Source organism: Bacteroides sp. AF20-13LB, from assembly GCF_003603065.1.
Taxonomy (GTDB): domain Bacteria; phylum Bacteroidota; class Bacteroidia; order Bacteroidales; family Bacteroidaceae; genus Bacteroides; species Bacteroides uniformis.
Window position 1 is genome coordinate 1 of record NZ_QTMH01000013.1, and the last position, 57,671, is coordinate 57,671.

54 protein-coding genes and 4 pseudogenes (1 of these 58 running past the window's edge) are annotated in these 57,671 nt (G+C 43.6%); 47 read left to right on the plus strand and 11 right to left on the minus strand.

Annotated features, from left to right (window positions below):
* The first annotated feature begins 529 nt into the window (after positions 1-529).
* The 12 genes and pseudogenes from DWX62_RS16160 (at position 530) to DWX62_RS16220 (ending at position 16,817) form a co-directional block, all read left to right on the plus strand.
* Positions 530-1,658, plus strand: a pseudogene (locus tag DWX62_RS16160) (OmpA family protein).
* A gap of 603 nt (positions 1,659-2,261) precedes the next feature.
* Positions 2,262-2,888, plus strand: a complete 627-nt coding sequence (locus tag DWX62_RS16165) for a TetR/AcrR family transcriptional regulator (RefSeq protein ID WP_004309917.1) — start codon at positions 2,262-2,264, stop codon at positions 2,886-2,888.
* Positions 2,885-3,118, plus strand: coding sequence for a hypothetical protein (locus DWX62_RS16170; RefSeq protein WP_004318707.1), 234 nt, complete (start codon positions 2,885-2,887; stop codon positions 3,116-3,118). The genes DWX62_RS16165 and DWX62_RS16170 overlap by 4 nt, the downstream gene beginning before the upstream one ends.
* Positions 3,119-3,519: 401 nt before the next feature.
* Positions 3,520-4,335 (plus strand): zinc transporter ZupT, encoded by an 816-nt coding sequence (gene zupT, locus DWX62_RS16180; protein WP_032837563.1) that lies wholly within the window; start codon positions 3,520-3,522, stop codon positions 4,333-4,335.
* Between the two features lie 213 nt (positions 4,336-4,548).
* Positions 4,549-6,915 (plus strand): MMPL family transporter, encoded by a 2,367-nt coding sequence (locus tag DWX62_RS16185; protein ID WP_004309914.1) that lies wholly within the window; start codon positions 4,549-4,551, stop codon positions 6,913-6,915.
* Between the two features lies 1 nt (position 6,916).
* Entirely contained in the window at positions 6,917-8,671 is a 1,755-nt protein-coding gene (locus DWX62_RS16190; RefSeq protein WP_120173019.1) for an ABC transporter ATP-binding protein, read from the plus strand.
* Between the two features lie 18 nt (positions 8,672-8,689).
* On the plus strand, positions 8,690-10,432 hold the full coding sequence (locus tag DWX62_RS16195) for an ABC transporter ATP-binding protein (protein ID WP_004309912.1): 1,743 nt from the start codon (positions 8,690-8,692) through the stop codon (positions 10,430-10,432).
* A gap of 39 nt (positions 10,433-10,471) precedes the next feature.
* Positions 10,472-11,257 (plus strand): outer membrane lipoprotein-sorting protein, encoded by a 786-nt coding sequence (locus DWX62_RS16200; RefSeq protein WP_004309911.1) that lies wholly within the window; start codon positions 10,472-10,474, stop codon positions 11,255-11,257.
* Entirely contained in the window at positions 11,257-12,516 is a 1,260-nt protein-coding gene (locus DWX62_RS16205) for a DUF1302 family protein (protein WP_004309910.1), read from the plus strand. Before DWX62_RS16200 ends, DWX62_RS16205 begins: the two co-directional genes overlap by 1 nt.
* A 215-nt stretch (positions 12,517-12,731) precedes the next feature.
* Positions 12,732-13,187: an HU family DNA-binding protein gene (locus tag DWX62_RS16210; RefSeq protein WP_004318713.1), complete on the plus strand. Its 456-nt coding sequence runs from the start codon at positions 12,732-12,734 to the stop codon at positions 13,185-13,187.
* 18 nt (positions 13,188-13,205) lie between these two features.
* Positions 13,206-15,548, plus strand: a complete 2,343-nt coding sequence (locus DWX62_RS16215; RefSeq protein WP_004309908.1) for a TonB-dependent receptor — start codon at positions 13,206-13,208, stop codon at positions 15,546-15,548.
* Between the two features lie 30 nt (positions 15,549-15,578).
* Positions 15,579-16,817: a DUF5074 domain-containing protein gene (locus tag DWX62_RS16220; protein ID WP_004309907.1), complete on the plus strand. Its 1,239-nt coding sequence runs from the start codon at positions 15,579-15,581 to the stop codon at positions 16,815-16,817.
* Positions 16,818-16,909: 92 nt separating this feature from the next.
* On the opposite strand, the pseudogene DWX62_RS16225 reads toward DWX62_RS16220, so the two are convergent.
* A pseudogene (locus DWX62_RS16225) lies at positions 16,910-17,209 on the minus strand (IS3 family transposase); the annotation flags it as partial.
* Between the two features lie 863 nt (positions 17,210-18,072).
* Between DWX62_RS16225 and DWX62_RS16235 the strand changes: the two are divergent.
* Complete coding sequence (locus DWX62_RS16235; protein ID WP_004309905.1) at positions 18,073-18,912, plus strand: hypothetical protein; 840 nt, start codon at positions 18,073-18,075, stop codon at positions 18,910-18,912.
* A gap of 303 nt (positions 18,913-19,215) precedes the next feature.
* Here DWX62_RS16235 and DWX62_RS22040 read toward each other — a convergent pair whose 3' ends face one another.
* Both DWX62_RS22040 and yfcE read right to left on the minus strand, forming a co-directional pair.
* Entirely contained in the window at positions 19,216-19,371 is a 156-nt protein-coding gene (locus DWX62_RS22040; protein WP_004309904.1) for a hypothetical protein, read from the minus strand.
* Positions 19,372-20,917: 1,546 nt separating this feature from the next.
* Complete coding sequence (gene yfcE / locus DWX62_RS16250) at positions 20,918-21,457, minus strand: phosphodiesterase (RefSeq protein WP_175353462.1); 540 nt, start codon at positions 21,455-21,457, stop codon at positions 20,918-20,920.
* A 284-nt stretch (positions 21,458-21,741) separates the two neighbouring features.
* Between yfcE and DWX62_RS16255 the strand changes: the two genes are divergently transcribed.
* The 22 genes and pseudogenes from DWX62_RS16255 to DWX62_RS16360 all read left to right on the plus strand — a co-directional run bounded on the left by DWX62_RS16255 (position 21,742) and on the right by DWX62_RS16360 (position 38,098).
* Positions 21,742-22,677 (plus strand): amidoligase family protein, encoded by a 936-nt coding sequence (locus DWX62_RS16255; protein WP_008643627.1) that lies wholly within the window; start codon positions 21,742-21,744, stop codon positions 22,675-22,677.
* Positions 22,674-22,901, plus strand: a complete 228-nt coding sequence (locus DWX62_RS16260; RefSeq protein ID WP_008643628.1) for a hypothetical protein — start codon at positions 22,674-22,676, stop codon at positions 22,899-22,901. The genes DWX62_RS16255 and DWX62_RS16260 overlap by 4 nt, the downstream gene beginning before the upstream one ends.
* Positions 22,902-23,151: 250 nt before the next feature.
* Positions 23,152-23,931, plus strand: a complete 780-nt coding sequence (locus DWX62_RS16265) for a division plane positioning ATPase MipZ (protein WP_032846780.1) — start codon at positions 23,152-23,154, stop codon at positions 23,929-23,931.
* A gap of 11 nt (positions 23,932-23,942) precedes the next feature.
* Positions 23,943-24,356: a DUF3408 domain-containing protein gene (locus DWX62_RS16270; protein WP_008643638.1), complete on the plus strand. Its 414-nt coding sequence runs from the start codon at positions 23,943-23,945 to the stop codon at positions 24,354-24,356.
* A 4-nt stretch (positions 24,357-24,360) separates the two neighbouring features.
* Positions 24,361-25,113 (plus strand): hypothetical protein, encoded by a 753-nt coding sequence (locus DWX62_RS16275; protein WP_008643639.1) that lies wholly within the window; start codon positions 24,361-24,363, stop codon positions 25,111-25,113.
* A gap of 452 nt (positions 25,114-25,565) precedes the next feature.
* Positions 25,566-25,832 (plus strand): DUF4134 domain-containing protein, encoded by a 267-nt coding sequence (locus DWX62_RS16280; protein WP_085931613.1) that lies wholly within the window; start codon positions 25,566-25,568, stop codon positions 25,830-25,832.
* An 11-nt stretch (positions 25,833-25,843) separates the two neighbouring features.
* Positions 25,844-26,194: a DUF4133 domain-containing protein gene (locus DWX62_RS16285; RefSeq protein ID WP_008643641.1), complete on the plus strand. Its 351-nt coding sequence runs from the start codon at positions 25,844-25,846 to the stop codon at positions 26,192-26,194.
* Positions 26,157-26,327 carry a DUF3875 domain-containing protein gene (locus DWX62_RS22545; protein WP_005680104.1) on the plus strand — a complete coding sequence of 57 codons (171 nt, stop codon included), beginning with the start codon at positions 26,157-26,159 and terminating at the stop codon, positions 26,325-26,327. Before DWX62_RS16285 ends, DWX62_RS22545 begins: the two co-directional genes overlap by 38 nt.
* A gap of 15 nt (positions 26,328-26,342) precedes the next feature.
* A pseudogene (locus tag DWX62_RS16295) lies at positions 26,343-28,253 on the plus strand (TraG family conjugative transposon ATPase); the annotation flags it as partial.
* Positions 28,254-28,799: 546 nt separating this feature from the next.
* Positions 28,800-30,611, plus strand: a complete 1,812-nt coding sequence (locus tag DWX62_RS16300) for a reverse transcriptase/maturase family protein (RefSeq protein ID WP_004318718.1) — start codon at positions 28,800-28,802, stop codon at positions 30,609-30,611.
* A gap of 92 nt (positions 30,612-30,703) precedes the next feature.
* Positions 30,704-31,147 (plus strand): conjugal transfer protein TraG, encoded by a 444-nt coding sequence (locus DWX62_RS16305; protein ID WP_255344453.1) that lies wholly within the window; start codon positions 30,704-30,706, stop codon positions 31,145-31,147.
* Between the two features lie 20 nt (positions 31,148-31,167).
* Positions 31,168-31,800 (plus strand): DUF4141 domain-containing protein, encoded by a 633-nt coding sequence (locus tag DWX62_RS16310; RefSeq protein WP_005680097.1) that lies wholly within the window; start codon positions 31,168-31,170, stop codon positions 31,798-31,800.
* A gap of 24 nt (positions 31,801-31,824) precedes the next feature.
* Positions 31,825-32,844, plus strand: a complete 1,020-nt coding sequence (gene traJ, locus DWX62_RS16315; RefSeq protein WP_008644756.1) for a conjugative transposon protein TraJ — start codon at positions 31,825-31,827, stop codon at positions 32,842-32,844.
* A 21-nt stretch (positions 32,845-32,865) separates the two neighbouring features.
* A pseudogene (gene traK / locus DWX62_RS16320) lies at positions 32,866-33,489 on the plus strand (conjugative transposon protein TraK).
* Positions 33,490-33,501: 12 nt separating this feature from the next.
* Positions 33,502-33,762: a hypothetical protein gene (locus tag DWX62_RS16325; RefSeq protein WP_005680094.1), complete on the plus strand. Its 261-nt coding sequence runs from the start codon at positions 33,502-33,504 to the stop codon at positions 33,760-33,762.
* Complete coding sequence (locus DWX62_RS16330) at positions 33,762-33,950, plus strand: hypothetical protein (protein ID WP_005680093.1); 189 nt, start codon at positions 33,762-33,764, stop codon at positions 33,948-33,950. The genes DWX62_RS16325 and DWX62_RS16330 overlap by 1 nt, the downstream gene beginning before the upstream one ends.
* A complete protein-coding gene (gene traM / locus DWX62_RS16335; RefSeq protein ID WP_074706886.1) occupies positions 33,951-35,066 on the plus strand; it encodes a conjugative transposon protein TraM in 1,116 nt (371 codons plus the stop codon).
* Positions 35,067-35,099: 33 nt separating this feature from the next.
* Positions 35,100-35,999, plus strand: a complete 900-nt coding sequence (gene traN, locus DWX62_RS16340; RefSeq protein ID WP_005680091.1) for a conjugative transposon protein TraN — start codon at positions 35,100-35,102, stop codon at positions 35,997-35,999.
* Positions 36,000-36,001: 2 nt separating this feature from the next.
* Positions 36,002-36,586, plus strand: coding sequence for a conjugal transfer protein TraO (locus DWX62_RS16345; RefSeq protein ID WP_120173020.1), 585 nt, complete (start codon positions 36,002-36,004; stop codon positions 36,584-36,586).
* A 10-nt stretch (positions 36,587-36,596) separates the two neighbouring features.
* The gene (locus tag DWX62_RS16350) at positions 36,597-37,085 is read left to right on the plus strand and encodes a hypothetical protein (RefSeq protein WP_005680089.1); all 489 of its coding nucleotides are present in this window, start codon (positions 36,597-36,599) and stop codon (positions 37,083-37,085) included.
* Between the two features lie 51 nt (positions 37,086-37,136).
* The gene (locus tag DWX62_RS16355; RefSeq protein ID WP_005680087.1) at positions 37,137-37,601 is read left to right on the plus strand and encodes a TraQ conjugal transfer family protein; all 465 of its coding nucleotides are present in this window, start codon (positions 37,137-37,139) and stop codon (positions 37,599-37,601) included.
* 11 nt (positions 37,602-37,612) lie between these two features.
* Positions 37,613-38,098 carry a hypothetical protein gene (locus tag DWX62_RS16360; protein WP_005680086.1) on the plus strand — a complete coding sequence of 162 codons (486 nt, stop codon included), beginning with the start codon at positions 37,613-37,615 and terminating at the stop codon, positions 38,096-38,098.
* Positions 38,099-38,176: 78 nt separating this feature from the next.
* Here the strand turns inward: DWX62_RS16360 and DWX62_RS16365 are convergent, their stop codons facing one another.
* The 5 genes from DWX62_RS16365 to DWX62_RS16380 all read right to left on the minus strand — a co-directional run bounded on the left by DWX62_RS16365 (position 38,177) and on the right by DWX62_RS16380 (position 40,898).
* Positions 38,177-38,950 (minus strand): phage antirepressor KilAC domain-containing protein, encoded by a 774-nt coding sequence (locus tag DWX62_RS16365; protein WP_004308051.1) that lies wholly within the window; start codon positions 38,948-38,950, stop codon positions 38,177-38,179.
* Positions 38,951-38,998: 48 nt separating this feature from the next.
* Positions 38,999-39,616, minus strand: coding sequence for a hypothetical protein (locus tag DWX62_RS22365; RefSeq protein WP_227198328.1), 618 nt, complete (start codon positions 39,614-39,616; stop codon positions 38,999-39,001).
* Positions 39,546-40,118: a DNA cytosine methyltransferase gene (locus tag DWX62_RS22370; protein WP_225739788.1), complete on the minus strand. Its 573-nt coding sequence runs from the start codon at positions 40,116-40,118 to the stop codon at positions 39,546-39,548. The genes DWX62_RS22365 and DWX62_RS22370 overlap by 71 nt, the downstream gene beginning before the upstream one ends.
* Before the next feature lie 99 nt (positions 40,119-40,217).
* The gene (locus DWX62_RS16375) at positions 40,218-40,565 is read right to left on the minus strand and encodes a hypothetical protein (RefSeq protein ID WP_005680084.1); all 348 of its coding nucleotides are present in this window, start codon (positions 40,563-40,565) and stop codon (positions 40,218-40,220) included.
* Positions 40,566-40,577: 12 nt separating this feature from the next.
* Entirely contained in the window at positions 40,578-40,898 is a 321-nt protein-coding gene (locus DWX62_RS16380; protein ID WP_005680083.1) for a helix-turn-helix domain-containing protein, read from the minus strand.
* Positions 40,899-41,409: 511 nt separating this feature from the next.
* Here DWX62_RS16380 and DWX62_RS16390 point away from each other — a divergent pair.
* Positions 41,410-42,237 (plus strand): Hachiman antiphage defense system protein HamA, encoded by an 828-nt coding sequence (locus DWX62_RS16390; RefSeq protein WP_008644752.1) that lies wholly within the window; start codon positions 41,410-41,412, stop codon positions 42,235-42,237.
* Entirely contained in the window at positions 42,234-45,584 is a 3,351-nt protein-coding gene (locus tag DWX62_RS16395; protein WP_005680081.1) for a DEAD/DEAH box helicase, read from the plus strand. Before DWX62_RS16390 ends, DWX62_RS16395 begins: the two co-directional genes overlap by 4 nt.
* Positions 45,585-46,085: 501 nt before the next feature.
* Here the strand turns inward: DWX62_RS16395 and DWX62_RS16400 are convergent.
* Together DWX62_RS16400 and DWX62_RS16405 are read right to left on the minus strand one after the other, a co-directional pair.
* A complete protein-coding gene (locus DWX62_RS16400; protein ID WP_005826564.1) occupies positions 46,086-46,586 on the minus strand; it encodes an SPOR domain-containing protein in 501 nt (166 codons plus the stop codon).
* Between the two features lie 48 nt (positions 46,587-46,634).
* Entirely contained in the window at positions 46,635-47,039 is a 405-nt protein-coding gene (locus DWX62_RS16405; RefSeq protein ID WP_207806026.1) for a lipocalin-like domain-containing protein, read from the minus strand.
* Positions 47,040-47,213: 174 nt separating this feature from the next.
* Here DWX62_RS16405 and DWX62_RS16410 point away from each other — a divergent pair, with 174 nt between their 5' ends.
* From DWX62_RS16410 to DWX62_RS16425, 4 genes are all read left to right on the plus strand, one after another.
* Positions 47,214-48,491, plus strand: coding sequence for a DEAD/DEAH box helicase (locus DWX62_RS16410; protein WP_117878058.1), 1,278 nt, complete (start codon positions 47,214-47,216; stop codon positions 48,489-48,491).
* Between the two features lie 93 nt (positions 48,492-48,584).
* Positions 48,585-48,794, plus strand: coding sequence for a YtxH domain-containing protein (locus DWX62_RS16415; protein WP_005826568.1), 210 nt, complete (start codon positions 48,585-48,587; stop codon positions 48,792-48,794).
* A 19-nt stretch (positions 48,795-48,813) separates the two neighbouring features.
* Entirely contained in the window at positions 48,814-49,167 is a 354-nt protein-coding gene (locus tag DWX62_RS16420) for a phage holin family protein (RefSeq protein ID WP_005826569.1), read from the plus strand.
* Positions 49,168-49,179: 12 nt separating this feature from the next.
* The gene (locus tag DWX62_RS16425; protein ID WP_005826570.1) at positions 49,180-49,440 is read left to right on the plus strand and encodes a hypothetical protein; all 261 of its coding nucleotides are present in this window, start codon (positions 49,180-49,182) and stop codon (positions 49,438-49,440) included.
* Positions 49,441-49,514: 74 nt separating this feature from the next.
* Here the strand turns inward: DWX62_RS16425 and DWX62_RS16430 are convergent, their stop codons facing one another.
* Complete coding sequence (locus DWX62_RS16430) at positions 49,515-50,486, minus strand: type I phosphomannose isomerase catalytic subunit (protein WP_005836045.1); 972 nt, start codon at positions 50,484-50,486, stop codon at positions 49,515-49,517.
* Positions 50,487-50,684: 198 nt separating this feature from the next.
* Between DWX62_RS16430 and DWX62_RS16435 the strand changes: the two genes are divergently transcribed.
* The 6 genes from DWX62_RS16435 to DWX62_RS16465 form a co-directional block, all read left to right on the plus strand.
* Complete coding sequence (locus DWX62_RS16435) at positions 50,685-51,782, plus strand: aldose epimerase family protein (RefSeq protein WP_117688846.1); 1,098 nt, start codon at positions 50,685-50,687, stop codon at positions 51,780-51,782.
* Positions 51,783-51,824: 42 nt separating this feature from the next.
* Positions 51,825-53,135 carry a sugar MFS transporter gene (locus tag DWX62_RS16440; RefSeq protein ID WP_005826573.1) on the plus strand — a complete coding sequence of 437 codons (1,311 nt, stop codon included), beginning with the start codon at positions 51,825-51,827 and terminating at the stop codon, positions 53,133-53,135.
* 49 nt (positions 53,136-53,184) lie between these two features.
* A complete protein-coding gene (gene galK / locus DWX62_RS16445; RefSeq protein WP_005826576.1) occupies positions 53,185-54,339 on the plus strand; it encodes a galactokinase in 1,155 nt (384 codons plus the stop codon).
* A gap of 266 nt (positions 54,340-54,605) precedes the next feature.
* Entirely contained in the window at positions 54,606-55,745 is a 1,140-nt protein-coding gene (locus tag DWX62_RS16455) for an aldose epimerase family protein (protein ID WP_008663672.1), read from the plus strand.
* 27 nt (positions 55,746-55,772) lie between these two features.
* On the plus strand, positions 55,773-57,467 hold the full coding sequence (locus tag DWX62_RS16460; RefSeq protein ID WP_005826581.1) for a sodium:solute symporter: 1,695 nt from the start codon (positions 55,773-55,775) through the stop codon (positions 57,465-57,467).
* A gap of 59 nt (positions 57,468-57,526) precedes the next feature.
* Positions 57,527-57,671, plus strand: partial view of an NUDIX domain-containing protein gene (locus DWX62_RS16465; protein ID WP_005826583.1) — the 5' end (the start) only. Its footprint extends 533 nt past the window's final position; the window shows 145 of its 678 coding nt (coding positions 1-145); it begins with the start codon at positions 57,527-57,529; the stop codon falls past the right edge of the window.

The following is a 57,671-nucleotide window of genomic DNA, read 5'->3' on the forward strand; positions in this document are numbered from 1 at the left end:
GTCTGTTCCCTGTTATAACAACCTGTAAAATAGAGAATAGCTGATAGTCCAATTATAATCTTACATTTCATATTGCGAATATAATAATGTGTTTTATTTTTTGCATGGGCGATTAGGAATATTTTACCAATATAAATTATTCTTTAACTTATATGATTATCGCTCGCTATTTATATATATTTTTTATTGGGCCTAACAATATATAATTGCTTATTAGCATATTATATAATATGTATAATCGTAATAGTACAAAATAGCAGTAAGTTATTGCTATTCAGAGTAAAAGTATCAGTTCACTCGTTGTTGTTAAAAAATAAACTTGACTACCCTAAAGGTGTAAGTGTAAGTGCTTTTTTGAATTTTATCAAGGGTGTTAGATATGTGTTAGATTATTAATTGAACCATTTTTGCAAACTACTGATTATAAGTAAAATAAAAATCAATGTATTAGATTTATTCTTTTGTCCTACAACTAAAAAGCTCTGCAATCTTTTTACTTTTGCATTCGAAAAAAATAAAACAATAGATTATGAAGAAAATTGCTATTTTATTAGTTTTTACTTTGGGAACATTTATTGTAAATGCCCAATCAGTTGTAGAAGGAACAAAGTTTATGGACAATTGGTCTGTAGGAGTGAATGCAGGAGCAGTTACCCCTCTCACTCACGCCTCTTTCTTTAAAGGGATGCGTCCCGGTTTCGGAGTTGGAATATCCAAACAATTAACTCCTAGTTTTCGGTTTGGAATTTCAGGGAATGGGATATATCAATACAACTCCGAGTAAAACAGCTTTTGATGTTTTAGATGTCATCTTGTTAAGCAAAATTAACTTAATAAATCTATTTGCAAGCTATCGGGGCAAACCTCGTTTGTTTGAGATAGAAGCTATTGCCGGAATGGGGTGGTTGCATTATTATGTAAATGGTAAAGGAGATGACAATTCATGGTCTACCCGTCTCGGATTGAATCTTAATTTCAACCTCGGTGAAACAAAAGCATGGACATTGGGAATTAAGCCCGCTATCGTATATGATATGCAAGGTGATTTTAATCAGGCAAAGAGTTGTTTCAATGCAAACAATGCAACATTTGAACTGACTGCCGGATTGACTTATCACTTCAAGATGAGTACTGGGAATCATTACTTTACTAAAGTAAAAGTCTACAATCAGAGCGAAATTGATGATTTGAATGTTGCTATTAATGCACTTCGCGAACAGGTGGGCAGTCGTGACAGAGAACTAAACAATGCTAACCAAAGAATTAGCGGTTTGCATAAAGAGTTGGAAGAATGTCGTACAAAGGTCGTTCCCATTGAAACAGTAGTCAAGACTGCCCGCGTTCCGGAATCTATCATTACTTTCAGACAAGGTCGCTCATCAGTGGATGCATCACAGCTACCGAATGTGGAACGTGTAGCCTCCTACATGAAGAAATATCCCGATTCAAAAGTCATTATTAAAGGGTACGCTTCTCCAGAAGGCAATGTTGAGATCAACGCAAAAATTGCTACCGCACGTGCAGAAGCTGTAAAAACAATCCTTGTTAATAAATACAAGATTAATACGTCTCGTATTACTGCCGAAGATCAGGGAGTAGGTGACATGTTTACCGAACCGGATTGGAACCGTGTAAGTGTATGTACTATCGAAGATTGATGTAATAAGAATATTTGGAGTTGTTGAAGGTAAATAAAAAAGGAAGCCCGAAATCTGAGGGCACTGAAAAAGTTCTTTTTCTCCGTTAGCTCCTCTTCTTATGAATTGGCTCCAAAGTTGCATGGCGTATGATAAATTTCATTTGCATGCAACTTTTCCTTATATTGGTAGTGAGTAATCGTCTATTGGTATACATGCACGCTGGCAACGACACTCTCAAAGGAGACTTTGAAAGAATGCAACTTCAGTCCGCTTTTCCCATCTGCTCCGACTACGGCTCGGAGGCTATCGTCCTTCTGATCTTTGACCAAAAGAACTTCTTGGTCTTTGATTTTTTTGCTCATATTACTATGTATTTAATGACGTCAGTAGCGGTTTACAGACAAAAGTAAACAAAAAAAAGTGAGTGCTAGAGATTGTAAATAAGTGAGTATTTGTAGCTTTGATATGATTAGGAGTAGCATATTGAAAGTTATAAATTTCATTTGCTGAATTACCATAAATGGGGAATGGTAAGTAAAAAAATCATCATTTTAAGGTATTGCAACCGAAAAAATATGTGACTAATTTTGCGTTATAAAATAAAGAATTATGTTCTGACCTATGCAAACAACGAAGGATTATATACGTAAGCTATTGCTGGAAACAGCGCAGAAAGCTTTTTTCGAAAAGGGCTTCAAGTCGGTGTCTATGCGTGAGATTTCTAAGTTGTCGGGCATTGGTCTGAGCAATATATACAATTACTATCCCTGTAAGGACGATTTACTGGTTGATGTGTTGCGTCCTCTTTTGGCTGCTATGTACAGGATGCTGGAAGATCACAACCGACCGGAGAATTTCTCCCTTGACATATTTATCTCAGATGAATATCATCGTGCATCTTTGCAGGAGCTTATGGGCATTATAACTCGTTACCGAAGTGAATTAAATTTGCTGTTTTTCTCTACGCAGCATTCTCGCCTCAAAGATTATTTGGAAGAGTGGATTGAGAAAAGTGCCACAATAGGGATGGAATATATGGAAAAGATGAGAAGACTCCATCCGGAACTACATACCGATATTTCTCCGTTCTTCATGCACTTCACCTGCTCTTGGTGGATTAATATGATGAAAGAGGTGGTGCAACATAAGGAACTTTCCTGCGAAGAGATAGAGTGTTTCATCAGTGAGTATATTCGCTTTAGCACGGGAGGATGGAAGAAACTCATGAATGTAAAGAATGAAAGATGAAGGCAGAACTATTGAAACATCCTGTCTGTCAAGAGATAACTAATCAAAACATCCGTTTCTCGTCTTGTCTGCAATGCAAGCCTTGCGGAAATGATTGTACGATTGTAAACAATCGAATCTCTTTTGTATTTGATTCCGAGACAATAGGCATCAGCTACCTTCTGCTCGACTCCACACCTATAGCCTGCATGGACAGATGCTGCAATCTTGTCAGGCAGCGTTTCGTTTGATGCAGGAGTTGGAACGCCGAGTCATTCCAGAAGAATCACTAAATAATAATCAGCATATGAGTATCATCAACATCATCAGCAACGACGAATTAACACTCGTACAAGGAGTCAACGGGCTTTTCTTCTGCGAGGAGTCATGGGTTACGCAAAGCAGGGCAGTCTCCCGTATCGGAAAGGTTTTGCCCAAAGAAATTATTGGGACGAAAGATCAAAGTACCAACATCGTACATCCGCAGACTGACCGAACTAAACTTAGTTGCCAAAAGCATGAAACGTCTTATTTCTAAATCTAACTGTTTCTCCTACCGAGCGAGCCGCCTGCAAAGAGCGGCTCGCTTTGCTTCTGAACAAAACAAACCTTTGTTCTCTTTTGACGCACTAACTTCCAATCCATCATAGCCATGTCTCAACCAGTACTTATAGCATTTTTCCTAACATCGTTTGCCGGTATATCCACAGGGATAGGCAGTGCGATTGCATTTTTTGCTAAGCGCACCAATACTTCATTCCTTTCTCTTTCATTGGGATTTTCAACAGCAGTAATGATTTATATGTCTTTCGCCAATCTGTTTGCCTCTTCTTTGCAGACTCTTGCCAATATACATGGCAAGGACGACGGAACTCTTCATTCCACACTTTCTTTTTTCGGGGGAATCGTATTGATTCTACTTATTGATAAGCTAATTCCTCACTACGAAAATCCACACGAAATGCATCGGGTGGAAGAAATGAGCTTAAAGGAAGAACGAAAGACTGAAATAAAGCCTCAATTATTACGCGTCGATGTAGTGACAGCCTTGGTGCTGGCAATACACAATTTCCCGGAAGGTATGGTTACGTTTCTTGCAGCATTGAAGGATATAAACATTGCTATACCTATTGCCTGTGCCATCGCCATACATAATATACCCGAAGGCATTTCCGTCTCCGTTCCGATCTATTATGCTACAGGTAATCGTAAACGGGCCCTTTGGCTTTCATTTCTATCGGGATTGGCCGAGCCGGTAGGAGCCGTCATCGGCTATCTTATCTTGGCACCATTCCTCAATGACCATGTTTTCGGCGTTATTTTCGGGATGATTGCCGGTATCATGGTATTTATCTCGCTTGATGAGTTACTACCCGCTGCCGAAGAATACGGTAAGCACCATCATACTATCTATGGTTTGGTAGCAGGCATGGCGGTTATGGCACTCAACCTGCTGATGTTGTGTTAGCAAGACTAAGTAATATAAAAAACATAAGTAAAAAAAAGAAAGAATATGAACACTTCTCACTCCTGCCGTTGTCACGTGCATGATGCCCACAAAGAGCATTCTTGTGTCCACGCACATTGTCACCATTATCATATGTAGCCCCAAAGTGGAAAGCTATTTCTCGTCACGCTGCTGAATGTGTTGAAATGAATGAACTTACCAATAACAAACGATATGAAAATAGAAAGAATCAATGACTGGTTTGCCCGTCAGGGCAGATGGATGGTACAAAAACGATGGCTTGTACTAAGCTTGTTTATCCTCGTCTTCGCCATAGGATTTACAGGGTTAAGATATTTCAAGGTGAGTGCTTCGTGGGAAAACTACTTCCTCGAAGACGACCCGATGCTTGTCAAGACCAAAGAATTCAAGGATATATTCGGCAATGACAATTTTGCCGCCGTACTGACCCAATGCGACAATTCGTTTATGAAAGAGAACTTAGAGCTCATCCGCGAACTCACGAACGAAATGATGGATAGCATTTCATACGCCGACAAAATCACTTCGCTCACTGACATCGAATTTATGGTAGGGAATGAAGAAGGAATGACTATCGAGCAGATAGTGCCTGACCTTATTCCCACTGATGCGGCAAGTCTGGAAACGATACGTCGCAAAGCCTATATGAAGCCACATATTGCCGAGCGGCTTGTCTCCAAAGATGGTACGCTCTCGTGGATTATTCTCAAGTTGCGTACCTTTCCTAAAGATTCAGTGTGGAATAAAGGTAAGAATGCCGTTTCTCCTGAAGTGCTAACGGGGAATGAGCTGGAGCATATCATCACTAAAGACAAATACCAAAAGCTCCATCCCAAAGGCACAGGCTTGCCCTACGTTACCGCCATGAAGATGAAATGGATTGGCAAAGAGATGCCCCGTGTGATGGGCATTGCCGCACTCGTTTCCATTCTTATTTTGTTACTCATAACACGCTCCCTACGGGGCGTTGTCGTTCCACTTATCACGGCGGCAGGCTCAATTGTGATTGTGTATGGACTGTTGGGATATGTCGGCATGACGATAGACAGCGGTATGATGATGATACCTATGCTGTTGGCGTTTGCCGTCTCGATAGCCTATAACATACATATCTTTTCCTATTTCAAACGGCAATTCCTTCTACACGGAGAACGTCGACGAGCCGTAGAAGAGACCGTGGGTGAAATGGGCTGGCCTGTGTTGTTCAGTGCACTCACCACCTTTGCCGCCCTGCTGTCGTTTCTCGCTATTCCGATGCAGCCCATGCGGTTCATTGGTATCGCTACCTCCTCGTGCGTGATGCTGGCTTTCTTCATTGCCATTACACTGATGCCCGTGCTGTTGAGTTTTGGCAAGAACGGCAAACCTCATCCCAAAGTGCAGGAAACCGGCGGACGGTGGCTCGACCATCAACTGGGGCGTTTGGGAGAAAGCGTACTCCGGCATGGCACATTGATCCTATGGATTGCAGGGCTGCTTACCGCAGCACTCATTTATCAATTCACCAAGATAGAGACCGCCTTTGACATAGAACGCACCATGGGACGTAAAATAGCCTATGTAAACAATCTGCTGGAAGTAGGTGAAAGCGAACTGGGATCCATCTACACCTACGACGTCATGATAGACCTGCCCGAAGACGGCTTGACAAAATCGCCGGCAATGCTTGTACGCTTAGACTCTCTGGCACAAAAGGCCGAAGGCTATAAGCTAACCAAGCGAACGACTACAGTGCTGAATATCCTAAAAGACCTGAATCAAACCCTGCACGAAGGAGATGCGGCTTATTATCGTATTCCGACGAATCCGGAAGAGGTGGCACAACTGCTGCTCCTTTACGAGAATGCAGGCGGTAGCGAAGCGGAATATTGGATCGATTACGACTATCGACGTTTGCGCCTGATGGTGGAGATCAGCAGTTTTGACTCCGGCGAGGTAGAACGAGAGTTGAACGATATTGCAGCCAATGCCGCCAGGCTCTTCCCCGAAGCTTCTGTCACTACAGTGGGTAGTATTCCGCAATTTACCGTGATGATGCAGTACGTGGCTCGCGGGCAGATGGTTTCATTTGCCATCTCTCTCCTTATTATCGGCATCCTAATGATGTTGGTCTTTGGCAGTGTACGCATCGGGCTTATCGGTTTGATACCCAATATCACTCCGGCTTTGGTGGTCGGCGGACTGATGGGATGGCTGGGCTACCCGTTGGATATGATGACCGCAACCATTATGCCGATGATCCTCGGTTTGGCTGTCGACGACACCATTCACTTCATCAACCACGGGCATTTGGAGTTCGACCGTCGAGGTAATTATCGGGATGCCATTCTCCGCTCGTTCCGTACGATCGGGACACCAATCATTCTGACCAGTGTCGTGATATGTGCGAACTTCGCTATTTACATGACTTCCGAAGGCCTCTCTTTTATACACATGGGTCTGCTCTCCGTAGCGGGTATCGTATCGGCACTCGTGGCCGACCTCTGCGTTACACCCGTGTTATTCCAAAAGTTCCGGTTATTCGGGAAAGAGATAGAAACCAATGAAACAATCAATTAATATGAATACATTAAAGAAACTTCAATTTTACATGGGCAAACGCAAGGTGCTTATGCCCATAGCCCTGACACTGTCGGGATTAAGCGGTCTGCTCTCGCTTATGCCATTCATCTTCATTTGGCTTATCGTACGCTCGCTACTATTGACTGGCAGCGTTGCCTCAGGAATCCCTATCAACGTCTATGCATGGTGGGCGGTAGGCACAGCCGTTGCCGGCCTTGTCATTTACTTTGCCGGGCTGATGCTTTTGCACTTAGCGGCGTTCCGGGTAGAAACCAATATGCGACGTACGGCTATGAGAAAAATCATGCAGATTCCGCTTGGCTTCTTCGACCGGAATACCAGCGGACAGATGCGTAAGATTATTGATGAAAATGCTTCTGAAACCCACACGTTTGTCGCACATCTCTTGCCCGACCTGGCGGGGAGTTTTATAGCCCCGCTGTCGGTTATAATATTGATCTTCGTCTTCAACTGGCAACTTGGTCTGGCGTGCCTGATCCCCCTCACGGCGGCTGTCTTCATCATGACACGGATGAATACAACTGCTCAGAAGGCGTTCCAAAATGAATACCTCGGAGCACAAGAGCATATGAGCAGCGAAGCGGTGGAATACGTACGTGGTATTTCGGTGGTGAAAGTGTTCCAGCAAACGATATTCTCTTTCAAACGTTTTTACGACAGCATCATCGCCTACCGGGATTTAGTTACCAAATACACGCTGGGTTGGCAAAAGCCGATGTCACTCTACACGGTGGCCATCAATAGCTTTGCTTTCCTACTTGTCCCCGTAGTCATATTGCTTATCGGCAACAAAAGCGAAAACATTGCCCCCATCATCACCGATATGTTCCTGTATGTGCTGATTACTCCGGTGATAGCAACCAATGTGATGAAAGTGATGTATCTGCAACAAGATATGTTTCTGGCAGATCAAGCCATAAGCCGGGTGGAAAACCTGACGAGTAGCGAACCACTCCCAATAGCCGAAAATCCGGAGAAAATCACCGCTTGCGATGTGACATTCGAGAACGTTTCGTTTGCCTATCCCAATGCCGGTCAAAATGCCGTAGACGGTATCAGCTTCCACCTCCCCGAAGGGAAGACTTTTGCCCTTGTGGGGCAATCGGGAGGAGGGAAGACCACCATTGCCCAACTCATTCCCCGCTTTTGGGACGTATCAGCAGGTAGTGTGACGATTGGCGGAATAAATGTGAAAAACATTGCCAAAGACAACCTGATGAACCACATCGCTTTCGTCTTCCAGAATACAAAACTCTTCAAGACCTCTTTGCTGGAGAACATCAAATACGGTAATCCGGCAGCGAGTGATGAAGCCGTGCAACGTGCCATAGACCTTTCCCAAAGTCGGGAGATCATCGACCGGCTACCCAACGGATTGAACACGAAGATAGGAGTAGATGGAACATTCCTTTCGGGAGGGGAACAGCAACGCATTGTCTTGGCCCGGGCCATCTTGAAAGATGCGCCGATTGTTGTCCTGGACGAAGCAACAGCTTTTGCCGACCCCGAAAACGAACACCTGATACAAAAAGCCCTGCACGAGCTGAGAAAAGGAAAGACAGTGTTGATGATCGCCCATCATCTGACTAGCGTACAGGATGCCGACAAGATACTGGTGATAGCACAAGGCAAGATTGCCGAAGAAGGCACACACAGCGAGTTGATAGCCCGAAACGGCATCTATAACAGCATGTGGAATGAATATCAACGAACCGTGACATGGACGGTATAAACCTCAGGAGACAACATTATGAATATTAGTAAATATTTTCAACATAGATTCACCTTATCGGAAGACGGGGCAAAGACCTTTATAAAAGGGGTTATAGCTTCTCTTTTTCTCAACCTGGCACTGATGCTGCCGGTAATCTTCATCTTTCTGTTCATCACCGATTACCTGCACCCTGTTATCCAAGCCGGGAACAGCACGACGCACGGGCTCTGGTACTACGTGCTGACGGCTCTCTGTTTTATGACGGTACTCTTTGTGATTGCGATGATACAGTACAAGAGCACCTACACGAAAATCTATACCGAGAGTGCCAACCGTCGTATTGGCATTGCCGAGAAGCTGCGTAAATTGCCTTTGGCTTTCTTCGGAGAAAAGAATCTTTCGGATCTCACCGCTACGATGATGGAGGATTGTAACATGTTGGAAACCCTCTTCTCTCACACAGTTCCACAACTCTTCGCCTCTGTCATCAGCATTATCTTGATTGCCACCGGGATGTTCTTCTACAACTGGCAACTGGCCCTTGCTCTCTTTGGGGTCGTACCGGTAGCGACAACGGTCATCTTCTTAGGAAAAAGGCTTATGGATAAAGCTAATAAGGAGTACTATCACGTAAGGCGTGATACGACCGAGCAGATACAGGAAGGGCTTGAAGCGGCGCAGGAGATTAAATCGTACAACGGAGAGGCAGCCTATTGCGACCGTTTAGACAAACAGCTCGAGATATATGAAGCCACTCTGCAGCGAGGCGAATTTCTCGGAGCGGGGCTTGTGGGCAGTGCACAGTCTATCCTGAAACTTGGTTTGGCAAGCGTTATCATTGCGGGAGCTTATTTACTTGGTTTGGGCAGCATCGACATGTTCACTTACTTGGTCTTCCTGCTCGTTGTAGCCAGCATCTACAACCCCATCATGGACGTGTTCAACCATATGGCGACACTGATACTACTCGATGTGCGTATCGACCGCATACGTGAGATGAACGACATGCCCGCACAGCAAGGCGATGAGGATTGCACGGTAGAGGGTTACGACATCTGTTTTGACAAGGTCGATTTTGCTTACGAGACAAGCAAGCAGGTGCTGCGCAACGTCTCTTTCACTGCCAAGCAAGGCAAAGTAACGGCACTTGTGGGACCTTCGGGGGGAGGCAAAAGCACTTCGGCAAAATTAGCTGCCCGCTTTTGGGATATTCATGGCGGAAAGATCACACTTGGCGGACGGGACATCTCAAAAATAGATCCCGAAATGCTCTTGAAAAACTATGCCGTAGTCTTTCAGGACGTGTTGCTTTTCAACGCTTCCGTCATGGACAACATCAAAATCGGGAAGAAAGACGCTACCGAGGAAGAGGTGAAAGCGGTAGCACGTCTTGCCCGTTGCGATGAGTTCATCGCCCGGCTGCCCAACGGTTACGACACCTTGATAGGCGAAAACGGAGAATCGCTATCGGGAGGCGAACGCCAACGCATATCCATTGCCCGTGCGCTTCTCAAAGATGCTCCTGTCATCCTCTTGGACGAAGCAACGGCAAGTCTGGACGTAGAGAACGAAACGTTGATACAGGCCGGTATATCGGAGTTGATCAAGAACAAGACCGTCGTCATCATCGCACACCGTATGCGCACCGTTGCCAACGCTCATCATATCGTGGTGCTGAAAGACGGAACCGTCGCAGAACAAGGAGCACCCGACGAACTGCTTGCCCGAAACGGCGAATTTGCCCGCATGGTAGCACGGCAGAAGGAGACCGGAATATAAATCGAATCAATCAGAATCAATTATAAAGAAAAAGGACAAATGAAGAGATCAATCGCAGTAGTAGCCATGCTTGTGGTGGGGTTCGCTGCCACAACATGCGCACAAACGGGCAGAGAGATTGCCCAAAAGGTAAAAGACCGTCCCGACGGCGATACCCGTCGGTCTGAAATGGTTATGACGTTAATCAACAAACGCGGAGCGGTGCGCGAACGCAAGCTCATTTCCTACTCCATCGATGTGGGCAAAGAAAAGAAAGACCGCAAGAGCATCATGTTCTTCCAATATCCCGGCGATGTAAAGGGGACGGGCTTCTTGACGTGGGATTATGATGAGCTAAACAAGGACGATGACAAATGGCTCTATCTGCCCGCCATAAAGAAAACGCGCCGTATCAGCGGTTCGTCTGCCAAGCAAGACTACTTTATGGGTAGCGACTTTACCTACGACGACATGGGCAGCCGCAACGTGGACGAGGATACGCACACGCTCCTGGGCGAAGAAACCGTCGACGGACAGAAGTGCTGGAAACTGGAATCCTTGCCTAAGGACAAGCGTGATATTTACTCCAGGAAAACGGCCCTGATACGTCAGGACTGTCTGATACCTGTCAGGGTGGAATATTACGACAAGATGGGCAAGCTGCACCGTCGTCTCGAGATGTCGGATATTGCCAAGGTAGAGGGCTTCTGGGTAGCCCGGAAGATGCACATGACCAACGTGCAAACCGAGCATCAGACGGTTCTCGAAATCAAGAATCCGACGTACAACATTCCCATGGAGGAGAGCAAGTTTAACGTGACCACGTTAGAGAAAGGCAGGTTCTGATGAAAGCGTTCAATCGTCTTTCCGCGGGGCTTTGCCTCTCGGTCTTTCTGTTTTGCCCCGTGCATGGAGTTTGGGGACAAGGAGCGGGCGAATCGTCGTGGCAGCTCAAAGGTCTTGTCGACACCTACCACGCCTTCCGCTCCGAAAAGCCGAACGATTGGATGTCTTCCCGTACCCGACTCAGGGGCGAGGTCGGCAAAAACTTCGCAGGCTCTTCGCTCTTCGTCTCGTTCAACGCTACCTACAACGCCTTGCTGAAAGAGCGCACCGGCTTTGAACTGCGGGAAGCATACCTTGACCATCGGCAGGAGCACTGGGGCTTTCGTCTCGGGCGACAACTTGTCATCTGGGGTGCGGCCGACGGCGTACGTATCACCGACCTCGTCTCACCCATGGATATGACCGAGTTCTTGGCGCAAGACTACGACGACATCCGCATGCCCGTCAATGCCCTGCGGTTCTTCGTCTTCAACGACAAGATAAAGCTCGAACTGCTTGCCGTTCCCACTTTCGAAGGATACAAGCTGCCCACCGATGCCGCCAATCCGTGGAGCGTGTTGCCTAAAGAAACACCCCGGTCCCTTGTCTGGGACGCGGAGGGAAGCCGCCCCGAGCTACGCCTCTCCAACGTAGAATACGGGGGCAGGCTCTCTTTCGCCCTGCCGGGGGTAGACTTCTCGCTTGCCGCGCTGCATACGTGGAACAAGATGCCCGTCATCGAGTACAAACCATCGGGCTCCCAACTTACGGTTTCGCCCCGATACTACCGCATGGGATTCGTCGGAGGCGATGTCTCAAAGCCCTTGGGACAGTTCGTGCTGCGCGGCGAAGCGGCCTTCAACCTCGGGAAGCATTTCAGCTACATACAGCAAGCCGCCTCCACCCCTCAAAAAGGATTCAACACCATCAATTGGTTGGTGGGGGCCGACTGGTATGCCCCTCATGAATGGACAGTGATGGCTCAGTTCTCTTCCGAGAGTATTTTCAAGTACGAAAGCTACGTCGCACAGCCCCGCCATAATTCGCTCCTTACGCTCTGCGTGTCGAAGAAGTTACTGGACAGCAACTTACAGCTTTCCGACTTCACCTATTTCGACCTCAACCACAAGGGCTGGTTCAGCCGTTTCACGGCTGACTATGCCCTGAACGACCACATCCACCTCTTGGCAGGCTACGACTGGTTCGGAGGAAGCGAGGGTATGTTCGGCCCGTATAAGCACAATTCGGAAGTATGGGCAAAGGCTAAATACTGCTTTTGAGATCCACACCATTTTAATAACCATAAACAAAATTTGAAAAGATTATGAAGAAGACATACGACAGCAGTTAAAGAGAATGCGGACTTAAGCAATCGGAATCGTTTAAGTTAAACGGTGAAAGACGTTCCAATGGAGCGATCAAAGCCGTTTACTGAAGCTGTTTAAGTAGAACAGCAAAATTATTCAAAGTATAACCATCAAAAACATCAAAAGTCATGTTACTATACAACGTAAAAAAAGAAGAGATGCGCATCGGTAAACACAAGGGCAAAACCATGTATTACGCCTCTCCCATTGCACAAGACAAGATTACCACCAAGCAGCTAGAGGATCGGATTGTCAATGCCACAGCCCTGAGCCGTGCCGACGTGCGGTCAGCCATCACCGCCTTGGCGAAAATCGTACGTGAAGAGATGCTCAGCGGCAGAACCGTTGACCTGGCCAACCTCGGGTCATTTAAGGTTGTATCCAACGGGAAACGCGTGGAAACGGAAAAAGCCGTTACCGCCGAAACTCTCAAAACACCACGCATTCAGTTTTTTCCCAAACTCGAAATGCGCAATCAGGCAAAAAACGTACAGCATGTGGTGATACGTGAAAGCGAGGCCGGATCGGCTAAACCGAGTCCGAATCCCGGAGATTTGCCCGAAGCACCCGATTCTGCTCTTTAATATTCATAACAAGAAACAATGAAGCAGCAAGTATTATTTTTCTTTTTCACGCTGATGCTCACAGGTATCAGCGTGTCCGCCCAAACAGGTGGAGGACGGATTGCAGGCGTGGTCATCGACAATGCAGGCGAAGAACCACTGCCCGGCGCAACCATCTTCATCGAAGAGCTGAAAAAGGGCATTGTGACAGACGGGCATGGCGAGTTCTTACTTTCCGATGTTCCCGCAGCCACTTATACGCTTACTGTAAGGTTTATAGGCTACCACACGCAAACCCGCAAGCTCACGGTGGGTAAAGAGAGAGGGAAAAAAATCATCATCCGCCTGAAAGCCGAAGCAAAATCGTTGGACGAGGTGGTAGTGATGGGTAAGAGCGAAGCCCGTAAGTTACGGGAGCAGGCCATGCCCATATCCGTTATCAGCATGAACCAGATACAAGGAACGGTTAACAATGTACAAGACATTCTGGCAAAAACTGCCGGAATCACCGTGCGTGCCACGGGTGGAACGGGCAGTACCTCTCGCATATCGGTGCGCGGACTGGAAGGCAAACGCATCGGGCTTTTCATTGACGGGAATCCGATGAACGACAATTCCGATTTTATCGACATCAATGATATTCCGGTCGAAATGATCGACCGCATCGAGATATACAAAGGAGTTGTCCCTGCCAAGTTCGGAGGTTCTGCCGTAGGTGGTGCGGTCAATATTGTCATCAAAGAGTATCCGCCTAAATATTTGGACGTGAACTATTCTTACGGCAGTTTCAATACGCACAATGCATCCGTTGTGAGCAAGATGAACATTGCCCCAAAAGGAATCGAGTTCGGGCTGGGAGGTTTTTATACCTATGCCGACAACGACTACAAGATGAAGTCTCCTTTTCAAGAGGGGCTTACTATAACCCGCGATCACGACAAGTTTAAAAAAACAGTCATCGGCGGTAGCTTTAAGGCACGGAAGTGGTGGTTTGACTTGGTGGAGTTTGAACCCGTTTTCATACATACTTACAAAGATATACAGGGGATAGAATCGAACATCCGGCATGCACACAGCCATTCCAACGCCTTTATTTTCGCCAATAAGATGGAGAAAGAAAACTTCCTCTTAGACGGCCTGGACTTGGACTGGCAGCTGGGGTATATCTATACCGACTATCATTTTGCCGATACCGCCTCGCACCGCACACATTGGGATGGAACGCATTATCCGGCAGTTTCCGAATTCGGCGGCGAAATCGGCAAATGGGCTTCATTATTGACGAATGAAAAGCATCAATTGCAGCACAAATTGAATCTCAACTATCTTGTCAATGAGAACCATTCGGTAAACTTCAACTCTTTGCTGAAATACGCTCATGCCAACCCTCGTGATGGGATGAAGGACAAGGTCATAGGTTATCGTACCGACTTTCCAAGCAATATGTTCAGTTGGGTGGCAGGCTTGAATTACGACTATCGCACCTCGAACGATAAGTTCCTTAACTCTTTCAACGTCAAGTATTACTACTACTCGATGAAAACGCGGATGGCAAGTGTCCTGGTAAAGACAGCAGAGGATATAGACACACACAAGAATGATTTCGGCATCAGCAATGCACTTCGCTACCGCATCACACCCAGTCTGATGGCAAAAGCTTCGTTCGGATATGATGTAAGGCTTCCATCGGAAGAGGAACTGTTGGGTGATGGATACGTGATAGCTCCTGCCGGCAATCTCACTCCCGAACGCAATATAAGTGTCAACATAGGAATGTTATTCGATTTAACTGGAAAAGCCTCCTCTAACTTACAGATTGAACTGAACGGATACTATATGCATCTCAAAGACATGATTCGCTTTACGGGCGGATTCTTGCAGTCGCAGTATCAGAACTTCGGCGAGATGCGGACTCTTGGTATGGAAGCAGAGGTGAAAGCCGACATGACACGGTGGCTCTATGGCTATGTGAACGCCACTTACCAAGATCTGCGAGATGTGCGTAAGTATGAACAAAATACAACTGTTGCCAACCCTACCAAAGGTAGCCGTATGCCCAATATACCCTATCTGATGGCAAACGCAGGATTGGAGTTTCACAAAGAAAATCTGTTCGGAGGCAGCGGGATGAATACGCGCATATTCACCGATGCTTCATTTGTGGAAGAATATCTGTACGACTTCGAACAAAGCCAATTCCAGCAGCATCGCATACCTCGAGCCCTCTCGTGCAATATAGGCTTTGAGCAAAGCTTTGGCAATGGGCGCTACTTCATTATGGGAAAAATAAACAACCTGACCGATACAAAAATGATCAGCGAGTTTAACCGTCCTTTACCCGGACGTAGCTTCACTATCAGATTCAGATACGTATTTAAGTAACAAATTAACAATCATTAAACAAAAAAAGAAATGAAAAAGAATGTATTTTTTGTAGCAGCGATATTCGCTGCATTGTGCCTTAACTCATGTGACAAGAATGATCCGGACAATCCTATTGCAGGAGGTTCGGGAAAGATTCTCCTAACAACAGCCCTACCCAATGCAACAGGTATGGATGGAACGGTTTATATGCAACTCATTGATGAGCCTGTATTAGGCAAGACGATGGCTACCAATAACAACAATGGTATAAATGTTCCCTTTGGCAGTTCTTATCCTATGATAATAGGTCAGGAAGTCTATGTCTTCCCAAGCTATCATTTGACAATGGACAAAAACGAACTGATTAAATACCGTCGCACGAATGGAATTTTACAAAGAGAGGGAAGCTTGCAATTGCCTGCCAATAACAGTGCCAACAATCTTGTCAAACTATCTTCCACAAAAGCCTATCTATCGCTTGCCGGACTAGGACTGATTTACATATTTAATCCCGAAACGATGCAGAAGACAGGAGAGATCAACCTGACCTCTTTGGGTATTCAAGATAATAATCCGGACATCGGAATCATGATTGAGCGTGACGGATATGTGTTTGCTGGTCTAAGCCAGATGGTGGGAGGTTGGACAAGCCCTGAGAATTACAAACAAGCAGATGTAGCCGTCATTGACACCAAGACGGACAAGTTGGTCAAGATGATTTCAGAGAAAACCAGTGGTTTTTCTCAAGCCACACGTCCGATCGACCCCAAGTCTTTATTCATGGATGAAAAAGGCGATATATACATTTCTTGTCTCGGGAACTTCGGAATGGTGGCAGGTCATAAGGCCGGCATACTTCGGATTAAGAAAGGAGAAACAGACTTTGATCCAACATACCATTGGACGATAACCGGAGCTTCTATCGAAGGAGAAGAGAAAGTAGCTGGTTTTGCCGCTTCAATTTGTTATGCAGCCAATGGCAAAGCCTACGGATACATTGATATTCCCGGTTATTACAAACCAGGAGAAACGGGACATGGCGCTATAGCGAGCCGAGCTGTAGTCTTTGATTTATACAATCAGAAGATGAAGAAAATAGAAGGATTGGATTTGTCCAATGGCTATGGCGTGTTAGTGTCTAAATATAAAGACGGTTTGGCAATCGCCAATGCTTCAACGACAACAAAAGGCATCTATTATCTCAATCCTCAGACAGATAAGATTAATCCTATTCCTATGATAACCACCATAGGAAATCCCATGGCTATAGAGTGGTTCGGCAACTAAACTTATAACGCGAGTTCGGGATAGCCTCCTTCCAAAAATAAAGAGGGTGTCCGACTGATGAAGTGACCCCAAAAATTTGGACTGGTTAAACACTATCCAGTTATAGAAAGAGTTCGGTATTGTACTGGACTCTTTCCTTTTAACCGGGACTTAATTCTTTTATTATTATAATAATCTATATATCCTTCCAAAGCCTTTGTGAAGTCTTCCGGAGACTCGAACTTTTCAGCGTATAGAAGTTCAGATTTCATAATTCTGAAAAAATTCTCCATCATAGAGTTGTCCAGACAGTTTCCCTTTCTCGACATACTTTGAATTATATGATGCTCTTCAAGCCTTTTCCGATATCCGAAGTGTTGGTATTGCTAACCTTGATCAGAATGAAGTACGAGTCCGTCAAGGTTATCACACTTATCAAATGCTTTATCGAGCATGTCATATACTTGTTCAAGATGAAGTGCACCCTCTTACATTTTATTTTTTTAGGAATATCCCCAAATAACTTGATGTCTGCTTTAACGATAGAACCTGTTAGGTGTTTGCAGCGGACATCACCATAACCCATTGCCATTACCACTACTTCTTGCAGTTGTTGTGAGCCCTCTCTTAAGTTGATGAAAAACTTCCGCTAATTGTTTACCGGAACTTCTTGTGTTTGATAACCAATGAATGAAATGACCAAGGTTTCTTCGGAAGATACATTGGCTAATGCAGTCGGTGATACAACCGTTGCTTGTACCTTTTACGAAGACTGACGCACCGGTAACCAGACCGAAATCATCATTCACGGTACCGGAAATGCTTAGCTAGAAATAGCTTGTGAGCTGATTCTATTTTAAAATATAAATGTTAGTTTTATGTTAGATAATTCCGGATACTTTAATCTTAAGAATTTGATTATAATACATATATAAATTTATTTGTTAGATTTAAAGTTTTTTTTTATAACTGTAAAATACAGATTTAGCCTTATATTTACAATATGATATTATTGATTTTATCTAGTAAAAAAGCTTTTGCATTATAAGGACATTCAATTCTTCTTCCAGAATTGTAGTATATGTTTTATAATCATACCAATAAGATAAAAAAGATAATGGTCAAAATAAAGCTCTCAAAACAAAATACTTGTTGTTCAATTATCTTATAATAGTAAAAATGAATTTGTTGATTCCGCAAAAGAGTTTGTATCAGATGTTGAGGTTTCAACAATATTAAATATTACTTTTATTTATAGTAACTAATTTGCATTAATATGAGAAAGGTATTTATTCTTTTGTTTATTTCTTTAGCATTGTTATCCTGTCAAAAAGAGGAAAACAATAGAAAAACAGAGTATCAAGTATTAACAAGTAAGGACGCATCCAAACCGTTTAGCTGTCTTGGAGAGAAACGTATTATTACGATTACGATTATAAAAAAAACATTAATAGATGATGTTTTAAGTTCAGAGGTTCCGATTATTCCCAGGGATGTTTCGGTAGAATTTGATAAAACTCTTTTTTCTGATATAGAAACAAAAGTGGAGGGCGATCAGGTAGTATTAAATATAACCTCAAATATTAATAAAGAAGATAAAATTTTGAATGCTGATTTACAGATTTCTTACTCTACTATTAATGGCATAAAAGTAGAAAAAATTCCACTAATTATAGATAAAGGAAAGTTGACATTTGTGTATAAAATCCATTCGGAACAGAATCCTTTTATTCTACCAGCTGAAGGTGGTAGATTTGAGTCACCTTTTACTTGTAAAAAACAGACATATTTGAATGGCCAGTTTATAGAGGAAACTTATTCATCATTAAACGGATTGAGATTTAAAACGATAAGTAGTGGTAATGTCTGGTTCCTTACAGTCAGAAAAGACGGAGAAAAAATTGGTTTTTACAAATTTTCTTTTGTGGGAGAAGGACCATATAACCAAAAAACAGATCCAGAGTGCTATTTTAACATATATACCCATGATGCAGATTTAATTACAGATAATCCTACAGAAATATTCAGACAAGATTTTATACAACCCCAGACCCCGGGTGAGGATTATTATAAACCTTCCCGGTCCTCTTATAAACATGGCACTTTTGACTTTTAACGTATTCAGTATTAACCTTAATTATATTAATTATAAAACAGTATACACGTTTGTTGATTTTGACAATTATGTTTTTAACTTCATATTTCGATGACAGAGAAGTAATGAAACAAGAATCTTCGCCACCATCTTTAGTAAAAAAAACTCGGCTTATCGTAACTAGTGTATATTCACTACTTTCTATATACTAATGCACTTCTTAATGTAGGTTATGTAGTAATTCATTATTTGAAAGCTGATAAAATATTTTTTTTTGAATATTTTATCAGCTTTGTATATTGCATAATATGATATAAATGAGATTTATTTTTGCTGCCTCTTGGCACGCAGCATTTCTGCCGCCTTCATTTCCGTCCAACGCTCGAAGTCCTCCACCTCTTTCCTTATTTTCCGTATCAGTTTCCTGTCCCTGTTCCACTCGAAGCAGTTCTCCAGTATGTCAAGCACCTTAGCGTCCATTCCCCCGTCACAGACAGCTTCCCCAACAAAACCCGTTAAATCATTGTGTTAATATATATTTCATGTATCTTTGCGGCATAGATATCTGTTGTGAAACAGGAATCTGCTTATATTATTCTTGCTTGTGACAAGCCGGAATCTTATAACTTAGTACAAAATAAAAAAATAAAAGAGGAGAGCTTCCGTTCTATGGAGCTCCTCTCACTTTTTATCTCTAGTGCCCGACTGCCTTTTATCTTTCTACTTTCCCAAAAGGAGTATCCTTCCCGCCAGCATACAGCACAGCGAAAACAGTATAGCCACTAAATTCTTCTCATTTGTGCAACCCCTTCTGTATTCATCTTCCAACCTTGTATATCGCTACCGAGATAGAAAATGGACAGATGCACAGCTGGTACGTCAATTATCAATACCAATATATACCAGTTCATACGTTCTCCCCAATAAAAAGATCCCCTAATTTATTTCTAGTTCACAGTCCAAATTTATACTTTCCTGTAAAATACAGGATATAGTCAAGTCTTCAAAGTTTTTCCCCTAAAGACACAGAAATATTACAAAAATCAATTATCACATTATATCTTATTTCTGATGATACAAAAGGAGATGGCAATCTATTTTTTAATTCTTTAGATGACATAAAGAATGCCTTTAAAATTAATTATTCAGAATCTAATTTGGGACTTCCTATTTTTTGTAAGGGATATTACAAAAAACAATTCCGTTTTTACTTTAACTATAAGTTCTGGTAGGGACCATCCAAACATGTTACCAGACCAACAAGACCAAGGGGAAGAGTTTAGAAGGATGTATTACAGCTACTAAAGATGATAAATGCCAAAACCAAATTCATTGCAATTGGAATTGGGGTAACAGTTATTTTTTATTTTTAGTTCAATCAAGCCGGGAAGAATGATTAATAATAAAAGAATCAAGTCTTTAAAGGAAGATATCAATAAATAACTCTTGCAACATGCAGTTTCTTTCTGGCTGAATTTGCGACTCTGGAGCTATATTCTGAGGAACGGTTTGGCGGTGGAATATGCCGTTAAACCGTCCGGTTTTCGTTAAACGAAAACACAACTTGCTGTCCCCTCTACGGGGACAACGTTTTTAAGTAGAACTGTAGATTGCCCCGACTGGTGCCTCCCTCCCGATGGCAACCTCTTCCGATTTCGGTCTGCTTCTTCAGGAAAGTTGGCGTTTTTTACCAATATTCCGGAGGCGGAATAGGCTGTGCTTCCTGTAATAGTAGAGCATTCTACGATTATCCGACACATCAGATAGCTTCTTTTTCGTGATAATTGAATATTCAGAGAACTGAATATTTTGATAATCGGATAATCCGAATACTATTATATCTGTAGTCTCTTGGAATGTTACACAGTGACAACTGGATAATTGGCGTTTTGGATATTGGGATAATTGGGTATTTGAATATTGCTATATTCTGATATTTGGATATTCAGATAATGGGTAAACAATTATAAAAAACTACATTTATAAAAAGCTACAATTATAAAAGGCTATTATTATACATTCCCCATCAGAGAGAAAGTTCCTTGAGCCTGCTGCCGTCCAGCCGATGAACGGATACCGTACCGTCACAGTAAATAGCGAATGTAGGCATGTTCCCATCCTTCGGGAAAGTGATGGAGCCGGTATTGCAGACCACTGTATGCTCTTTCCGTTCAAGTTTCCACCGGTGGGTGTGACCATAAAAAAGACAATCGAACCTTCCCTTCGGCAGTCTGTCCTCATTGTAGATATGTCCGTGGGTGAGAAAGAAACGTTTTCCATTATCCACCAACAGGGTGTAATCGGACAGGATGGGAAAGTCCAGCAGCATCTGGTCCACCTCCGAATCACAGTTTCCACGGATGGCGACAATCTCACCGGCCATCGCATTGAGACGTTCTGCGATCCCTTTCGGGTCAAGTCCTTGAGGTATCCCGTTCCGGGGACCATAATTCAGGATATCTCCCAAAATACAAAGCATTCCGCATTGTTGCTCCCGATAAAATGCCAGCACTTGTTCCAGTGCCGGTAACGAGCCATGTATGTCGGACACAATCAGGTATTTCATCATAATCTATTCGTTATCGGTTAAGTTTTCGCAGCACAAAAATAAGCATAATTATCTAATCTCCCTAACCGGGGAAACGATGAGAAAAAAGACAGGTTCCCTGAACTGTAGATTGCTGTATTGCTGTCCTTGTAGATTGCTGCAATGTTATAATCGGATACATAAAATAAGGGTATTTAGCCTTAGCTAAACTAAGCTAACAGTCTGACAATAAGGATTCTAATACTATGATATGTGGGTTTATTATGCTACCTTAGTGGTATAATAATAAAGGATAAAAAGCTATGAACGAACAAGTTAGAAATATCTTAGAACAGAGTACCACCAAGACGAGCAAGATTGAGCAGCTGCTCCGTCTGGGCCTGACGCGCAGGGAAATTGCCGATTTGGTGACACGCGGCAACTATGGTTTTGTATATAATGTTGAGAAGAAAATGCTTGAAAGAGAAGGTGGAGTCTTGCTGAACAGGGCAGCAACCACCCTGATGGATTACACCTTCACCCACAAGTTCGGTATTGAGATTGAAGCCTATAACTGTAATATGGAAAGACTGGCACGCGAATTGAGGGAGGCCGGCATCCATGTTGCCGTTGAGGGTTATAATCACACGACCAGGGATCATTGGAAGCTGGTGACGGACAGCAGCCTGCAGGGAAATAATACTTTCGAGCTGGTCAGCCCGATACTGGTGGGTGAGAATGGCCTGAAAGAGCTGGAAACGGTATGCTGGGTGCTTGACATCTGTAATGCAAAAGTGAATGACAGTTGCGGGTTCCATGTCCATATGGATGCGGCTAGTTTCAATCTGGACACCTGGAAGAATCTGGCTTTGACCTACAAGCATCTCGAACACCTGATTGATGCCTTTATGCCAAGGACACGCCGGAACAATACCTACTGCAAAACCCTCTCCGGTGTTTCCGACGAGAGAATCAAATCGGTAAGGACGATAGACGGCCTGCGGGAGGTCTTTAATAATGACCGGTACCACAAGGTCAATTTTGAGGCTTATTCCAGGCACCGGACCGTTGAGTTCCGCCAGCATTCCGGTACGACTAATTTCACAAAGATGGAGAATTGGATCCGGTTCTTGAACGGATTGATTACCTTTGCGAAAAGATCCAGCCTTCCCAGCCGGATGACACTGGAGGGGTTACCCTTCCTGGACGGGAAACAGAAATTATTTTTTAAACTTAGAACTAAAAAGTTAGCGGTATGATACAGACTTATCATTTGCTGGATGGCGGTCAGATAACCGCCTCCAGCCCGGAAGAGTTCGTCCGGCTGCTCCGTGAGGGGAGCCGGTTCGACTATGATTGCACGGATCAGGAGTATATGGAGAACTTTGCCCGGCGTTACGGGGAGCTGCATGGCGTGTCAGTTGCCACCGATACCCCTGAACATTTCCTGACGGACTTGCAAGCCGCCGGTTATGTCCGGTAACCGGTATCGCTCCTTTATTATTAGTCCCTGCTTCAAAGATGAGGCAGGGATTTTTCTTTTTTCATTGCAACCTTTCCTGTCTGCCTGACGGCATTTCCTCCTGTCAATTCCTGACTATCCATGACTATCCGTGACAGGGTATTTCATCTTTTCCCGGCATTCCTTTCTTTTGCAGTGTAGAACGATATACAATTATAAGCATTACAGTTTTACAGCATTATATTTTTATCTGATTATATAAAGAAAGCGTATGAAAAAAGAACCGTTATTAATTGCCTTTGCCAGCCAGAAAGGAGGAGTCGGAAAGTCTGCCTTCACAGTTCTGGTGGCCAGTATCCTTCACTACCAGAAAGGTCTGAAGGTGGGTGTCGTGGATTGCGACTCCCCCCAGCACAGCATCTCCCGGATGCGTGACCGGGACATAGAAAGCGTGCAGGAAAGTGATTTTCTCAAAGTGGCCCTCTACCGGCAGCATGAACAAATCCGGAAACGTTCCTATCCGGTAATCAAAAGCAATCCGGAGAAAGCTATAGAAGACCTGTACCGCTACATCGAAGAGCAGGATGCCGTCTTTGATGTCGTACTGTTCGACCTTCCGGGAACCCTCCGCAGCGAAGGGGTTGTCCATACCATTTCCGCAATAGATTACATTTTCATCCCCCTAAAGGCAGATAATGTCGTCATGCAGAGTTCCCTCCAGTTTGCCGAGGTGGTGGAGGAAGAACTGATTGCCAGGCACAACTGTAACCTGAAAGGCATCTATCTTTTCTGGAACATGGTCGACAAGCGTGAACGGACAGAAAGCTACGAGTCCTGGAACCGCGTCATACAAAAAGCGGAGTTACGCCTGCTGGAGTCACGGATACCGGATACCAAACGCTATAACAAGGAGCTGAGCTCCCTGAAGAACAGTATCTTCCGTTCCACACTGTTCCCTCCCGACAACCGCCAGATAAAAGGTTCGGGCCTCTGTGAACTGATAGATGAGTTATGTGCCGTAACACATCTGGATACCACCCATACCTTATAATAAGGGGAATTATGGACAGCGGAAAAAAGAGATTTGACCCCCGGAGCATTGACGAGAAGGCCATATTGGATATTGTCGCCAGGAAAGGGACGATACGACCGGACTCCCCTGCAACGAGTGCATCCCCGAAGCCGGAGGATACGGTAGAGGAGATTGCCGGGAGTAGCGAAGCTCCGGTCTTTACCACCGGGGAAATCGACGCTTACAGGGCGTCCTTCCTGAATACGGTCAGAACCAAATCCCGTAAATCATTGCATATCGATGCCGGCCTGCATCGCCGCATCTCGTCCCTGGTATGGGCGGTAGGACGTGGCGAAGTGACCGTAGCCGGTTTTGTAAACCAGGTGCTGGCACATCATTTCGAAGAGAACGGCGGATTGATAAATGCCGTGCTGGAGAAGTATTACCAATCACTAAAATCATAAGGACATGGAATACCTTTTTATTATCCTGTTCATTTATGCCTCTTACCTGAGTATTGAAAAGTATGTGCATACAGGCAGCATTTTCACATGGAGAGGCAGAAAGGACAGGAAGGAACGTCGGGCTACGCCTGTCACCATCCATCCGGCAGCTTCCTCATCCGAGACGGAAATAATAGGCAAAAGCCGATACCAAATACGACAATCACTGACAATAGATGACAATAGCGGACAGCCTGAATCAGGCATAGAAAAGAGTGATACCTTTACTCCCGAAAAGAAAACAGAGCCGGTTCTCCGAGTGCGCGAACCCCTTGATAAGAATACGAAATTCCCGGAAGTCCCGGCTCCTTTTCAAAAACTGAATTATCCTGAAATTGATTATATGCGGGAGGCCTCTCCTTCTTCCGGTGAAGAAAAAGAGGAGATTCCCGAACGCTACGAGATTACAGGATACGTACAGCGGAGCAATCCCCACCGGGCAACCGGTGTCACCTTTGACGATATGGATATGATTGAGAAAGCAATGGCATCGGACGAACTTACGGAAGCGGAACAGGAACAGGCCCGGCAGACTTTCCAAAAGCTGGAAGGCACGAACATGGAAAGGGTACTGCAGGCGAGCGTCCTGGGAAGCAGCGATAAACTGAAACGCTATATGCGCTTGTATGTGGACCGGGGCGAGCCCCATTTATTGACAGGAAAGAATAGGGACGACATTCTCCGGGAATTTGATATTAGGGAGCATGTGCCCGAATAAATAGAACAAGTAAGGAATATGAGACAGTATTATGATTCCGGTTGATCCGGGTGCAGCGAGTTTTAAAACAGAATGTATAACCTAAAAAGACGAAAAAGCATGAAAGATTTCTTTGACTCCGGTTGATCCGGGCAGGACGGGTTCTTGAGACGTAGTGTATAACCTGTTAGAAAAGAAGATATAGAGATATGAGAGGCTTCTATGATTCCGGTTGATCCTTTCCCTTTACCGGAGCGAACATTAAAAGAGTGATTAACCCCTTAAAAACGGAGGTACCTATGATTGGTTACTATGACTCAGGTTGATTCTAAAAAGACATCGTGGTTGCAAGAGACAAATCCGCAGGAGGGCAACTTCCTGCGGATTGTTTGAAACAAGATTTTTATTCACACTAAAAAATTAGATTGCATATGAAAAGACATTTTAAAAAGACGGTTGCGCTTATCGCATGAATAGCTGTTTCCACCTTGGGTGCCTATGCCGAAGGGGACGGAAGTGCCGGTATAACAAAGGCTACATCCATGCTTACCGGTTATTTTGACCCCGCCACCAAGTTGATATATGCGGCAGGGGCTATTGTGGGGCTGATAGGTGCCATTAAGGTATATTCGAAGTTCAGCAGCGGCGACCCCGACACAGGTAAAACCGCCGGGAGCTGGTTTGGAGCCTGCGTCTTCCTCATCGTCGCGGCGACAGTCCTTCGTTCCTTCTTCCTGTAATATAGCAGACTATGGAATACAATATCAACAAGGGAATCGGCCGCAACGTGGAATTCAACGGCTTGCAGGCACAATACCTGTACTTCTTTGTCGGGGGCTTGCTGGCCATTTTCCTGCTGTTCGTCATCTTCTATATGATAGGTATTGACCGGTGGTTCTGTATCGGTTTCGGTGTCCTCTCCGCTTTCTCTCTGATCTTCGGGGTGTTCTACCTGAACAAGAAGTATGGTCCCAACGGCCTGATGAAGCTGGCCGCAGTCAAGTACCACCCGTCCTATATCATCAATCGCAAACGTATATCTTCCTTATTTAAAAAACGCATTCATGAGAAATATATTAAAAGCCGCAACGCTGGAAAGTAAGTTTCCGATCCTGTCCGTGGAGGAAGGGTGCATTCTCTCCAAAGACGCGGACGTGACCATCGGCTTCAAGGTCTTTCTGCCGGAGCTGTTCACGGTCACTTCCGCAGATTATGTATCCATGCACGGCACATGAACAAAGGCAGTCAAGGTACTGCCGAACTATACGATAGTACACCGCCAGGACTGGTTCCTGAAAGAGAATTACAGGGCCGACACGCATAAAGACGGGATGAGCTTTCTGGATCGTTCTTTCGAGCTGCATTTCAATGAACGGCCTTATTTAAATCATTTTTCTTACCTGTTCATCACTAAGACGACTAGGGAGCGCAGCCGTAGCCGGAGCAATTTCTCCATCCTCTGCCGGGGGAATATCATTCCGAAGGAAGTCCGGGACAAGGATGCGGTCAGCCGCTTTCTGGAGAGTGTCGACCAGTTCGAGCGCATCCTGAATGACTCGGTCTTTATCCGTCTGGAACGGTTGACCACCGATGAGATTGTCGGCACACCGCAACAGGCCGGACTGATCGAGAAATATTTTTCTCTTTCACAACAGGACACGACCACACTGAAGGATATACAGATGAGCGCGTCCAAGATGCGCATCGGGGACAATACGCTCTGCGTGCATACGCTTTCCGACGTGGATGATCTTCCCGGCAGTGTCCAGACGGATACCCGCTATGAGAAATACTCCACCGACCGCAGTGACTGCCGTCTGAGTTTTGCCGCTCCTGTGGGGCTGATGCTCTCCTGTGACCATATCTATAACCAGTTCCTGTTCATTGATGATTCGGCAGAAATCCTGCAACGCTTTGAGAAGACGGCACGTAACATGCACTCGCTTTCCAAGTACAGCCGTGCCAACCAGCTCAACAAGCAGTGGATTGACGCGTATCTGGACGAGGCGCATTCTTTCGGGCTGACCGCCATCCGTTGCCATTGCAATGTCATGGCATGGTCGGACAACCGGGAGAAGCTCAAGGTGATAAAGAACGATACCGGTTCCGCCCTGGCCCTGATGGGATGCAAGCCCCGTTACAATACCATTGACGCGCCTGCCTTGTATTGGGCGGGCATTCCCGGCGGTGAGGGGGATTTCCCTTCGGAGGAGTCCTTTTTTACTTTCATCGAACAGGGAGTCTGCTTTTTCACGGAAGAGACGAACTATGCGGATTCCCTGTCGCCCTTCGGTATCAAAATGGCAGACCGGACAAACGGGAAGCCCCTGCATCTGGATATTTCGGACGAGCCGATGCGTCGCGGTATTACAACCAACCGTAACAAGCTGGTCATCGGGCCATCCGGTTCGGGCAAGTCGTTTTTTATGAACCATCTCGTCAGGCAATATTGGGAACAGGGCACCCACATTATATTGATCGATATAGGTAACAGTTACAAGGGCTTATGCGACCTGATCCATCAGCGTACAAACGGTGAGGACGGTGTGTATTATACCTATAGTGAAAAACGCCCGATAGCTTTTAATCCATTCTTTACCGAGGATAAGGTCTTTGACCTGGAGAAGAAAGAGTCCATTAAAACACTGATCATGTCACTCTGGAAAAGGGATACGGAAGTCATTACCCGTGCCGAGGAAGTAGCCCTTTCAATGGCGGTTAACCTGTTCCTTGAAAAGATAAAGGAGGACAATGAACTGGTTCCTTCTTTTAATACTTTCTACGAGTTCGTACAGGGAGAGTTCCGTGGAATACTGGAGGAGAAGCATTACCGCGAGAAGGATTTCGATCTCACTAACTTTCTGAATGTATTGGCTCCATACTACCGTGGTGGAGAATATGATTATCTGCTGAATTCGGATGAGCAGCTCGACCTGTTGAACAAGCGTTTTGTGGTATTTGAAATTGACGAAATTAAGGAGCACAAAATCCTTTTCCCGGTCGTGACTGTCATCATCATGGAGGCGTTTATTAACAAAATGAGACGTTTGCATGGGGTTCGGAAGATGATAGTTGTGGAAGAAGCTTGGAAGGCTATCGCACGGGAAGGCATGGCCGATTATATAAAGTTTTTGTGTGCGCCCGTAAAGGTTGCATCGTAAATATCTCTTTGGCAAGAGATTAGGAAAGTGTTCTTTGAAAATGACCTATCATCAGCCGACTTATCTGTTTCGGGAAAACTTAACCGAGCAGGGAGTGTAGCATGTCGGAAAAGTCATAAGTCAGTTAGTTACCAAACTGCGACTGAATGGCGAGATGAAAAGATAGATATGAGGATAAAGTCCGAATTGATTGAACGATAGTCCGAATGGTCCCCCTTGAGGCTATGGCGTAAGGTAACTATCAATCGCCATATCGTGATACTACTTCAGTGTATAGGAATGAAGGTAGCAAGAACTTATCACGACACAACCGCAGTAAGCGAGTAAAGGACGGAAGTCGTATCCGACAATCTATCATGCCAACAGTTACGATGTAATAAACGGGGATTACCTATCCCGAAGTGCCGAAAGGCTATTAGGTTCGACCTATGAAAATTCGGAGTGGTAACGGAGCTTCCATAGTAGTTTGAGCAAGGTAACGCCTTGTACATGGCGAAGGGAAGCAGCTAATTATTAATACAATTAACGGAAAATGTGAGAGACATTATGAGAAGTCCAGAAAGAGTATTAAACAGTCTATCAGAACACAGTAAGGATGCAAGCTATAAGTTTGAACGTCTTTACAGAATTTTGTTCAATGAGGAAATGTTCTACGTTGCCTATCAGCGTATCTACGCTAAAGAGGGTAACATGACTAAAGGTTCAGACGGTCAGACCATTGACAACATGAGCCTGAAACGAATTGAAAAGTTGATTGATACGTTAAAAGATGAAACGTACCAGCCCCAACCGTCAAAGAGGGTGTACATACCGAAGAAAAACGGTAAGAAAAGACCTCTTGGCGTGCCGACTTTCAATGACAAGTTGATACAAGAAGTAGTAAGAATGGTACTGGAAGCCATATACGAGGGAAATTTTGAATACACCTCGCATGGTTTCCGTCCCAATCGAAGCTGCCATACTGCATTAACTCATATCCAAAAGGAGTTTAATGGTGCAAAATGGTTTGTGGAGGGAGACATAAAAGGCTTCTTTGATAATATAAACCATGATGTATTGATAAACATTCTCTTGGAGCGTATTGCGGATGAACGCTTCATCCGATTGATACGCAAGTTTATGAAAGCGGGATATATCGAAGACTGGCAATTCCACAATACTTACAGTGGCACACCGCAAGGGGGTATCATCAGCCCGATATTGGCTAATATATACCTTGACAAGCTGGATAAGTATATAAAGGAATACACAGCCAAATTCGACAAAGGGAAGAAACGAAAATTCAGTAGAGAAAGTATGGACTTTGGCAATGCAAGAAAACGTATTGTGCGAAGATTGAAGTTCGTAAAAGACGAAAGGCAAAGGACAAAGCTAATCCTTGAACTGAAAGCAATAGAACAAGGACGGGCTAAATATCCCAACGGCGAAGAAATGGATGCCGATTACAGAAGGATGAAATATGCAAGATATGCAGATGATTTTCTTGTGGGAATTATCGGAAGCAAGCAGGATGCGCAACAGATAAAAGAAGATATTAAAAACTTCCTTGCTGACAGACTGGCATTGGAGCTGTCCGATGAAAAGACACTTGTCACTCACACGGAAAGACCGGCCAAGTTTCTCGGATATGAAATCACTGTAAGAAAGTCCAATGACCAAAGACGGGATAAACGGGGTAGATTGAGAAGAACCTATGGTAAAAGGGTCTGCTTGAATGTCAGTACGGAAACAGTCCGTAAAAAACTTTTCGATTGGGGAGTCTTGGAACTGACAAACCGTAACGGAAAGGAAATATGGAAACCGAAATGTAAATCGGGACTGATATTCAATGACGACCTTGAAATCCTTGATAGTTATAATCGGGAAATCGTGGGGTTCTATAATTACTACTCCATAGCCAACAACTGCGCCCATGCCTTGAATAATTTCAAGTACATCATGGAATACAGCATGTACAAAACGTTTGCAGGCAAATATAAGTGCCGAACACGTAAGGTAAACAAGAAATATCGTAAGAACGGTAGGTTTATCGTAACGCACATGACTAAAACTGGTGTAAAGGAAAGATACTTTTACGACGGTGGCTTCAAACGAAAGAAGCCCACCTATAAATCGGAATGTGACATTATGCCACGAACAATTTATACTGCGGGGCGGACAAGCCTTGTTGAAAGGCTGAAAGCCCGTGAGTGTGAATTATGTGGAGCGACAGACGACCTTGTTATGCACCATGTAAGGAAACTAAAGAACTTGCAGGGAAAGGAAAGCTGGGAACGACACATGATTGCCCGTAAACGCAAGACGATTGCCGTGTGCAGGAGTTGTCACAAGAAGATACATGACGGAAAGATAGACTGAAATTAGTGGAGAGCCGGATACGCTGAGAGGTGTAAGTCCGGTTCGGGGGCGAGCATTTGGAAACCTACCATAGAAATATGATAAGGCGCTGGGTGCTTAGCCTACACAAAACGGTTAGAAAGTACTTCGGTGAGGCTGTGGTTGTCACTCAAGAGTTGGATGATATCGTGTCAAGTCCCATTATCAAGGACACCATCATCAACAATGCCGATTGCAAGATTCTATTGGATCAGCGAAAGTATATCAACAAGTTTGACTCCGTACAGTCCCTGCTCGGACTGACCGACAAAGAAAAAGGACAAATCCTGTCTATCAATCAGGCTAACGATCCGGCAAGGAAGTATAAGGAAGTTTGGATTGGTCTGGGTGGTGTCCAGTCTGCTGTCTATGCAACAGAGACCTCTGTCGAGGAGTATCTCACCTATACCACAGAAGAAACCGAAAAGTTGGAAGTCACACAAATGACCGAGAAGCTGGGCGGTAATATGGAGCAGGCGATCCGCGTGTTGGCTAAAGAGAAGAAAAAGAAAAAATAAACGATTAAAATCAAGAAGCAATGAAAAAGAGAATTTTAAGCATGTTGTTTGTCCTGTCGCCCTTTATGGTACCGGCAAGCGTGCAGGCACAATGGGTGGTCAGCGATCCGGGCAACCTCGTCCAGGGTATCGTGAACAGTGTCAATGAAATGGTGGAAACATCTGAAACGGCTCAAAATGCACTTTCCACATGGAAAGAGACCTCAAAGATTTTCGAACAGGGGCGTGAGTATTATGATAAACTGCGTAAGGTGAATGACTTGATCAGCGGCAGTGAGAAAGTAAAAGAGTCCGTCCTGATGCTCAGTGACATTTCTGAAATTTATGTAAACAATTTCGGCAAGATGCTGACCGACAAGAATTTCAGCCAGCGGGAACTGAATGCGATAGCTGCCGGTTATAACACCATCATGAAGAAGAGCAGCCGCAGCATTGCAGAGCTGAAGAATATCATCAACCCCACCGGCATGTCCATGAACGACAAGGAACGCATCGACCTGGTGAACCGGGTATACAGGGAAATGACACATTACAAGGAATTGGCCAACTACTACACCCGCAAGAACCTGCATGTATCCTACCTGCGTGCCAAGGAGAAGAACGAGCAGCAACAGGTATTCGACCTGTACGGCAAGGATGAGCGTTATTGGTAGTCTACAATTTTAAAAGAATCAATTATGGTATTATTATCCATTTCATTTGAAAATATGCACCAGATTCTTCGGAATCTCTATGATACGATGACCAAACTCTGCCACCCGATGATGGACATGGCGATGGCACTCGCTGCATTAGGGGCTTTGTTCTATATCGCTTACCGTGTCTGGCAGTCTCTCTCCCGTGCGGAGCCCATCGATGTCTTTTCGATGTTACGGCCTTTTGTCCTGGGCATGTGTATCCTTTTCTTTGACGTGATGGTGCTGGGAACTCTCAACGGTATCTTTAGCCCCATCGTTCAGGGAACCGGAATGCTGCTCCGTGACCAGACCTTCGACTTGCAGAAGTACCAGCAGGAGAAGGACAAGCTCCGTGCGGACATGATGGCTAAGACGATGATGACCGGACGTGTCTTTGCTTACAATGAGGAGCTGGATGCGGAACTGGATAACATGGGCTGGAGTGAGGAGGAACATACGGCCTTGCAGACCATGTATGAGGTTTCGTATGCCTTCTCCCTGCAAGGTATTGTCCAGATGGTCATGCGCAAATTGCTGGAGATTCTCTTCCAGTCTGCCTCGCTGGTCATCGACACGATCCGTACCTTCTTTTTGATAGTCTTGAGCATTTTGGGGCCGATAGCCTTTGCCCTGAGTGTTTTTGACGGGCTGCAGAACACGCTCATCCAATGGCTGGCACGCTATATCAGTGTCTATCTCTGGCTGCCGGTATCAGACCTATTCGGGGCGATGCTTGCCAAGATACAGACGCTCATCCTGCAGGAAGAGATGAACCTGATGGCCGATCCGATGAGTATCATCGACGTAGACGGTTCCTCGGCCATCTATCTGATATTCATGGTCATCGGCATTATCGGATATTTTTGTGTGCCGACTGTTTCGAACTGGATTGTCCAGGCGGGAGGTATGAGTTCCTATAACCGGAATGTCAACAATACGGCATCCAAGGTGACCAATGTAGCCGGTGCTGCGGCGGGTGCTTCAACGGGAAACGTCGGTGCCGTATTATTGAAAAAGTAGAAATTGAAAAAACATAAAATTATGGAATTTAAAAGTTTAAAAAACATCGAATCCTCGTTCAGGCAGATCCGTCTGTTCACGTTGGTCTTTCTGGGCATTTGCGCCTCGCTGACTACGTATGCCATTTGAAGGTCCTATCTCTTTGCCAACCAGCAACGGGAGAAGGTATATGTATTGGATCAGGGCAAGTCACTCATAGTGGCGTTATCCCAGGATGCGGCATTGAACCGTCCGGTGGAGGCCCGCGAGCATGTGCGCCGCATGCATGAACTGTTCTTTACGCTGGCTCCCGATAAGGCCGCTATCGAATCCAATATCAACCGGGCCATGTATCTGGCGGACAAGAGTCTTTATAGTTATTACCGGGATTGGAACGAGAAAGGCTATTATAACCGTCTGATCAGCGGCAATATCAACCAGACTGTCCTGGTGGACAGCATGCAGTGTGATTTCGATAACTATCCGTACCGGATCACCACCTTTGCCCGGCAGATGATTATCCGAAACAGCAATATCACCGAGCGTTCCCTGGTCACCCGTTGCTTCCTGCAGAGTACGGTCAGGTCGGATAATAATCCGCAAGGCTTCATGGCGGAACGCTTTGAGATTTTGGAAAACAGGGATATAAGGACCGTTGAACGCTAATATAATAAGGTAATGAAAAGCAGGAAGATAAAGACAGAGATCAGCGAAAAGCTAAAGAACGTTTGCGAGGAGCTGTCCGAAAAAGAGCGTAAGGGAGTGCTTGTGGGCATGCTGGCTATCAGTACCGTTCTATGTGCTATCACCGTAACACGCGCTTTCGGGCGTTTTCTCTCCCACGGCACACAAAAGGAGTTGCCGTTTGTCCATCCGGCGGACTCCATCCACCGGGCGGATAAAGACAGTATAATGTATCACCCTAAAACCCACGAGTAATGGAAGATAAAGATTTGGAAAAGCCCGAAGCGGCAGAAGAAACGGCGGTACAGCCGGAAAACGTCAGAGCCTTGAAGGAAGAACCGGAAAAAGAGAAGAAGGTGCTCACACCGGAAGAGATGGAAAAAAGAAGGAAGTTCATTGTGATTCCGGCCTTTGTGCTGGTCTTCCTGGGAGTCATGTACTGAATATTTGCCCCCACCGGCAAGGAAAACGGGACGGAAGCTCCCGGAAATTCAGGATTCAATGTGAACGTGCCGGAGCCTACCACGGCCAAACTGGTTGATAAGAAGACCGCCGCCTATGAGAAGCAGCAGGCGGAAGTGGAGGAAGAAAGCCGGATGAAGTCGCTGGAGCAGCTTGCCGGGACATTGATGAATAATGGAAAATCATCCGATACCGGTGAAAAAGAAAAGGACGGAGACCGGTTGCAACAGTCTGTTAATACCTACGAGCAAATCTCCGGGCAGTTGGATGATTTCTATGAAACTCCCAAAGAGACGGCAAGCGGCGATCTGGAAAGAAAAGTGGACGAACTGAATAAAAAACTGGAAGAGGCGGAAAAGGAAAAGAGCAAGGCGGCTACCCGTGAAGAACTGATGGAGCGTTCCTACAGGATGGCGGCAAAGTATCTGAACCCTGACAAGGATACGGTTCGGGAGAAAGCTGTCGGAGAAGAACCCACGGAAGTTGTTCCGGTTCAGCGGGCGGAGTATCAGACGACTTCCGGCCTTTCACGACCTGTTACGGATTCCGCTTTTATCGCTTCGCTCACTGTCGAGAGGAATTACGGTTTTAATACTGCTGTCGGGAGCAGCTACCAAATGGGGACGAATACCATCGCCGCCTGCATTTCGGAGAACCAGACCATTGAGCAGGGAGGCAGGGTAAGACTCCGGTTGCTGCAACCTCTGCAGGCAGGAAGTATTACCGTTCCGGAGAACAGTCTGGTAACGGGTGCGGCGGTCATACAGGGAGAGCGTCTGGATATCCTGATCAGCAGCATCGAGTATGCCGGAAATATCATCCCCGTGCAGTTGGCGACTTACGATATAGACGGGCAAAAAGGGATTTTCGTTCCCGGATCGGAAACCCGCAATGCGGCAAAGGATGCGGCTGGGACGGTCAGCGAGAGCATGGGAAACAGCGTATCATTCGCACGTTCTGCCGGACAGCAGGTGGTCATGGACCTGACGCGCGGAGTCATGCAGGGCGGCACGCGGTTGATTGCCGGGCGGGTCCGTGCGGTCAAGGTGACGCTGAAAGCCGGATATAAGGTGCTGCTGGTCACAAAGAAACAATAACGGATTATTCACTTTAATAAAAAAGATAAGACAATGAAAATAGTAATAGCATTATTGATGGCTGTACTGGCCTCGGTATCCGGTTTCGCACAGGAAGAAAGACCGGCAAATCCCGTCAGGATTCTGACGGCGGGCCAGCATATCACTCCTTATAAGATAGAGGTCACTTTCGGAAAGACGGTGCATATCCTCTTTCCCACTGAAGTTCGTTACGTGGACCTGGGAAGTAACAATATCATCGCAGGTAAAGCTGACGGGGTCGAGAATGTGGTGCGTGTCAAGGCGGCGGTGAAGGAGTTTCCGGGCGAGACGAACTTCTCCGTGATTACGGGAGACGGTTCTTTCTTTTCTTTCAATGTGGTTTATAAGGAGGAGCCTTCCACGCTGAATATCAATATGGACCAGTGGATGAACCCGGACGAGGGAGAAAAGAAGGGAGGCAGTTCCATCCGTGTCACGGAACTGGGCGAGGAAGATCCGACGGTCATTGCCAGCGTGATGTACACCATCCACCGGCTGGACCGTAGGGACGTGAAGCATATCGGGTGCAGGCAGTTCGGGATGCAGGCTCTTTTGAAGGGCATTTATGTGCATAAGGACCTGATATTCTTCCATGTTTCCCTGACGAACAATTCCAATGTGCCTTTCGATGTGGATTTCGTGCGGTTTAAGATAGTGGATAAGAAGATAGCCAAAAGGACGGCCCGGCAGGAAACTTATATTGAACCGGTACGCACGCTCAATGCCCTGACACGCATCGTGGGAAAGAGCACGGGACGTATCGTGTATGCCTTCCCGAAGATTGTCATTCCTGACGACAAGTTGCTGGAAGTGGAAATTTACGAGAAAGGGGGAGGCCGTCACCAGCGGTTCTATATGGAGAACAGTGATCTGGTGGATGCGCGTATTGTGAATGAATTAATCGGTGAGTAATCATGAAAAGAGTTTTATTTATTATGTTATGCATTTGTCTGCCCTTTGTGGCAGGCGAATGCTTTGCCCAGCGTTACCTGCCGGGACAGAAAGGTATCCAGCTCATGTTAGGCGGTGTGGACGACTTCGGTTCGAATGTGAAGCATCTGCGTGGTAACTTTCAGCTCGGAGTGGCTCTGAGCCGGTATAACCGGAACCATTCCCGCTGGCTGTTCGGGGCGGATTATGTGAAGAAGCACTATTCCTACAAGGACATTGCGATTCCCAAAGCGCAGTTTACCGGAGAGGTAGGCTATTTCGTGCCGTTCTTCTCGGACCGTGGCAGGAACGTGTTCTTCTCTGCCGGTCTTTCCGCTCTGGCGGGTTATGAGACGACCAACTGGAACTGCAAGCTGCTCTATGACGGGGCGACTTTAAAGAATGACGGATGCTTCATTTATGGTTTTGCCCCGGCTTTCGAGATGGAGGCGTTCCTTTCCGACAGGCTGGTTTTTCTTTTCAATGTCCGCCAGAGGATATTCTTCGGATCATCCGTGGGGAATTTCCACACGGCGGTAGTTGTCGGTGTCAAGTACATTTTTAATTAGCGGCAATAGTATGGAACAAGGCAATTGGAACGTGGATGAGATGCTTCATTGGCTGGATATGAAAATAAACCGGGAAGACCGGGACATACGTGAACAAAGCAAGAAGATGAATGGGAATTTCCTGCACTTTTTCGAATGGAATGCGGAGAGCCTGTATAAGTCTCATTTTATGTCCGGGTGTTATAAGATACTCCGGCAGGCGGTGGACGGGGCAAAGGACATGGATACGGTTCGGAATATTGTTGAGGACAACATTGCTTACTGTGAGAGCAAACTGTTGAACGGTCAGGTGGATTGTAACAGTTCCAGCCGGACAACGAATGTTGCCCATTTCCTGAAGTTGGAGTGTATGCAGCAGTTGGTTAGGGATTACCGGGAATTCGCGAATATCCTTGCGCAAACGCCTCCCGAAGAGAATTTGCAACAGACGGCTAATAAAACAGAAAAGAAGAGAGAAGAGCCGCCTGAAAGAAAGATAAAAACGGGCATCAGGCGTTAGCCGACAACGGACTCAATCAAGTAAATTATTCATTTAGTAATACGTAAAATCATGAAGATGAAATTAATAATAAGTGGTATCATGCTCACATTGCTTTGCCTGCTGGGTGGCTGTGATGATAAATTGGAAGTACAGCAGGCTTATGATTTCTCGCTAACGTCCTGGTATCTCCAGAAGACCATTTCCCCGGATGAAACCGTGGAGATTCGTCTGACACTCAATCGTAGCGGAAACTATGAGGAAGCCGGCTATCAAATCGGTTATATACAGATGGAGGGCAGCGGCGAGGTGTACGACAAGAAGAAGGTCTATCTGGTGAACCGGGAGATGCAACCGTTGGATTCGATAGCGGAGTTGGATGACAGCGATCCCTGCCGCCAGGTATTCACGCTCTTCTATCATAACCGAAGCAGCAAGAATGCGGAGATTAAATTCGTGATAGCGGATAATTTCCATCAGGAAAGAGAACTGGATATATCCTTTCAGAGCAAAACTGAAACGGACATGGAACTATAAATCGGACAACAATGGATAAAAGTGATTTAAGGATCGAACAATTGCAGCAATATCTTGACAAGAAGAAAGGGGTTGTGGAAAGCGATATAAAAGAGTATAACCAGCAACTGGGAAAAAACTATCTTCATTTCTTTGACTGGCATGCCGATGACTTGTATAAGGCCTGTTATATGGATAAGAATTATAAGGCCATTCAGGAGGCGATTGATGCCGCTGAAACGCCGAAGGATATTGAAGGGATTTTGAAGCGTTATACCCTGTATATAGAAGATGATCTCCTGAACGGTCCGCTTGTCAAGAAAAGTACCAGCCCGATGTCGAATATGGCCCATTCCCTGGAGATAGAATGCAAACAGAAATTGCTGAAGGACCTCCGGTATTTAAACAGGCTTCTTCAGAGTGAGACTGTAAGTGAAAGGATAAGGCCGCAAGAAGCACCCCGACAAGAGATTGTGCCTGTGAAAGAAAAGAAGAAAACGGGACCACGGTTGAGATAGTATCAATTGAAAGCAATAAAAAAGCTACTGAATTTTTGTTTCAGTAGCTTTTTTATTTATCCCAGTCTTATATTCCGGCTATACCAGATAAGCCTCAAAAAGATAATGTATGAATAACCGACCCTTTTCCGTCCAAACGGTCAACATGGCCGTGCCGGTTTCTCCTGTGCGGCTTTCCCATACATGGGTCCGGGTTGCCGTATAGCCTTGATTCTGATAAGGAGCTTTGAGCAGCCATTGACCGGATTGACGGAACTGGATGCCTGCCCATCGAAGCCGTTTGTTCAGCATACCGGCAGTCATTCCCAATTCTTTCGCTATCTGTGTGGTCGTGTAGGTGCTTTGGGATTGGAGGACTTTGTCATAATACTGAACTTTTGGGGCCTGTAGCTTGAGTTTCAGGATAGCATAGTTGTTCTCCTTCTCCAATGCTGAAATACGGCTGTCTCGCTCTTTTATACGGTTCTGTGCGAGCAATATGGCACGCGCAAGTAGTTCATTATCCGTTTCGCCATTCTTCTTAAGAAGATAGCCACCGTTCTTTAGTGTTTCGGGAACCAGTTCATCAAATATCCAGCTTTCGAATTTCTCAGCGGAAGGCAGCTTGCTACCGGCAATCAGCCGGTATACGTTCCCTTCGCTGATGTACTTGATTTTCTGGACGGCACTGCGTGTAGGGGTGTCGTAAACCACGACGCCCATTGGTTTACAATGTCTTACGACGGCATCTCTCGGATTGGAGTAGCCAAGTGCGGCGGCAACATCTGAGGCGCAGAACCATATTTTCCCGTCAATTTCCAGTGTCCGGATGCGTCCGAACTCAGGATGTTCAAATATTGATACTTTATTCATGACTGTTTAATTTATAGGTTTCTTCTATTGCTTTAAATATCTCGTAGACTACCTGGGGGACGATAGCGTTCCCGTATCCTTTAATGGATGCCTGTCTTCACCGAGAAAAGGAGATACCGTCCAGTCGGGGGGGAAGCCCATCATCTCGGCTACAAACAGGGGATTCAGCTGGAAACTCTTTCCAGTCCGGGCGAAGAAATCGGGCAGGCTGTTCTTTTCCGGTATCCGGCCTCTCTTCTCCAGACTTTCCGGGCTTGCCGCGCCCTTCCAGTCCCTCGCTGTCGGAGTGGGCAGAAGCTCCGCCATCCTCCCAAGCCCTACACTCCAGACATGGCCTTTCTGATTGATCTTTCTCACCTTTCCTTTCGGTGTCACTATGATCTTGTCGTTTTTCCCCATTACCGCACCCACACCGGCATCGCTGGCTACCGGGGTGGGCAGCAGCATCCCGTAAAAGTCCAGAAAGTCGCTCAATCCGTTGGGTTTCTTCTCCCCTTTGAGCTGGCTGTGCAGGGATGGAGCATGGGCCTGTTTCCATTTGTGAACCCTTTCCGGATGGTGTATCTCCGTAGCCAATGGAGTGGGAAGGAGTATTTCATGGATCATCTCCGGCAATCCCTGCTGGCGGCTGTTCGGTCCCCTGCGCTTGTAATCCTGGGCTGTCACGGTGGGCAATAAACCATACCCGGTCCCGGCGGTGGGGAGCTCCGACGGCACAAGCCGGTATAAGTACCGGCTGGACGGAATATCCTTCACGTTCAAGATCACGGCAAATGGTTTCAACAACATATTGCTGCCGTCTTTTAAATACAGGCTCACTCTCTCCGAATAGAGTGGACTGACTTCCCACTTCAGTCTCCTGGCCGGGCTGTACCATCGTGAGGATGCCAGCAACGTTCTCACCAATGACCCAATCGGGCCTGATCTCATGTATGGCCCTGAGCATATGAGGCCAGAGGTAACGGTTATCATCCGCTCCTTTTCTTTGGCCTGCGACAGAGAATGGTTGACAAGGAAAACCTCCTGTAAGGACATTGATTTTTCCTCTCCATTCTCTGAAATCTGTCGTTGCGACATCTGTATAACTTTTTGCATCTTTAAACCAGTAATTTAAAATGGTATTACAAAAATCGTCTATCTCACAATGGAAGGCATTCTGCCATCCCATTCATTCGGCAGCCAGGTCTGGGGCGCCGAATCCACTAAACAGAGAAGCGTGTACCAGACGCTTCCGCTGTTTCTTGTCTTGCTCTTCTTCTTTCATTGTTTATTCATTATTTAGAGGTTCGAGATTCATTACTTTTTTGTCGATCTTACGATAGACACTCCCCATCTCCAGCATATTCTCCAATCGGAGCAGGTCCGTGATTTCATAGACGGTCATCCCTTTCTGTGTCGTGAAGCGGATATATCCTTTCTGTCGCTGTATCTCCACTTCCTCGGGAGTCATGTGCAGGACTTCACAGATTTCCTGCAAGGTCAGGGTCAGGCTTACTTCCTTAACTGTGTAGATGTAGGTCAGGATGTTCAGCATCTGAAGACATTTGCGGTGTGATTTGACAAGTGATGCGAATTTGTTTCGTTCTATGACGATTACTTTAGCTTGATTTTCCATGTGAATTTTTATTTATGAGTTAATAGAATCGGATATGAAATCTTCGTTTAGACATTCTTCTCTCAGGAATTTATATACGTCAGAAGCCCAGAAGTAAATCTTGCCGCTGAGTTTGAAAAATGGGAGTTTGCCGGAATTACGCCAGCGGATCAGTGTCCGGTCGCATACTTTCAGCATCAGGCGCATATCCCGGCTGTCCAGCATTTGCTTGCCGTTGAAACTGGTTACTGCTTCCAGAGCCGTTTCCAGCTTGGCAATCAGTTTTCGTTGTTCCTCAAAGTTTTCCTTTATCATTGCTTTGAGTATCTCAATATCATTTCTGTTCTCTTCCATAAAATATTCCTTTGTTCCAATGGGTTATTTTTCTTTCTTCGGTTGCAAAGTTTTCAAAATTGGGCATGAAAAAATAGGGCTGACGGTAACCGCCAGCCCCATATTTTCTTTGTAACTTACTTAGTATCAATGTCGATTTACAGAATGCTTTTTTTCTTCCTTTAAGGTAGAAAGAAAAATAGCAGTAGTTACCATTCTTTTCAAAAAGATATTTATAGGTAAACAATATAATGAAGGGCACCCCAAAAATCAGATTTTACTCTTCTCAGAACTATCAGTAGAGGGGTAATTTTCTATAAAAAGTTTTTTAGTACCCTCCAATTAATACCAAGCCTTCTAATAAATTCAGATTAACTTGTAACCGTCAAAAACATTAATTACATTTGTGTTAGAGTAATACTTGAAATTGTACAGAGCAACAGAATATGTAGCTGGATTGCGCTACTACAATACTGTTTCTGCCAGTTTTAAAGCAGTAAAATGATTTTTCCTTTGTTTTAAACTAAAAATTATGACGAAACAAGAACTGTTAATTGGGAAGCATCCAGATAATTCACATCCTTATGGGAAATGGCTTGCTGCAAATGATTTGCCAGATTCCTATATGAAATGCCACAGGGAACTTACTGAAATTACAGCTGTAGATGATGAGTTAATAGAATGGATGGCAAAAAAAATAATTAATCACCATTATACTCAGTTTAGAATATCTAGGTTAAAAGAAAAATATAAAAGTTTAGGCTTTGCTAAATATGCAGAGCAGCATAGAAAATTACCTATTACGGATAAGGTGAAAAAAGGTAATGCTACGGAAATATTACTTACTGATTATATTCAAGCATCACAAAAAAAAGAATTTATCAAGGTATATAAATTGAAATATAATCCAAATGTTGATCAAGCCATTAAAGGAGATGACACTTTGATGGTTGATTTATTTGAAGAAAATGGTAATGAGAAAATCAAAATTTATTTGGGAGAATCGAAATTTCGCACTACTCCTCAAAAGAATGTAGTTGAAGATATTACCAAATCTTTAAACAAAGATACTTTGCCTTTATCGTACACTTTCTTAGTAGAAGAAATAGCAAAATCAGATGAATTACTTGCTCGAAAGCTGGATGATTATATAGTGCAAGATATAAAAGATAGAGGCGACCTTATTTATGTTGGTTTGTTACTAAGTAATACCAAGACTTCAGAAACAGTTGAAAAACATTTGAATAGTGATAATTCAAATTTGGTTTTCATTTCTATTGGAATTGGTCAGCCAGAAGAGTTTATTAAATCCATATTTGAAAAAGCAGAAGAACTAATATCTAACCCTGATTTATTATGAATATAGAGCATGTTGAAAAAAGCTACCAAGAATTAGAATCAGATTCTACTTTGCAAAACTTAATAGCTCAAGCTAACGCTAGATATATCCTATATAATACGGAAGAATCTAAAGAAAATTTTCCTCGATATACAATTAAAGATGAGCAGCTAAATATCTTAGCTTTCAAATATCTAAATATTGGATGTAATTATTTTAGTGAACATAATTATCTAAAAGCATCTCATTCTCTAGAAAAAGGAGCTTTAATACTTGAGTATATACACGGTTCTATTCATATTCAGACAAAAAATAAGAAACTATTTTGTCTAATCTCCGCTCTTTCTTATTACGTTTGTTTTCAATACTCTAAGGCATTTATACTTATAGGCAAACTTGAGAGTGATACAATGATTTCAAGTTTAGTATCTCTATTTCTTAATAGAAAATTTGATCAGTTATTAAGTGAAATCGATAAACTTATTACAAACTCCAGTTATGGGGATGAATATCTGGCTGAACATTTTGAAGAAGATAATGCTACAAAAATTTATGAGATAATTATAGCAAAATCATTAAATTATTATGTGCAATTTTATCAGACAGGAAACAAAGATTTTTTAGAAATTGCAAAAAAGGATCTTGTAAATCTTCAAGAAGTAGCCGCAATGAGAGGTGAACCTGATGTTTGGTGGGTTATTCGATTATTACTTCTCATTATAGATGGATTTAAAGAATCCTCATTATGGTATGTATTAGGAAATTATTTTAATACGGAAGATAAACTTCCGTTAAAGTATATACAATCATTAGTTTATAAAAATGGCAGTATAACAGAATTGTTTCTTACTCAAAGAAACTCTTTACCAAAGGTTTTGAATAATAAGCAGGGGAGTATTGTTAGCATTCCTACAAGTAGTGGAAAAACAAGAATTGGTGAAATTGCGATTTTAAACTGTCTATTAAATGAACCTAAAGCGAAAATTCTTTTTATAGCCCCTTATAGATCACTAGCTTACGAAATAGAAAATTCGTTTGATGAGATTTTTAGCAATCTTGATGTTTCAGTCTCACATCTATATGGTGGAAGTTTATTTAGTAAGCTTGATGAAAGAATTATAGACGAATCATCCGTAATTGTAGCAACACCAGAAAAGGCCAAAGCACTCTTTAGAAGCAATGAGGATATTTTATCATGTATCAAACTTGTAATTATAGATGAAGGACATTTATTGGGAACTGATAAAAGACTCATAGTTAATGAAATGTTTTATGAGGAATTAAAGTATCATGTAAAAGCTAATGGTGGAAGATTCTTGTTATTATCTGCCGTTTTACCCAATGCAGAAGATCTATCTGAATGGCTAACGGATTCTACTGATAATGTTTACAAAGAGAATTGGCGACCTTCTGATGAAAGAATCGGAATAATGGAATGGAATGGAGTTTCTGTGAATTTAAATTGGAAAAGCACTGATGCAGAAAGAAATTCATTTAATCCTAATTTTATTATGCGACAAAAGTTGCCTAAGAAGCCTAAAGAAAGGATAATGCATTACTTTCCTGAAAATAAGAACCAAGCCATAGCTTCTACTGCATATAAACTAAGGAAGTTTGGTCCTGTTTTAATATTCGTTGGAATCAAGAAATCTGTTTTTGCCATTGCAAGAGAGTATGAAAAATGTATTCAGCCTGAAGAACAGAAGTTTAGATTTAGAAACAAGGCCAATTGGAGAGCCTTTAAACTGGCTTGCATAGAATCTTATGGTGAAGATACGGAATGGGTTAAGTTTGCTAAACAAGGAATTTTCTGTCATAATGCAGATTTGATCTCAGATGTGCGAATTCCCTTAGAAAGATTAATGAGAAGTGAGAAGCCAAGAGTTATTATAGCGACTTCAACATTAGGACAAGGAGTTAATCTTGGAGTTTCTACTGTAATTTTCTCAACTTTGTATCAATCAGGTAATCCTATTACGAAAAGAGATTTTTGGAATATTGCTGGTAGAGCGGGGCGTGCTTTTGTAGATCATGAAGGCAAAATTTTAGTTGCTCATGATATAACCAAAAAAGACGAGAATAAAATAAATTGGGAAAGAAAAATGATTTCTGCATATCTTAATAAGAGTAATATAGATAGAGCAGAGAGTGGTTGTTTGGAACTAATAAGGACACTTAAAACAGTGGCTCAACTTAACGGAATAGCATTTGATAACTTAATTAATTTACTTGCTGAAAATCGTATTAATGAAATTGATGAGTCTTTAGATGAAGTTAATGATCTTCTTGATTTGATTGATGACGGATTATTATCATTGCATAATTCGAATAATTTTGAAGGAAACACATTGGAATGGATTGATAGTTATTTTACTAAATCCTTAGCCTATATACAAGCTCAATATTATGAAGATATTACTGGCGATGAAGTTCTCGATTTTATAAAGGCTAGAATTAAAGGTATAACAAAAAAGGTAGGGATAGAAAAAAGTATTTGGGAAAGTATTGTATCTTCTGGTATTCCAATCAATTCAGATTTGCAAATAGATGAGAAGCTTAGCGAGATTATTAGTATTGTTCAAAGCTATATAGTAAGTGATAAAACATTAGAAGAACGCATTTCACTTCTTGAAAATATAGAAGACGTCATTAGAGATGTGAATATATATAAAGAAAAATTTGAAGATAGTGTTGATATAAAAGAGATACGAAAAAAGTGGTTAAGTGGAATATCCATGTCAGATATCGTTCAACATGAAAATGCAGTTAATATAGTAACTCAACATTATTCTTTCAATATGCCTTGGGTTCTCAATGGTATTTCAAAGAAAATGAAGAAACAGAATTTAATTGAAGAAGCGGATACTATCGAAGAATTGGCTATTCTTGTAGAATTAGGATTACCTAACATAAAATCAGTTAAAATCTATCAAGCAGGAATTCGCTCAAGGATTTCTGCCTATGAAATTGCCAACTTATATGATGATGATCTTTGGGAAAAAAGCATTAGAACATATAAACAAGATTTAATAGACCATGCTGATTACTATAAAAACCAAGTATCAGAAAATGCAGCATTATGGATCGATTTATTAGTAAGATTTTCGAAGAGAAAATTTATAAAAATTAAAAAAGTTCCTAACTTCAGATATGGAAAAGTACATAAAAGAACAAAAAGGTTAATGGCAAGAATAATTAATGATAAGCAATATTTAGTTAGTCCGAATTTTAGTGTTATAAATGAAATAGGTGAATCAGATATTGACTTTTCTAAAGTCAGTAATATTAATGGAATTTACTTTGATTATGACGAAGATGATAAACTTTGGAAAATAACTTGCATGAATCCTTATGTGGTATTTACGTAATTACTATATACTTTTGGGAAGAGATGAGAATAAGTATTTAGACATTATTAGTTGTTAATTTATCGCTATAAGGCTTATTCTTGAAGCATTAAACAACCAATTACAAACTAAAATAAGTTTTGATTAACTTGTAACTATTAACAACATTGACTATCTTTGTCGTAGAGAGATATTTGAAATTATGCAGAGCAATGCAATGTGTAGCTGGACTTCCACTACTATATCGTTACTTGCATCTTTATAAAAACACTTTTAATCGCTGATTTATAAAAGATTAAAACGAACTACACTCTTTTGTTAAGAGAAACAAAGTGTTCTCTTTAATGAAACAAACTGTTCTGTTAAAGGAAACACTTTGTTTTGCCAAACCAAACACGCGACAGCGCCAGCCTTCACATTCTTTCGGCATATCATGAAAAAGGCAGTAACTTCGCAGTTACTGCCTCATCTTGAAAGGAAACATACATTCCTTTCTGTTATGAATTACCAAAAAGAATTCTATTAATTGACGCTATACAGCAACCATGCCTTCTGGAAGTCATCATTCGAAGGATGTTTAGCTTTGAAAGAGTCGCGCAGATTCTCGGCGGATGCTCTGTCATCGAATGTACCGATAACTACACGATACAGGTTTCTTTCTGCATTGTAAACCACCATTGCAGTATAGCCTTCATTCACCAATGCCTGCTTCACACCTTCCGCATTAGCTTTCACGCTATAAGCTCCGCAAACTACACTAAAGGTTTTCAAGCTGGTACCACCTGATACCACAGTCACCTTTTCCTGACGCATGCCGGCAGGTGCACTTTCCACCACCTTTACTTCTACTGGAGCGGTAACCACTGGAGCCACCTCTTCAGCAGGGGCAGTTGTTTGCGGCTCAGCCAATTCCTGCTGTTTTGCCTTTTCATATGCTTTCTTATAAGCACTTTCACTTGATTTACAAGAAGAGAATGCCAGAGCTATGCATACTCCCATTCCCAATACGGCTAATTTTTTCATCTTTTCTATTGTTTTTATTAGTAAAATCGTCTATTCTTATTCTTTATCTCAAAATTTTCGAAAAATAAATTTCGTGCCCCCATATTCCAAACGCAATGAAGAGTAGGACAAATCTTCTACTTTAAAGGTACATTTTCCTTCCGGCCACCCGAAATAAGTATCATAATTTTTATCGTTAACGCTTTCAGGCAACAAAATAATGGAAATTTCAGCACCTTTCAAAGAATAATTTCCAAAAAACGTAGTCAACCCTCCATCTTTCAACAAACATATGGCAGAAAAACTTCCTTTTTGAAAATTATAAAATACACTGTCCACCTTCTCTGATGTACCGTCGGCATATTGGTACTGACGCAACTGCCACTTACCGGCCAAGTCACCCCCACCATTCATGCAAGCAGTCAAAGTACAAGCCATCAATACAATCCAAAGATATTTTAAATGCAATTTCATCATTTTTCCATGCCACTATCTAAATATGGAGCAAAAGTACACCATAACATGCGATTATACCTCAGCATCCTTAGTTAAATATAATTAAACCCCTCCATAAAAAGAGATTTCCCGGAAGACTTGACGTATATTTGCCAAATACAAACAGAGCATGAGGCTCACTTAATTGATTACATGACATTTGAAAATTTGAATTTGATAGAACCTATATTGAAGGCTCTTCAAGAAGAGGGGTATTCCACCCCTACCCCAATCCAGGAAAAATCGATCCCTATATTACTTCAAGGAAAAGACTTATTAGGATGTGCTCAAACCGGAACAGGCAAAACCGCCGCATTTTCCATCCCTATCTTGCAAAAGTTGTATAAAACGGATAACCGCAAAAGTATCAAAGCACTCATTCTGACGCCGACCCGCGAGTTGGCCATACAGATAGGAGAATGCTTCAGTGCATATGGTAAGTATACCGGATTGAGACATGCCGTCATCTTCGGCGGTGTAGGACAAAAGCCACAGACAGATGAACTGAAACGTGGAGTACAAATACTGGTTGCAACTCCCGGACGACTGCAAGACCTGGTCAACCAAGGTTTCATTAACCTAAAAGCGCTCGAGTTCTTCGTATTGGACGAAGCGGACCGGATGCTGGACATGGGATTCATACATGATATCCGGCGCATATTAAAGTTATTGCCCGCAAAACGACAGACCCTCTTCTTTTCGGCCACAATGCCTCCGGAAATAGAGACCTTGGCAAACTCCATGCTGACGCACCCCGAGAAAGTGGAAGTCACCCCTGCATCGTCTACGGTTGACACAATCTCCCAATCAGTCTATTTTGTTGAGAAAAAAGAGAAAAAAGACTTACTGATTCATCTGCTGAAGAATCCGGCTATCAAGTCCGTACTTATCTTCACCAGAACTAAATATGGAGCAGACAAACTTGCACGTACCCTTAGTAAGTCCGGAATAAGAGCCGAAGCCATACATGGAAACAAGTCGCAGAATGCCCGACAGCGAGCACTGACCGGCTTTAAGAACCATGAACTGCGTGTACTGATAGCAACCGATATTGCAGCACGAGGTATCGACGTGGACCAACTATCACACGTCATCAACTATGAGTTGCCCAACATTCCGGAAACATACGTGCACCGTATCGGACGAACCGGACGTGCCGGCCACGACGGTATTGCCCTCTCCTTTTGCGAATCGGAAGAACTGCCTTACCTGAAAGATATCCAAAAATTGATAGGGAAAAGTATCCCAGTAATAAAAGAACACCCTTTTGTCACCGCCGATGGTTTAAAAGCCCAGGAAATCAAGACTGAAGAAATCAAGGCCAAAACCAAGGAAAACAAAATCTATCGCGGGAGCCGTACGAATGGAGACTTTTGGAGAAGAAAAAAGCAAACCTCGCAAAACAACACCCCAAAAGGAGTTGGAAGATAAAGACAATCATAAAAAAACTGATATTCCGAACAAAGTTTCAAAAAAATTTGTTAGTTTTGTCGTACGAACCTCAAAAAAGAAAGGAATATCATTATGAAAGGATTAAATGTTTTAGCAGCTTTCCTGGGTGGCGCCGCAGTAGGTGCAGCCCTCGGTATCTTATTTGCTCCTGAAAAAGGAGAAGACACCCGTAACAAAATCGCAGAAATTCTCCGTAAGAAAGGGATTCGTCTGAACCGAAGCGAAATGGAAGACTTGGTAGATGAAATTGCTGCGGAAATCAAAGGTGAGGTAACGGAATAAGGTAAAAAACAGAACCACTATGTTTGCAGACGACAAAAGTATAGAAAATATGCAGCAGCTCTTCATTGAATTCAAGAAATACCTGGAGCTGCAAAAAGAATATACCAAACTGGAAGTCACCGAAAAACTATCCAAACTGCTTTCTACACTTTTATTGGTGCTATTGGTCGTCATACTCGGCGTAGTGGTTCTGTTTCATCTGTCGTTTACGCTGGTCTATATCTTAGCTCCGCTGGTAGGCGGGCTAATGATGAGTTTTGCACTTATCACGTGCTTCCATATCCTACTCATCGTTCTGCTTGTCCTATTCCGCAAAAAGCTCATTATTGATCCGACAGTAAAACTTATCGCAGAATTATTCTTAGACAATTAATTCGAAATATTCATGGATAATACGACCAATACGACTCCCGTCACTTTAGAAAGCATCGCCCAGAAAAAAGCCATGCTGCTACAAGAAATACGACTCCAGAAAGAAATCATGACTGGGCTTACACAAGAAATTTTTGCTCCGCTGGAACCAGCTACCAACAAGGCAAATGCCATGATGAGAGCATTCAACACGGGTATGGCTGTTTTTGACGGTATAGTATTGGGGGTAAAGGTAATGAAGAAATTCAGAAAAATATTTGGAAGAAAGAGATAGAATATCGGATAAAAAAAGAGGGGATGGCCATAACAGTCATCCCCTCTTTTTTATCCGATATAGTCTGAGCACTTTTATACGTACGTCTCAAGCAACTTCACTGCTCCTTCAGGCACAATCGTCACTTCTTGGGTTGCAGCTGGCAGCAGGATTGTTTCGCCCGCTTGTACGGAAACTTCATTCTTCTCATTATCAATAATACGGCAAGAACCCTCCACACAAATAAAGATAACAAAAGAATCCAGTTCAGAATAGTCACAAGTGATTTCTTCCGTCATATCATAGATGGAAGTCGTGAAATACGGGCTTGCCACCATTTCTACCGGTTCATTCTGCACCTGCTCGTACTCCGTACGAAAATCGTCCTGCACATCTGCAAAATTAATGGCATCAATGGCCTGGCTTGTATGCAGTTCTCTTGATTTACCATCCTTATCCTTACGATTGTAATCAAAAATACGGTAAGTGATATCCGACGTTTGCTGTATTTCTGCTACAAAAGCTCCCGCACCGATTCCATGTACCCGACCTGCAGGCACATAAAACACATCGCCCGGTTTAATGGCGCAAGTCTGCAGAACATCCGCAAACGTACCATTATACACTCGTTCCTTATATTCTTTCGGAGTAATCTGCTCTGCAAAACCGGAAATCAGCTTGGCACCCTGGTCAGCAGCAATAACATACCACATTTCATTTTTACCAAAACTGTTATGACGTTTCTTAGCCAACTCGTCACCCGGGTGTACCTGAATCGACAAGTCCAACTTGGCATCAATAAACTTTATCAATAAAGGAAACTTATTTCCGAAACGTGCATAGTTGGCTTCTCCTACCAGGTCTTCCTTATATTTTCTGACCATATCCGGCAGCGTCAATCCTTTGTCTGCACCATTGGCCACTATAGACTCACTGCCTTCTACTGCCGACACTTCCCAACTCTCGCCTACATTGGCAAGGGTATCATTCAAATGTTTGAATGGAATAATCTTGTCGCCTCCCCAAAGCGTCTGCTTCAGAATAGGCTCAAATTTTAGAGGATACATTCGTTGTTTTTATTAGAACTTTCTGTTAATGATGTGATTTTTTTAGATTCCGGGGGCAAACATACAAAAAATATCAATTTGTATTCCATTTGTTAAACGCTAAACTTTCCTAAAATGTTCTCCACATTTCCTTCCAATTACTTGGGGGAACAAAAGAATTTCTTTTTATTTGCAAGAAATTTAATTAATACCATGGATATGATAAACACTACTCCAACAGAAAGTAATTTGTCCGGTTTGAACCAAAAAGACTTTCAAAAGGATATAAATAACAAAAAGACAGATTTGTTTATCCTGAAGAATGCCCAGGGAATGGAAGTTGCAGTTACTAATTACGGCTGTGCAATACTTTCCATCATGGTACCCGACAAAAATGGCAAATATGCCAATGTTGTATTAGGACACGACAATATTGAACATGTAATCAACAGTCCGGAACCTTTTCTAAACACTACCATCGGACGCTACGGCAACCGGATAGCCAAAGGAAAGTTTACTTTATACGGCGAAGAGCACCAATTGGCAATCAACAACGGTCCCAATTCATTGCACGGTGGTCCGACTGGCTTCCATACCCGTGTATGGGATGCCGTCCAGCCAGAGCAATCAACAGTCATCTTCAACTACACATCCGCCGACGGCGAAGAGGGCTTCCCCGGAAATCTCGAAGTAGAAATGACTTATCGCCTGGAGGATGAGACCAATGCTCTGGTCATCGAATACCGGGCTACTACCGATAAAGCCACCATCGTCAATCTGACCAATCACGGTTTCTTCAATCTTGCCGGTATAGCCAATCCCTCTCCTACAGTCTTAAACAATATCGTTACCATCAATGCAGATTTTTATGTACCCATCGATGAAGTATCCATTCCTACCGGAGAGATATTGAAGGTAGAAGGTACTCCTATGGATTTCCGTACTCCCCATACTCTTGGCGAACGAATTGATGAGAAACATACACAAATTGTGAATGGCGCAGGATATGACCATTGCTATGTACTGAACAAGACTGAAAGTGGAGAGCTGAGCCTTGCAGCCACCTGCATAGAGCCCAACAGCGGGCGAACTATGGAAGTATATACCACTGAAAATGGCGTCCAGCTCTACACTGGAAACTGGCTCGGGGGCTTTGAAGGTGCCCATGGAGCCACTTTCCCTGCAAGAAGTGCAGTCTGCTTTGAGGCCCAGTGTTTTCCCGATACGCCCAACAAGTCCCATTTTCCGTCGGCAGTATTGCTACCGGGTGATGAGTACCAGCAAGTGACAATCTACAAGTTTGGTGTACAAGAATGAAAAAACTAATCCAATTTATAAACTTATTAATTTTACAAAACCATGACACAACAAAAACAGAATGGTAAACTCATCGCAATTATCACGATGATCTTCCTTTTTGGTATGATTTCATTTGTTACCAACCTTGCTGCCCCTATGGGAATCGTACTGAAAAATCAGTTTTCAGTATCCAACGCTTTAGGGATGTTGGGTAACTTTGGTAACTTTATTGCATATGCAGTGATGGGAATACCAAGCGGCATCTTACTACAACGGGTAGGGTATAAAAAAACGGCATTGATAGCAGTAGCTGTAGGCTTTATCGGTGTAGGTATCCAATATTTATCAGGTCATTCAAGCCCTGATATGGCTTTTGCCGTATATTTGATTGGCGCTTTCATCGCCGGTTTCTCCATGTGTTTGCTTAATACGGTAGTCAACCCGATGCTGAACAAGCTCGGCGGCGAAGGTAACAAAGGAAACCAGCTTATCCAAGTGGGTGGTTCTTTCAACTCCGTAATGGCCACCATTACTCCGATGTTCGTAGGTATCCTGATTGCCGGTTCCATTGAAAAAGCTACTATCTCTCAGATATTCCCTGTAATGTACACAGCAATGGCTGTATTTGCCATCGCGTTCTTCGTTCTTTTGATTGTGCCCATACCGGAACCCAATGCTGCAACTTCAACAGAACCTATCGGTAAGTTGATGTCAGGCGCTTTAAAATTCCGCCACTTCATTTTGGGAGCTATAGCAATCTTTGTATATGTAGGTGTCGAAGTTGGTGTACCGGGTACTCTGAACTTGTTTTTGACCGATCCGATTGAAAAGGGAGGAGCAGGCATTTCTTCCACCATTTCCGGTTTTGTTGTAGGTACATATTGGTTCCTCATGCTGATTGGACGTCTGGCCGGCGCTTCATTGGGTGCAAAAATCTCCAGTAAGGCAATGCTTACCTTTACTTCCGCATTAGGCTTACTTTTGGTATTCCTTGCCATCTTCTCATCTACCGGTTCGCTTGTCAATCTGCCGGTACTCCAACAAAGTGCTACGGGAGGTCTCTCTTTCGGATTTGCAGAAGTACCTATCAACGCAATGTATCTGGTACTGGTAGGTCTGTGTACTTCCATCATGTGGGGTGGTATCTTTAATCTGGCCGTAGAAGGATTGGGTAAATATCTGGCAGCGGCTTCCGGTCTGTTCATGGTATTGGTATGCGGCGGCGGCATCTTGCCCGTTATCCAAGGTTTGGTGGCCGACATTGCAGGTTTCATGCCGAGTTACTGGGTTATCATCGCAGCCCTTGGCTATCTGTTGTTCTACGGTTTGGTAGGCTGCAAAAATGTCAATAAGGACATCAAGGTCGATTAACAAGAAAATATAGGTAATTTATTTATTCACCTTATAAAATATAAATATCATGGATATAGAATACGTAAGAAGCCGTTTCATCAAGCACTTTGACGGAACAACGGGAGCTGTTTATGCTTCTCCGGGTCGCATCAACCTTATCGGTGAGCATACAGACTATAACGGTGGTTTTGTATTCCCCGGAGCAATCGATAAGGGAATGATTGCAGAAATAAAGCCCAACGGCACAAACACAGTAAAAGCTTATTCCATCGACCTGAAAGATTATGTGGAATTTGGCTTGAATGAAGAAGATGCACCCCGCGCAAGCTGGGCAAGATATATCTTTGGCGTGTGCCGGGAAATGATGAAACGCGGTGTAGATGTAAAAGGTTTCAATACAGCTTTTGCAGGCGATGTGCCTCTGGGTGCAGGAATGTCCTCTTCAGCAGCTTTGGAAAGTACCTATGCCTATGCTTTGAACGACTTGTTCGGTGACAACAAAATAGACAAATTTGAATTGGCAAAAGTGGGACAATCTACAGAACACAACTATTGTGGCGTAAACTGTGGTATCATGGACCAATTTGCTTCTGTATTCGGAAAGAAAGGAAGCCTCATCCGCCTGGATTGCCGTTCACTGGAATATCAGTATTTCCCATTCGACCCGCAAGGCTATCGTCTGGTTCTTGTAGATTCTGTAGTGAAACACGAACTTGCATCTTCAGCATACAACAAACGTCGTCAAAGCTGCGAAGCTGCTGTTGCCGCTGTTCAGAAGAAGCATCCACACGTAGAATTCCTGCGTGACGTTACCATGGGCATGCTGGAAGAAGCCAAAGCCGACATCAGCGCAGAAGACTATATGCGTGCAGAATATGTCATCGAAGAGATTCAACGCGTACTCGACGTTTGCGACGCCCTGGAGAAAGGCGATTATGAAACTGTAGGCCAAAAGATGTATGAAACACATCATGGCATGAGTAAGTTGTATGAAGTAAGCTGCGAAGAACTCGATTTTCTGAATGACCTTGCATTCGATTGTGGAGTTACCGGTTCACGTGTCATGGGCGGTGGATTCGGTGGATGTACAATCAATCTGGTAAAGGATGAATTGTACAGTACATTCATCGAAAAAGCAAAAGATGAATTCAAGAAGAAGTTCGGCAGAAGCCCGAAAGTATATGATGTAGTCATCAGCGACGGTGCCCGCAGATTAGAATAATAGACATCAGCATTCAAATAAAAGGCGTTTCCCAGTAATGGGAAGCGCCTTTTTCTTCTCCCCTATTCCACCGTTTTCCACTCTAAAAACAAAATCATCCGAGAAGTTTATTCCGAACACATCTATCTGTACAGCCAGTTGGCACAGATATGTTTCTTGACACTTATGTTGCATAACATATAAAAGTGTACAGCCTACACTAAAGAAAAGTGTTACTTTTACACCCAAAGAAAGATAATCATCTCATTTACATTAAATACAAAACCATGAAAAGACATGTTCTACTTGCAGGAATTGCCGCAATGATGCTAACTGCGTGCAATCAAAAGACAGAAACAACGCTTACGCTGTCCGGTCTTGATCCAGTAAAATTCCAAACAACAGTCAATGACGCCCAGACACAGCTTTATACGCTGAAGAATAAAGCGGGCATGGAAGTATGCATCACAAACTTTGGGGGACGTATTGTATCCATTATGGTACCCGACAAAAATGGAGTTATGCAGGATGTAGTATTGGGCTTTGACAGCATTGCCGATTACATCAACATTCCAAGTGACTTTGGTGCTTCTATCGGACGCTACGCCAACCGGATTAACCAAGGGAAAATCGTTCTTGACGGAGATACCATACAGTTACCACAGAACAATTTCGGACATTGCCTGCACGGTGGCCCCAAAGGATGGCAATACCAAGTATACAGTGCCAATCCCATTGACAGCACAACTCTGGAGCTCACCCGCATTTCACCGGATGGAGACGAGAATTTCCCGGGTAATGTTACGGCAAAAGTACTTTTCAAGTTAACGGATGACAATGCCATTGATATAAAATACAGTGCAACAACAGACCAAAAGACGGTTATCAATATGACTAACCATTCTTATTTCAATTTATCAGGTGACCCTTCAAAGGCAGCAACAGACCACATCTTATACATCAATGCAGACAACTATACTCCGGTAGACAGTACTTTCATGACAACGGGTGACATCATCTCCGTCAAAGAAACACCAATGGACTTTACCACTCCCAAGAGTGTGGCACAAGACATCAACCGGACGGACTTTGAACAAATAAAGAACGGAAACGGATATGACCACAATTGGGTACTGAATACTAAAGGTGACCTATCCCAAGTGGCAGCCAAACTGACATCGCCTATAAGCGGCATCACCCTGGAAGTTTATACCAATGAGCCAGGCATACAAGTATATACCGGGAATTTCCTGGATGGCACCGTAAAAGGTAAAAAAGGCATTACTTACAACCAGCGCGCTTCCGTATGCCTCGAGACACAACATTATCCGGATAGCCCCAACAAATCCCAATGGCCTTCTGTCGTACTGGAACCCGGACAAATTTACAACAGTGAATGTGTCTTCAAATTTTCCGTAGAAAAATAACAATAACCTTATAAATCATTTATTATCGTGGAAACATTAGATTGGTTAGTCATTGGAATCTTTTTCCTGGCTTTGATTGGAATTATTGTCTGGGTTGTCAAACAGAAACAGAATGACTCAGCAGACTATTTTTTAGGTGGTCGTGATGCCACATGGCTCGCTATCGGTGCATCTATCTTTGCATCCAACATCGGTTCGGAACACTTAATCGGATTAGCCGGTGCCGGTGCTTCCAGCGGTATGGCGATGGCACATTGGGAAATACAAGGTTGGATGATCCTTATCTTAGGCTGGGTATTCGTACCGTTCTATTCGCGAAGCATGGTATTCACGATGCCTGAATTCCTAGAACGTCGCTATAATCCACAATCACGTACAATATTGTCTGTAATATCTTTAATCAGCTATGTACTGACAAAAGTTGCCGTGACGGTTTATGCAGGAGGATTAGTATTCCAACAAGTATTCGGTATAAAAGAACTTTGGGGAATCGACTTCTTTTGGATTGCCGCCATCGGTCTGGTTATACTGACTGCGCTCTACACAATCTTCGGAGGAATGAAGTCGGTACTTTATACCTCCATCCTGCAGACCCCCATCTTGCTGTTAGGTTCACTGATAATCCTTGTACTCGGCTTCAAAGAATTGGGAGGCTGGGATGAGATGATGAGAATCTGCGGTGCAGTCACAGTGAACGATTATGGCAACACAATGACAGAACTTATACGCAGTAATAACGACCCTAACTTCCCTTGGTTGGGTGCACTGATTGGTTCAGCCATTATCGGATTCTGGTATTGGTGTACAGACCAGTTCATCGTGCAACGCGTACTTTCCGGAAAGAATGAAAAGGAAGCACGGCGCGGTACCATCTTCGGAGCTTACCTGAAATTATTGCCCGTATTCTTATTCCTTATCCCAGGCATGATTGCTTTCGCATTACACCAAAAATATCTCGGAACCGGGGGAGAAGGTTTTCTACCTATGCTGGCAAACGGAAATGCCAATGCAGATGCTGCTTTCCCAACTCTAGTAGCAAAATTACTTCCTGCAGGAGTCAAAGGTTTGGTTGTTTGCGGTATTCTTGCAGCATTGATGAGTTCTCTCGCATCTTTGTTCAACTCATCTGCTATGCTTTTCACCATTGACTTCTACAAACGTTTCAAGCCGAACACTTCTGAAAAAAAGCTGGTAGGAATTGGACAGATGGCAACTGTTGCGATTGTGATATTGGGTATACTCTGGATTCCCATTATGCGCAGTGTAGGCGATGTACTTTACACCTACTTACAAGATGTACAATCTGTATTAGCACCAGGCATTGCCGCAGCCTTCCTCTTGGGGATCTGCTGGAAACGCACCTCTGCACAAGGCGGTATGTGGGGACTGATTGCCGGAATGATTATCGGTTTAACCCGTCTGGGGGCAAAAGTATATTACAGCAATGTAGGAGATGTGTCAAGCAGTACCTTCAAGTATCTGTTCTATGATATGAACTGGCTGTTTTTCTGCGGATGGATGTTCTTGTTCTGCATCGTAGTGGTTATCGCAGTCAGCATGTTTACAGCTGCCCCAAGCGCTGAAAAGATTCAAGGGCTGGTATTCGGAACTTCAACTCCTGAACAAAAAGCAGCTACACGTGCGAGTTGGAATAAATGGGATATCATTCATACCCTTATCATCCTGGGTATTACTGCTGCTTTTTATTGGTATTTCTGGTAAATCGGTATGTTGCTATGATATATATCCATGCAGCATACCCCTTAAACAAAAATTAAGATATGAGTAATTACTATAGTTCAAATCCGAAACTTTATGTAGGTATCGACTGCATTATTTTCGGTTTCAATGAAGGAGAATTGAACCTGCTGTTGCTGAAGCGTAACTTCGAACCGGCAATGGGCGAATGGTCGCTGATGGGTGGAT

What these genes read in the sequence shown, in the direction of transcription:
- DWX62_RS16435 (WP_117688846.1), top strand. Translation starts at nt 50,685, where the DNA reads ATGATAAACACTACTCCAACAGAAAGTAATTTGTCCGGTTTGAACCAA.
- DWX62_RS16345 (WP_120173020.1), top strand. Translation starts at nt 36,002, where the DNA reads ATGAAAAGAGTTTTATTTATTATGTTATGCATTTGTCTGCCCTTTGTG.
- traJ (WP_008644756.1), top strand. Translation starts at nt 31,825, where the DNA reads ATGGTATTATTATCCATTTCATTTGAAAATATGCACCAGATTCTTCGG.
- DWX62_RS16415 (WP_005826568.1), top strand. Translation starts at nt 48,585, where the DNA reads ATGAAAGGATTAAATGTTTTAGCAGCTTTCCTGGGTGGCGCCGCAGTA.
- zupT (WP_032837563.1), top strand. Translation starts at nt 3,520, where the DNA reads ATGTCTCAACCAGTACTTATAGCATTTTTCCTAACATCGTTTGCCGGT.
- DWX62_RS16420 (WP_005826569.1), top strand. Translation starts at nt 48,814, where the DNA reads ATGTTTGCAGACGACAAAAGTATAGAAAATATGCAGCAGCTCTTCATT.
- DWX62_RS16350 (WP_005680089.1), top strand. Translation starts at nt 36,597, where the DNA reads ATGGAACAAGGCAATTGGAACGTGGATGAGATGCTTCATTGGCTGGAT.
- DWX62_RS16265 (WP_032846780.1), top strand. Translation starts at nt 23,152, where the DNA reads ATGAAAAAAGAACCGTTATTAATTGCCTTTGCCAGCCAGAAAGGAGGA.
- DWX62_RS16310 (WP_005680097.1), top strand. Translation starts at nt 31,168, where the DNA reads ATGAAAAAGAGAATTTTAAGCATGTTGTTTGTCCTGTCGCCCTTTATG.
- DWX62_RS16285 (WP_008643641.1), top strand. Translation starts at nt 25,844, where the DNA reads ATGGAATACAATATCAACAAGGGAATCGGCCGCAACGTGGAATTCAAC.
- DWX62_RS16275 (WP_008643639.1), top strand. Translation starts at nt 24,361, where the DNA reads ATGGAATACCTTTTTATTATCCTGTTCATTTATGCCTCTTACCTGAGT.
- DWX62_RS16360 (WP_005680086.1), top strand. Translation starts at nt 37,613, where the DNA reads ATGGATAAAAGTGATTTAAGGATCGAACAATTGCAGCAATATCTTGAC.
- DWX62_RS16190 (WP_120173019.1), top strand. Translation starts at nt 6,917, where the DNA reads ATGAATACATTAAAGAAACTTCAATTTTACATGGGCAAACGCAAGGTG.
- DWX62_RS16165 (WP_004309917.1), top strand. Translation starts at nt 2,262, where the DNA reads ATGCAAACAACGAAGGATTATATACGTAAGCTATTGCTGGAAACAGCG.
- DWX62_RS16390 (WP_008644752.1), top strand. Translation starts at nt 41,410, where the DNA reads ATGACGAAACAAGAACTGTTAATTGGGAAGCATCCAGATAATTCACAT.
- DWX62_RS16440 (WP_005826573.1), top strand. Translation starts at nt 51,825, where the DNA reads ATGACACAACAAAAACAGAATGGTAAACTCATCGCAATTATCACGATG.
- traN (WP_005680091.1), top strand. Translation starts at nt 35,100, where the DNA reads ATGAAAATAGTAATAGCATTATTGATGGCTGTACTGGCCTCGGTATCC.
- DWX62_RS16215 (WP_004309908.1), top strand. Translation starts at nt 13,206, where the DNA reads ATGAAGCAGCAAGTATTATTTTTCTTTTTCACGCTGATGCTCACAGGT.
- DWX62_RS16205 (WP_004309910.1), top strand. Translation starts at nt 11,257, where the DNA reads ATGAAAGCGTTCAATCGTCTTTCCGCGGGGCTTTGCCTCTCGGTCTTT.
- DWX62_RS16235 (WP_004309905.1), top strand. Translation starts at nt 18,073, where the DNA reads ATGAGAAAGGTATTTATTCTTTTGTTTATTTCTTTAGCATTGTTATCC.
- DWX62_RS16255 (WP_008643627.1), top strand. Translation starts at nt 21,742, where the DNA reads ATGAACGAACAAGTTAGAAATATCTTAGAACAGAGTACCACCAAGACG.
- DWX62_RS16425 (WP_005826570.1), top strand. Translation starts at nt 49,180, where the DNA reads ATGGATAATACGACCAATACGACTCCCGTCACTTTAGAAAGCATCGCC.
- DWX62_RS16170 (WP_004318707.1), top strand. Translation starts at nt 2,885, where the DNA reads ATGAAGGCAGAACTATTGAAACATCCTGTCTGTCAAGAGATAACTAAT.
- DWX62_RS16365 (WP_004308051.1), bottom strand. Translation starts at nt 38,950, where the DNA reads ATGAATAAAGTATCAATATTTGAACATCCTGAGTTCGGACGCATCCGG.
- DWX62_RS16185 (WP_004309914.1), top strand. Translation starts at nt 4,549, where the DNA reads ATGAAAATAGAAAGAATCAATGACTGGTTTGCCCGTCAGGGCAGATGG.
- DWX62_RS16200 (WP_004309911.1), top strand. Translation starts at nt 10,472, where the DNA reads ATGAAGAGATCAATCGCAGTAGTAGCCATGCTTGTGGTGGGGTTCGCT.
- DWX62_RS16300 (WP_004318718.1), top strand. Translation starts at nt 28,800, where the DNA reads ATGAGAAGTCCAGAAAGAGTATTAAACAGTCTATCAGAACACAGTAAG.
- yfcE (WP_175353462.1), bottom strand. Translation starts at nt 21,457, where the DNA reads ATGAAATACCTGATTGTGTCCGACATACATGGCTCGTTACCGGCACTG.
- DWX62_RS16355 (WP_005680087.1), top strand. Translation starts at nt 37,137, where the DNA reads ATGAAGATGAAATTAATAATAAGTGGTATCATGCTCACATTGCTTTGC.
- DWX62_RS16405 (WP_207806026.1), bottom strand. Translation starts at nt 47,039, where the DNA reads ATGAAATTGCATTTAAAATATCTTTGGATTGTATTGATGGCTTGTACT.
- DWX62_RS16375 (WP_005680084.1), bottom strand. Translation starts at nt 40,565, where the DNA reads ATGGAAAATCAAGCTAAAGTAATCGTCATAGAACGAAACAAATTCGCA.
- DWX62_RS16330 (WP_005680093.1), top strand. Translation starts at nt 33,762, where the DNA reads ATGGAAGATAAAGATTTGGAAAAGCCCGAAGCGGCAGAAGAAACGGCG.
- DWX62_RS16400 (WP_005826564.1), bottom strand. Translation starts at nt 46,586, where the DNA reads ATGAAAAAATTAGCCGTATTGGGAATGGGAGTATGCATAGCTCTGGCA.
- DWX62_RS16260 (WP_008643628.1), top strand. Translation starts at nt 22,674, where the DNA reads ATGATACAGACTTATCATTTGCTGGATGGCGGTCAGATAACCGCCTCC.
- DWX62_RS16380 (WP_005680083.1), bottom strand. Translation starts at nt 40,898, where the DNA reads ATGGAAGAGAACAGAAATGATATTGAGATACTCAAAGCAATGATAAAG.
- DWX62_RS16410 (WP_117878058.1), top strand. Translation starts at nt 47,214, where the DNA reads ATGACATTTGAAAATTTGAATTTGATAGAACCTATATTGAAGGCTCTT.
- DWX62_RS16270 (WP_008643638.1), top strand. Translation starts at nt 23,943, where the DNA reads ATGGACAGCGGAAAAAAGAGATTTGACCCCCGGAGCATTGACGAGAAG.
- DWX62_RS22545 (WP_005680104.1), top strand. Translation starts at nt 26,157, where the DNA reads ATGAGAAATATATTAAAAGCCGCAACGCTGGAAAGTAAGTTTCCGATC.
- DWX62_RS16220 (WP_004309907.1), top strand. Translation starts at nt 15,579, where the DNA reads ATGAAAAAGAATGTATTTTTTGTAGCAGCGATATTCGCTGCATTGTGC.
- DWX62_RS16195 (WP_004309912.1), top strand. Translation starts at nt 8,690, where the DNA reads ATGAATATTAGTAAATATTTTCAACATAGATTCACCTTATCGGAAGAC.
- DWX62_RS22040 (WP_004309904.1), bottom strand. Translation starts at nt 19,371, where the DNA reads ATGGACGCTAAGGTGCTTGACATACTGGAGAACTGCTTCGAGTGGAAC.
- galK (WP_005826576.1), top strand. Translation starts at nt 53,185, where the DNA reads ATGGATATAGAATACGTAAGAAGCCGTTTCATCAAGCACTTTGACGGA.
- DWX62_RS16455 (WP_008663672.1), top strand. Translation starts at nt 54,606, where the DNA reads ATGAAAAGACATGTTCTACTTGCAGGAATTGCCGCAATGATGCTAACT.
- DWX62_RS16430 (WP_005836045.1), bottom strand. Translation starts at nt 50,486, where the DNA reads ATGTATCCTCTAAAATTTGAGCCTATTCTGAAGCAGACGCTTTGGGGA.
- DWX62_RS16325 (WP_005680094.1), top strand. Translation starts at nt 33,502, where the DNA reads ATGAAAAGCAGGAAGATAAAGACAGAGATCAGCGAAAAGCTAAAGAAC.
- DWX62_RS16210 (WP_004318713.1), top strand. Translation starts at nt 12,732, where the DNA reads ATGTTACTATACAACGTAAAAAAAGAAGAGATGCGCATCGGTAAACAC.
- DWX62_RS16395 (WP_005680081.1), top strand. Translation starts at nt 42,234, where the DNA reads ATGAATATAGAGCATGTTGAAAAAAGCTACCAAGAATTAGAATCAGAT.
- DWX62_RS22370 (WP_225739788.1), bottom strand. Translation starts at nt 40,118, where the DNA reads ATGGGATGGCAGAATGCCTTCCATTGTGAGATAGACGATTTTTGTAAT.